Raw genomic sequence first — 57,671 nt, forward strand, 5'->3', positions numbered from 1 at the left:
CCTGATCATCGAGCAGAAAACCTGATCATCGAGCAGAAAACCTGATCATCGAGCACAAATCCTGATCATCGAGCACAAATCCTGATCATCGAGCAGAAATCCTGATCATCGAGCAGAAATCCGGACAATCGAGCACAAATTAAGGTCAGCGAAATAAGACTGTGACAAGTTCTAGTCGATGATCCTTAATATCAGGCCGCTTACACTTTTTAGTAACGAAAGTATGACTTTTTATTTTTGATAAATGTCTAGCTACAGCGCCCAGCCCCTCGAGTCATAAGTCAAACCGCTGTTTTACTTTAGAAACTGCCTCCTCGCGTTTCGTCTTATGCCTGTCGGGGGCCCACAGGATGTGGGTCAGAACGATGTTGCCACACGATGTGGCGTTCTTAGTCGTTCTTCCATACTTGAGGGCGCTACCGCTTTTCTGATAGGAGTTGACAAAGTTGAAATATATCAGCCTGTTGGGCGCTACCGGTTCAATCGGCCGGCAGACTGTGGATGTGGTAAGGGAGCATCCCGGTCAGTTCAAAATCGTGACCATGTCCGCCGGTAAAAACATTAAGCTTATAAGACAATACATCGAAGAGTTCCAGCCGGAGCTGGTTTCTGTGCAAACGCGGGACGATTATGAAACATTAAAAAATGAATATTTCTCAAAAGACATCAGATTTACTTACGGTGATGAGGGACTTGTAGAAGCTGCGGTGTATGATAAAGCAGGAATTCTCGTTAATGCGGTGATTGGCAGTATCGGCCTGAATCCAACCCTTCAGGCAATAAAGGCTAAAAAAGATATTGCGATTGCCAATAAGGAGACCCTTGTAACGGCTGGTCATCTTGTTACGGAAGAAGCCAAGAGTGCAGGTGTAAGGCTATTGCCGGTGGACAGCGAGCACTCTGCTATTTTCCAGGCGCTTCAGGGTGAGCAGGAAAAGAATATTGAACGGCTGATTATCACTGCATCGGGAGGCAGCTTCAGGGATCGCACCAGGGAAGAGTTGAAGGATGTTTCCGTTGAGGAAGCTTTGAACCATCCGAACTGGTCGATGGGATCGAAGATAACGATTGATTCTGCATCCATGATGAATAAAGGGCTGGAAGTGATAGAAGCCCACTGGCTATTTGGACTGCCATATGAAAAAATTGATGTACTGCTCCATAAGGAAAGCATTATTCATTCAATGGTTGAATTCCAGGATTCCAGCGTAATGGCGCAGCTTGGGACTCCCGATATGAGGGTACCTATCCAATATGCCCTGACGTATCCCGACCGTCTGCCTTTAGCATCGTCAAAGCGGCTTAATCTGGCCGAAGCCGGTAAGCTTCATTTCGCCGAAATGGATTTTAATAGGTTCCCCTGTTTGCAATATGCTTACGAAGCGGGAAAGACAGGCGGAACGATGCCGACTGTTTTAAATGCCGCGAATGAGGCCGCTGTTGCCGGATTCCTGGAAGGCAAAATCTCATTTTTGGAAATCGAGGCTTTAATTGAAAAAGCACTCACTAATCATACAGCCATTTTTGCCCCGGACTTACAGGTTATTCAAGAGATTGATTTGGAGACGCGTCAATTTGTGACAACATTATTGAAATAGAGGTGATTAGCAGTGCAAACATTGGAGACAGCGATTTCCTTCATCGTTATTTTTGGAGCTTTGGTTTTTTTCCATGAGCTTGGGCACCTCATATTCGCTAAACGCGCCGGGATATTATGCCGGGAATTTGCGATCGGCATGGGACCTAAGGTTTTTACGTTTAAAAAGAAAGAAACATTATACACAATCAGGTTGCTTCCCATTGGCGGGTATGTGCGCATGGCCGGGGAAGATCCTGAAATGCTCGAAATTAAACCAGGCTATCGTCTTGGACTGATTTTCAACAAGGACGGTGTAGTAGAAAAGCTGGTTTTGAACAATAAGGAAAAATATCCGGATATCCGGATCATTGAAGTGGAAAGCGCTGATTTAGAGCATGATCTGACAATTAAAGGATACGAGGAAGGCGAAGAGGAGACGTTAAAAACTTTCCCCATCCATCATGAAGCTGTTAGCGTTGAAGATGGCATCGAAACGCAAATAGCTCCTTATGATCGCCAGTTCGCTTCCAAATCATTGGGACACCGGACGATGACGATCTTTGCCGGTCCAATGATGAACTTTGTGCTCGCATTTGTGATTTTTTTGCTTGTTGGGCTATTCCAGGGGGTTGGCGTGGATGATGCGCGATTAGGTGAATTGACCGCTGACGGAGCAGCCGCTTCTTCTGGATTGAAGAAGGGGGATTATGTCCAATCGATTGACGGCAATGAGGTTTCCTCGTGGCAGGATGTCACAGAAAGCATCCAAAAAAGTCCTGGACAGGAAATTGAGTTTGTCGTGGAGCGAGATGGTCAAACACTGGAAATTCCCGTGACTCCCAAAGAGTTTATTGCAGATGGCAAGAAAATCGGACGGATCGGTGTTTACCAGCCGGTTGAAAAGTCGCCATTAAAAGCAGTGGAATATGGTTTTACACAAACCTATTTTGTCACAAAGCAGATTTTTATCATCCTTGGCCAGCTCGTGACCGGGCAATTTACGATTGACGCGTTATCAGGTCCTGTCGGCATTTATAATGCGACCGGGGAAGTGGCTAAATCCGGGTTTTTCTATCTGATGGGTTGGGCGGGTGCCTTAAGCATAAATCTTGGCATTATGAACCTGCTGCCGATACCGGCGCTTGACGGTGGTCGCCTGCTATTCTTCCTTTTCGAAGCATTGAGAGGCAAGCCGATCGACCGGCAAAAAGAAGGGCTCGTCCATTTCATTGGATTTGCGTTACTGATGTTGCTCATGATTGTGGTAACATGGAACGACATTCAACGCTTTTTTCTCTAATTGAACAATTGATCAACCAGAACAGCAGAGAATTGATATTCTCTGCTTGAGTTTTCTGCTGTTATCATCTGAAAAACAGGATATAGAAGAGGTGCAAAAGATGAAGCAAAGTATGACGCTGATCCCGACACTAAGGGAAGTTCCGGCTGATGCTGAAGTCAAAAGCCATCAGCTTTTATTAAGAGCGGGATTTATGAGACAAAATTCAAGCGGGGTATACAGCTTTATGCCGCTTGGAAAAAAAGTACTGCAAAAAATTGAAGCGATTGTCCGGGAAGAAATGGATGATGCCGGTGCGGTTGAGTTGCTCATGCCCGCCCTTCAGCAAGCGGAGCTCTGGCAGGAATCAGGACGCTGGTATTCGTACGGCCCCGAATTAATGAGATTGAAGGACAGGCATGACCGCGAATTTGCGATGGGCCCGACACATGAGGAGGTCATCACAAGCCTTATCCGGGATGAAGTGAAATCGTATAAGCGGCTGCCTTTGGCCCTTTATCAAATCCAAACGAAATTTCGTGATGAAAAGCGCCCGCGTTTCGGACTGTTGCGCGGCCGTGAATTTATTATGAAGGATGCTTACTCTTTTCATGCGAATCCTGAAAGTCTTGATGAAGTCTATCAAAAGCTGTTTACGGCTTATTCAAACATTTTCCGCCGTTGCGGCTTGAATTTCAGAGCGGTAATCGCCGATTCCGGGGCAATGGGCGGAAAAGATACGCATGAATTTATGGTATTATCCGACGTTGGCGAAGACACCATCGCCTACTCGGATTCCTCTGACTATGCGGCCAATATTGAAATGGCCCCGGTCCTTGCAACCTATCAAAAAAGCTCCGAAGCTGAAAAAGCACTGGAAAAGGTCCAAACTGTCGCAAAAAAATCAATCGAAGATGTTACGGCATATTTGAAAGTTGAGGCTAAGGACTGCATCAAATCCCTTTTATTTAAAGTGGATGATAAATATGTGTTGGTTTTAGCGCGGGGCGACCATGAAGTGAATGATATTAAAGTGAAAAACCATTTCGGCGCGGCGCTGGTTGAACTGGCTGAGCCCGATGAAACGAAGGAGATTCTTGGCTGTGCCATTGGATCACTTGGACCAATCGGTGTTTCAGCTGATGTTGAAATCATAGCCGATCACGCAGTCGAAGCGATTGTCAACGGGGTGTGCGGAGCGAATGAAGAAGATTATCATTATACCAATGTCAATCCTGCCCGCGACTTTAACGAGGTAGCATACACCGATCTGCGTTTTATTTTAGAAGGTGACCCGTCTCCCGACGGAAACGGAACGATCCAATTTGCCAAAGGCATTGAAGTCGGACATGTATTCAAGTTAGGCACAAGATACAGTGAAGCGATGAATGCGACTTTCCTCGATGAAAACGGGCGCGCACAGCCGATGATAATGGGCTGTTACGGAATCGGAGTATCCCGAACGCTTGCGGCTGTAGCGGAGCAATTCAACGATGAAAAAGGTCTCCTCTGGCCTGAAAATCTTGCTCCTTATCTGGTCCATGTCATCCCGGTTAATATGAAGGACGAGTCACAGGCCATTCTTGCCGAAGATTTGTATGCTTCTATCCGTAAGCAAGGCTATGAAGTGTTAATGGATGACCGACAAGAGCGTCCTGGTGTGAAATTTGCAGACTCGGATTTGATCGGCATTCCTCTAAGAATCACGGTCGGAAAAAAAGCCGGCGAAGGAATCGTCGAGGTCAAAATCCGTAAAACCGGTGAAGTTCATGAAGTACATCAATCTGAACTGGCCGGTAAGCTTAGTGATTTTTTGAAATCCGAATAGCAGCCAGCCTGCTTCAAATAAGGAAGAAGGGATCAGTCTCTAGGATGATGCCTTTTTCTTTTGGGAGGTAGTTAGCTTGAACTTTCCTATCTTGGATAATGCAACTACGCCTTAAAAAACTCGCCGATCGGCGAGTTTTCTTTATAGTTAAAGTATAACTTTATTTAACTTTGAAAGATTTCTAGCTAAAGCGCCCAGCCTCGACGCACAGGACGTGGCGGTTCTTAGTCGACGTTCCTTTAACGGGTCAGAATGACGAAGACATAACGATGTGGCGGTCTTAGTCGTTCTTCCTTTTCAGGGCGCGTGCGCTTTTCTAATTTAAAATTTCTCGCTAGCGGATGAGATAGTTATGATATAATTACGTCTGAAATATTTTTTTAAACATATGGGAAATTTGTCTTTTTATGAGTGATAGATATGGATTTCAAAGAAAAGGAGAGAGCGGGAATGGAACAGAATCTCAATAGTGGAAGAGAAAGATTTCAACTCTTGCTCCAGCAGCTTGGACTTACAGAAGATGTCTTTGTGAAATATTTTTATCAAGCTGAAATAGAAAAGCTTTCGATTGAAAGGGAGTCTAAAAGCTGGCATTTTGTCTTTAAGCTTAATGAACTGATTCCCTGCAGTGTCCACACAAGACTATCTACGCAAATCGCAAGCACCTTTGCGCATATTGCTAAGGTTTCTTTTAGCCTGAATGTAAGCAATCCGCAAGTAACGGAAGAGTTAATTAAGGAATATTGGAAGAATTGTATAGGAGAACTGGATGGAATCTCTCCGGCGTTGCTAACATTGTTGAACGAACAGGAACCCAAGGTTGTTGGGCACCGTTTGATCGTAAATGCCCGCAATGATGCGGAAGCTGGCCAGTTGAAACAAAAATATTCGGCACTTATCTCAAATATCTATCAAAAGTTCGGTTTTCCGGCTTTATCTCTTGATGCGGAGGTTTCTGTTTCGCAGGATGATTATAAGCAGTTCCTCGAAGAGAAGCAGAAAGAAGATGAAGCGAAAGCATTGACGGCGATTACGGAAATGCAGAAAAAAGCCAATGATAAATCCGGTGATGACAATGGGAACTCCGGACCGGTCAAAATCGGTTATACGATTAAAGATGACGCAGATTTCAGGAGTATAGAGCAAATTGTCGATGAAGAACGCCGCATTGCGATAGAAGGCTTCGTTTTTGATGCCGAGACAAGGGAGCTTCGCAGCGGTCGCACGCTTTTAACCTTCAAGGTAACGGATTATACGAGCTCTATATTAATAAAGATGTTCTCTCGTGATAAAGAGGATGCCAAAATTCTTGACCGAGTGAAAAAAGGAATGTGGGTCCGTGCGCAGGGGAGTATCCAGAATGATACGTTTGTCCGTGATTTAGTCATGATCGCAAACGATATTAATGAAATATCGAAAGCAGGCAGAATCGACCACGCACCTGCGGATGAAAAACGTGTCGAACTGCATATGCACACACCGATGAGCCAGATGGATGCGGTAACTCCTGTGGCAGCGCTTGTCGCACAGGCAAAGAAATGGGGTCATCAAGCGGTCGCGATTACAGACCATGGCGGCGTTCAATCCTTTCCTGAAGCGTTTAGCGCTGGGAAGAAAAATGATATAAAAATCATCTATGGCGTAGAAGTTAACCTTGTCGATGACGGTGTCCCGATTGTTTATAATGATGCTCACCGTGTGCTGGCGGAGGCTACATATGTCGTATTTGACGTAGAAACAACCGGTCTCTCTGCGGTTTACGATACGATTATTGAACTTGCGGCAGTGAAAATGCGCGACGGAGAAATCATTGACCGCTTTGAATCCTTTGCCAATCCGCATCATCCCCTGTCCGCGACCACGATTGAGTTAACGGGGATCACCGATGAATTGGTCCAGAACGCTCCGGAAGTAGGAGAGGTGTTAGAAAAGTTCAGGGTCTGGGCTGGGGATGACGTGTTGGTCGCTCACAATGCCAGCTTCGATATGGGATTTTTGAATGTCGGCTATAAAAAAATCGGACATCCGAAAGCTGCCAACCCTGTTATTGATACGTTGGAACTGGGACGGTTTTTATACCCTGAATTTAAAAACCACCGCCTCAATACATTGGCGAAAAAGTTTGATATAGAATTGACCCAGCACCATAGGGCGATTTATGATGCAGAGGCCACCGGCTATCTGCTTGTGAAAATGCTAAAGGATGCGGATGAAAAAGGGATTATTTATCATGATCAGTTGAATGAACATATGGGTGAAGGAAACGCGTATCAGCGCTCCCGACCTTCTCATTGCACCTTGCTTGTCCAAAATGAGACAGGCTTGAAGAACCTTTTTAAGCTGGTCTCAATCTCACATCTTAACTATTTTTACCGGGTACCGCGTATCCCCCGTTCAGTGCTGCAGAAGCATCGGGAAGGAATCCTGGTCGGTTCCGGCTGTGACAAGGGTGAAGTATTTGAGGGAATGATGCAAAAGCCCTTTGAGGAAGTCGTCGATATCGCTGAATTCTATGATTATCTTGAAGTTCATCCGAAAGCGGTCTATCAGCATATGATTGAAATGGAGTATGTCCGTGATGAGAAATCATTGGAAGGCATTCTCTCCAATATTATTAAACTTGGTGAGAAGCTTGATAAGCCGGTCGTCGCTACCGGCAATGTTCATTATCTAGAGCCAAACGACAAAATTTACCGGAAAATCCTTGTTAATTCGCAAGGAGGCGCCAATCCATTAAACCGCCACAAGCTTCCGGATGTCCATTTCCGTACGACGGACGAAATGCTGCAGGGCTTCTCTTTCCTAGGAGACGAAAAGGCTAAGGAAATCGTTGTCGTAAACTCCAATAAGATTGCGGACAGCATTGAGACGATTAAACCGATTAAAGACGATCTTTATACGCCTAAAATTGAAGGCGCGGATGATGAGATGCGTGAAATGAGTTACAGTATGGCCCGACGGATTTACGGGGAAGAACTTCCTGAAATCGTTGAAGCCCGCCTGGAGAAAGAGTTAAAAAGTATTATCGGCCACGGATTCGCCGTTATTTACCTAATTTCCCACAAACTCGTAAAAAGATCATTGGATGACGGGTATCTGGTTGGTTCCCGTGGTTCGGTAGGATCCTCTCTTGTTGCGACCATGACGGAAATCACAGAGGTCAATCCCCTGCCGCCGCATTATGTTTGTCCAAGCTGTAAACAATCGGAATTCTTTGATGACGGCTCTGTCGGTTCAGGGTTTGACCTCCCGGATAAGGATTGTCCGAATTGCGGCAGCAGATACAAAAAAGACGGACATGATATTCCGTTTGAAACATTCCTTGGCTTTAAAGGGGATAAGGTGCCCGATATCGATTTGAACTTTTCTGGTGAATATCAACCAAAAGCCCATAACTATACAAAAGTGCTGTTTGGGGAAGATAATGTATTTAGAGCCGGGACAATCGGTACGGTTGCTGAAAAGACTGCCTATGGATACGTGAAAGGATATGCCTCTGATAATAATCTCCATTTTAGGGGCGCTGAAGTAGACAGGCTAGTTGCGGGATGTACTGGTGTGAAAAGAACAACTGGACAGCACCCGGGCGGCATAATCGTTGTGCCGGATTATATGGAAATTTATGACTTTTCACCAATCCAATTTCCAGCGGATGATAAAACGTCTGAATGGAAAACGACGCACTTTGACTTCCATTCAATCCATGATAATTTATTAAAATTAGATATCCTTGGGCATGATGACCCGACCGTGATCAGGATGCTTCAGGATCTAAGCGGCATTGACCCGAAGACCATCCCGACCGATGATCCTGAAGTTATGAAAATATTCTCAGGCACCGAATCGCTAGGTGTCACCGAAGAGCAGATTATGTGTAAAACCGGGACCCTCGGCATTCCTGAATTCGGTACCCGTTTTGTTCGCCAAATGCTTGAAGACACAAAACCGACCACCTTCTCGGAGCTGGTCCAGATTTCCGGCCTCTCTCACGGCACCGATGTTTGGCTCGGGAATGCCCAGGAATTGATACACAATAGTATCTGTACCTTGAGCGAGGTTATCGGCTGCCGGGATGACATTATGGTCTACTTGATATATCAAGGGCTCGAACCTTCCCTTGCGTTCAAAATCATGGAATCAGTACGTAAAGGAAAGGGACTAACCGACGAATTCGAAGCAGAAATGCGCAAAAACGAAGTCCCGGAATGGTATATCGATTCCTGTAAGAAGATTAAATATATGTTCCCTAAAGCTCATGCTGCCGCTTACGTACTAATGGCGGTCCGGATCGCTTATTTCAAGGTCCATCTTCCGCTTCTTTATTACGCGGCCTACTTCACGGTGAGAGCTGAGGATTTTGAAATAGAGGCGATGGCTCGGGGTTCCCAGGCTATACGTTCGAAAATCGACGAAATTAATGCCAAAGGCCTGGACGCGTCGACGAAGGAAAAAAACACTTTAACAGTGCTCGAACTGGCGCTTGAAATGTGCGAAAGGAATTTCTCCTTCAAGAAAGTAGACTTGTATAAATCGCATGCCTCAGAATTTATTATTGAAGGTGATTCCTTGATTCCGCCGTTCAACTCGATTCCAGGACTTGGCACAAACGCGGCGCTAAATATCGTCCGGGCCCGCGAGGAAAGAGAATTCCTCTCCAAGGAAGATTTGCAGCAGCGTGGCAAGGTATCTAAAACGATTCTCGAGTATCTCGATAAACAAGGCTGTCTTGAAGAGTTACCGGATCAAAATCAGCTTTCGCTCTTTTAAAAGCAGCAAAGCATGTTGCGGTATTTTTTCGCCGGGGTTCAGTACCTAGGCTGGTAAAGCTTGATGGACATTTGCAATAAAATCGCGATTATGGTATATTTTTAATGGAAATGCTAAGATAAACCAATGGCAAGAGTGGGGAAACCCACTCTTTCGTGTTGTAATTGACTATTTTTTCAAGAATCCATTACTAAGAACGAACTTCGATGATGTATGGAGGAAGCATATGAGTAAAAAGGTAACTGAGGTTGTAGAAGAACTGGTTACCCCGATTCTGGATGAATCAGGGCTGGAATTAGTGGAAGTGGAGTATGCAAAGGAAGGTAAAAGCTGGTTTCTCCGTGTCTATATAGATAAAGAGGGCGGCGTTGACATTGAAGATTGCGGTCAGGTTAGCGAAAAGCTTAGCGAGAAACTTGATGAGCTCGATCCGATTCCACAAAATTATTTTCTTGAGGTATCATCACCAGGTGCTGAACGGCCACTGAAGAAAGAAAAAGATTTTCAAAAGGCTATTGGGAAAAATGTGTACATAAAGACATATGAACCCATTTTGGATGAAAAAGAATTTGAAGGTATTCTTACCGGTTTTGACGGGAATGAAGTCACGTTGGAAGTGACCATCAAAACCAGAAAGAAAACAGTCGTGATTCCATATGAAAAAGTAGCGAAAGCGAGACTCGCGGTCACTTTTTCTTAAAACATAAGGAAAATTTACATGAAGGGGGATCAACCATGGGTAGTGAGTTAATGGATGCTCTCAACGTTTTGGAAAGAGAAAAGGGAATCTCCAGGGATATTTTAATCGAGGCAATCGAAGCTGCACTTATTTCCGCATATCGCCGGAATTTTAATCAAGCCCAAAACGTACGCATCGACTTAAACCTTGAAAAAGGTTCGATGAGAGTGTTTGCAAGAAAGGATGTTGTAGAGGAGGTATTCGACACCCGGCTTGAGATTTCTGTTGATGAAGCAAAGAAAATCAATCCGAATTACCAACTCGAAGACGTTGTAGAAATGGAAGTAACGCCTAAGGACTTCGGTCGGATCGCTGCGCAAACTGCCAAGCAGGTTGTGACCCAGCGAGTACGTGAGGCTGAGCGCGGAATCATTTATTCTGAATTCATCGATCGTGAGGAAGACATCATGACTGGGATCGTTCAGCGCCAGGATTCCCGCTTCATTTATGTATCGCTTGGAAAAATCGAAGCTTTGCTACCAATCAATGAGCAAATGCCGAATGAGAAATATAAGCCGCACGACCGGATTAAAGTGTTTCTTACAAAGGTTGAAAAAACCTCAAAAGGACCTCAGGTTTTCGTGTCCCGAACACATCCAGGCCTGCTGAAGCGACTGTTTGAAATCGAGGTTCCAGAAATTTTTGACGGTACGGTAGAAATTAAATCAGTGGCCCGGGAGGCGGGCGACCGTTCCAAAATTTCCGTCCATTCTGATAACGATGAAGTTGATCCGGTAGGTTCATGTGTCGGCCAAAAAGGCCAGCGTGTCCAGGCTATCGTCAACGAGCTTAAAGGCGAAAAAATCGACATTGTAAAATGGTCAGAAGACCCGGTCATATTTGTCGGAAACGCGCTAAGCCCTTCAAAGGTGCTTGAAGTAATCGTCCAGGAGGAAGAAAAAGCAACCACAGTAATCGTTCCCGATTACCAGCTTTCCCTTGCGATTGGTAAACGCGGACAAAATGCCCGTCTTGCAGCCAAATTAACAGGCTGGAAAATTGATATTAAGAGTGAAACAGATGCTCGCGAGGCCGGGATTTATCCAGCGAGCGAACAGGAATTTCTATTAAACAGAGACAGCTATGGAGAAGAAGACGATGATTACTCTGAGGATAACGAGTAAGTAAGAGGTGATCGATGATGAACAGTCGCAAGAAAATACCGATGCGCAAATGTGTCGCATCTGGCGAGATGAAGCCGAAGAAGGAGCTTATCAGGATCGTCCGCTCCAAAGATGGGGAAATCAGCATTGATCCTACCGGAAAAAAATCCGGACGCGGGGCCTATTTGACGCTGGACCCCAAAACAATCGAGCTTGCAAAGAAAAAGAATGTCCTAAGCAATCACTTAGGCGCGACAATCGATCCTTCCCTCTATGAACAGTTGCTGGAATTAGCCGAAAAGGAGAACCATTCGACTAAATGAAACAGCAGCAATGGATGTCTCTATTAGGTTTGGCCAATCGGGCGCGTAAGCTAATTTCCGGAGAAGAATTAGTCATAAAAGAGGTTAGAAGCGGTAAGGCGAAGCTCGTGTTGCTAGCTTCGGATGCTTCTGCAAATACAGAAAAAAAAATCTCTGATAAGTGCAGCTTTTATAAAGTGCCCATAAAAAGGGTAGAAAACAGGTCAATGCTTGGCCAGGCGATTGGCAAAGAAGCGAGAGTGGCAGTCGCCGTGCTTGATGAAGGTTTTGCACGAAAACTCCAGACGTTGCTCGATTAAATTTTACGGGGGTGAACGTATGACCAAATTGCGTGTTTATGAATATGCAAAACAAAAGAACGTTCCAAGCAAGGACGTTATCAATAAACTTAAAGAAATGAACATTGAGGTATCCAACCATATGGCAGCATTAGATGATACAACCGTTGAAAAATTAAATGAGGGCTTTAAACCGAAAGAAGAGAAAAAACAAACTGCGAGTGCAGATACAACGCCAAAACAGTCCCCTACAGTTGAAAAGTATGAGGCCGAGGCTGATGAAAATACAAACGTTGTGAAAAAGACAGAAAAGATTCAGAAGAAACCAATACCTAAACCTGTTGTCGGTAAGAAAACCGTCCAGGAAAACCAGAAAAAAGAATCGAAGGTTTTTAAAGGCAAAAACAATAACCAAAACAACCGTAATAGAAATAACAGACAAAAACCTCAGCAGCATACACCTGCACCGGTTCAAAAAAGAAAAGAAAAAGAGCTTCCTTCCAAGATTACATTTACAGAATCCCTGACAGTTGCGGAACTCGCGAAGAAGCTTCATCGCGAACCTTCTGAAATCATTAAAAAGCTCTTTATGTTAGGCATTATGGCAACGATTAACCAATCATTGGAAAAAGAAGCAATCGAGCTTATTGCAAGTGAGTACAATGTGGAAGTCGAAGAAATTATCCCAGTTGATTTAACCGATTTGGAATCATTGGTGACTGAAGATAACGAGGCAGATTTAATCGAACGTCCATCTGTTGTGACCATCATGGGGCATGTTGACCATGGGAAAACTACATTGCTCGACTCCATCCGCAACACGAAAGTGACGGAAGGTGAAGCGGGCGGTATCACTCAGCATATCGGTGCGTATCAGGTAGTTGTCAATGATAAGAAAATAACCTTCTTGGATACACCTGGACACGCAGCCTTTACGACCATGCGTGCTCGAGGTGCAAAGGTTACAGATATTACAATCCTCGTCGTAGCAGCAGATGATGGAGTCATGCCTCAAACGGTTGAAGCGATTAACCATGCTAAAGCCGCGGAAGTTCCAATCATTGTAGCGGTAAACAAAATGGATAAGCCAGGTGCCAATCCGGACCGCGTGATGCAGGAGCTTTCTGAACACGGCCTAGTAGCGGAAGCCTGGGGCGGTGATACGATCTTTGCCCCGATTTCTGCCAAAAACGGAGAAGGGATCGATAGCCTCCTTGAAATGATCCTGCTCGTCAGCGAAGTAGAAGAATTTAAAGCAAATCCAAATCGCAGAGCTGTCGGAACGGTTATTGAAGCCCAGCTTGACAAGGGGCGCGGTTCAGTAGCAACCCTTCTTGTCCAAACTGGTACCTTGAAAATCGGCGATCCGATCGTTGTCGGTAATTCCTTCGGGCGCGTTCGTGCCATGGTGAACGATTTAGGGCGCAGGGTGAAGGAAGCAGGTCCGTCTACTCCTGTAGAAATTACAGGATTGAGCGAAGTACCGCAGGCCGGGGATCGTTTTATCGTATTTGAAGACGAAAAAACAGCCCGCCAGGTTGGGGAGGCACGTGTACAGAAACAGCTTGTATCCCAACGCAGCGAGAAATCCCGTGTAACATTGGATACATTGTTTGAACAAATGCAGCAAGGGGAAATGAAAGAACTAAATATCATTTTAAAAGCCGATGTTCAGGGTTCTGCCGAAGCACTTGCTGCATCCCTTCGGAAAATTGAAGTGGAAGGGGCTAAGATTAAAATCATCCACACCGGTGTCGGTGCCATCACTGAATCCGATATCATCCTGGCAACGGCTTCCAACGCAATTGTCATCGGGTTTAACGTACGTCCTGATGTAAATGCAAAACGTGCGGCAGAATCTGAAAACGTTGATGTTCGTCTGCACCGGATTATTTACAAGGTAATCGAAGAAATCGAAGCGGCGATGAAGGGGATGCTTGATCCTGAATTCGAAGAAAAAATCATCGGCCAGGCTGAAGTACGTACAACTTTCAAAGTGTCCAAGGTGGGTACGATTGCCGGATCATATGTTACGGACGGGAAAATTACCCGTGACAGCGGCGTGCGCTTGATACGCCAAGGTGTTGTAATCTTTGAAGGTGAACTCGATGCATTGAAACGCTTTAAAGATGATGCGAAAGAAGTAGCCCAAAACTATGAATGCGGGATTACGATTAAAAACTTCAATGATATCAAAGAAGGCGACGTGATCGAAGCATTTGTAATGGAAGAAGTGGAACGTAAGTGATCATCGGCTCTGCCGAATGTGAGTGCATGATACATGACGCCCACTCTTTGAAGGAAAAGCGAGCCGTGCTTCAGCGTGTACTGACACGGCTCAAACAAAAGTTCAATATTTCAGTGGCGGAGACCGGACATCAGGATGCTTGGCAGCGAACAAAAATTGCCATTGTCACCGTGACGTCTTCCCGTAAGGCTACTGAGAGAGAATTGCAGAATGCCCTGCAATTTCTAGATTCATTTCCTGAACTGGAACGCACAATAACAGATATAGAATGGCTATAAGCTAGCGAGGTGATTGTATGAGCCTTCGTGCGAATCGTGTTGGCGAACAAATGAAAAAAGAGCTGAGTGAGATCATCGGCCGCAAGATTAAAGATCCCCGGATCGGCTTCGTAACAGTAACGGATGTTGCGGTGACCGGCGATCTTCAACAAGCAACCGTCTATATATCGGTGCTTGGCGATGAAGAACAAAGAGAAAATACGCTTAAGGGTCTTGCCAAGGCAAAAGGATTTATTCGTTCTGAAATTGGACAAAGAATCCGCCTTCGCAAAACTCCCGAACTCGCGTTTGAGTTTGATGAATCCATCTCTTACGGAAATAAAATTGACACGCTCATTCATCAGATCCATTCGGAAGAGAAACCTTCTCAAAAGGACGAGGAATAGCATCGGAAGATAGACATTCGTTGTCTATCTTTTTTTTGGCAGGAAAGTGTAAACTTTCCTTTCTGCCTTGCCTTACGGCTCGCGAATCGGCGAGTTTTCTTTAACATGAAAAAAACAAGTAAAAGAGGTGAAACGCTTGGAAGGGATATTGCCATTGTGGAAGCCTAAAGGCATGACGTCGCATGATTGTGTTTTTAAACTTAGAAAGATTCTCAAAACAAAAAAGGTCGGACACACCGGAACGCTGGATCCCGATGTAACCGGTGTTTTGCCGATTTGCATCGGCCGGGCTACGAAAATAGCCGAATACATAACAGAAGCCGGCAAGGCCTATGAGGGTGAAGTGACAATTGGTTATTCGACAACTACCGAGGATGCCAGCGGAGAAAAGGTAGAAGAGAAAAAGATCTCAAGCCCGATTAAGAGGGAACATATCCTTCAAGTCTTATCTTCTTTAACTGGAGAGATCGAACAGACCCCGCCAATGTATTCGGCAGTAAAGGTAAATGGCAAGAAGCTTTATGAATATGCAAGAGCTGGTCTCATTATAGAACGGCCATCAAGGAAGGTAACCATCCATGAACTTGTTCTGCTGGATGATCGGCAGGAATTTGCAGGTGAAACGATCTCGTTTCGGTTTAGGGTCAGTTGCAGCAAGGGAACTTACATCAGAACACTTGCTGTCATGATAGGGGAAATGCTCGGTATTCCGGCGCATATGTCTGATCTTTCGCGGATCGAGTCTGCAGGTTTTACAAGGGATGACTGCAAAACCCTTGAGGAAGTGGAAGAACTGATGGCTGCAGGACATCAAGAGGAGCTGTTTCTGCCATTAGAAAGAGGGCTTTTACATTTGCCCAAATATCATATAAATGATAAAGTAGCAAAGAAAGTGGAAAATGGCGCCGTTATGGAGCAGCCGGCCGATTTGCCGGTTGTGAAAGGAATTCCTTTTGTCATGGTCGATGCTAGGCAAAAGGCGTTAGCCATTTATCAAATTCATCCGAATAAAGAAAATCTAATCAAGCCTGTGAAGGTTCTAATACAGGGTTAAATATAAGTTTTCCGGTAGAAAGAGGAGAATAGACCGTGAAAGTGATCGAAATTGAGCATCCTCACCATTTTAACAGCGATGATTTCCCACCCCTCGTGGTAGCACTCGGTTTCTTTGACGGTGTGCATAAGGGACATCAAAAAGTGATTCATACAGCAGTTGATACAGCAAAGAACAAGGGAATAAGTTCGGCTGTCATGACATTCGACCCTCATCCTTCTGCGGTTTTGGGTAGTGATGTGCAACATGTCCGCTATATTACTCCTATACAGGATAAAACAGCATACATAGCCGAATTAGATGTGGATTACTTATTCATCATTCATTTTACAGAGGAATTCGCCTCTCTGCATCCTCAGGAATTTGTCGACGATTATTTAATCAAGCTTAATGTCCGCCATATTGTGGCGGGTTTTGATTACACATATGGGCGATACGGCAAAGGAACGATGAAAACTCTACCATTTCATTCCGAAGGCCGTTTTACCCAGACAGTCGTCGAAAAACAAACGTTGGAAGACGAAAAGGTCAGTTCAACAAGAATTCGGAAAATCCTTGAAAATGGAGATTTCATCGAATTCCATCGGCTTTCTGGCCGCTTTTATACGACGCGCGGAATTGTTATACACGGTGAAAAGAGAGGGCGTCAGCTCGGTTTTCCGACTGCCAATATACAGGTGAGCGACAATTATCTATTCCCTTCCACAGGGGTCTACGCTGTACGCATTAGCATACAGGACAAGTGGTATGATGGGGTTTGCAACGTCGGCTATAAACCGACGTTCCACGAAAAACGCCCGGAATATCCTTCGGTTGAAGTCCATATTCTGTCGTTCAACGGCGAAATATACGATGAAGAAGTCGAAATAGAATGGCATAAACGATTGAGAAGCGAGAAGAAATTCAATGGAATTGAAGAGCTTATCAAGCAGATTAACGCGGACAAAACAGATGCCCAGGCTTATTTTGGCGGTTAGGAAAGAAGAAGCCTTCCAATCTGTATAGGTGCAAATGCGCCTGACAGTCGCTCTAAAAGGCTTGCCAATCAGCGAGTTTTCTTTAACAAACCTTTTGTTTACACTTGCAATCAACCGCAAAACAATGTATTCTATTAATTGTATGAAAATAACCGTTACTTGGCTGGTCGAGTCTCCGACGCTGGCTCGGTAATTGGGGATTTTAACGAAATCTTAGGAGGTGAATTGGATGGCTATTACACAAGAACGTAAAAACGAACTTATCAATGAGTACAAAACTCATGACGCTGACACTGGATCTCCAGAAGTTCAGATTGCTGTCCTCACAGAAGACATCAACAATTTGAACGAACATTTGCGTGTTCATAAGAAAGACCACCACTCACGTCGCGGTCTACTTAAAATGGTAGGTAAGCGTCGTAATCTTTTGACGTACCTACGTAATAAAGATGTTACTCGTTACCGTGAACTTATCACTAAATTAGGTTTGCGTCGATAATCTTTCAAGAAAGCGGGAAATTTCCCGCTTTTTTGTTAGCTTTATATTCTCTCATGAATATCCGTTTTTTACATAATCATCCCCTAAGCGCTGTTAACACTTGTTTTTTTCGTGCATAATAGGGATAGCTTGTTTATTAAATGTTTTTTACAACATTGACATATATAATCGTTGGATCAAAAGGGTTCAGGTGTAATACCAGGCCCCGCAAGCAAGAAGTAGAGAGGGGTTTATCAAAGAATGGCACAGGAAAAGAAAACTTATTCATTCGACTGGGCCGGCAGAAGCCTGACAGTCGAGGTCGGTCAGTTGGCCAAGCAGGCTAACGGCGCGGTTCTTGTAAGATATGGGGATAGTGCTGTTTTAAGTACGGCAACAGCTTCAAAAGAACCAAAGCCTTTAAGCTTTTTTCCACTAACGGTAAACTATGAGGAAAGATTATACGCTGTAGGGAAGATTCCCGGCGGCTTTATTAAACGTGAAGGCAGGCCGAGCGAAAAAGCAATCTTGGCAAGCCGGTTGATCGACCGTCCAATCCGTCCGCTATTTGCGGATGGATTTCGTAACGAAGTCCAGGTTATTAGCATCGTGATGAGCGTGGATCAGGATTGCTCAACTGAAATGGCGGCCATGTTCGGATCTTCCCTTGCCCTTACGGTTTCAGACATTCCATTTGAAGGACCGATTGCCGGGGTTGTCGTCGGCCGGGTGAACAATGAATTTATCATCAACCCGACTGTTGAGCAGCTGGAACAAAGTGATATCAATTTAACGGTTGCCGGCACAAAGGATGCTATTAACATGGTTGAGGCCGGTGCCAATGAAGTTCCGGAAGAAGTAATGCTCGAAGCAATTATGTATGGCCATGAAGAAATTAAGAAGTTGATCGAATTCCAGGAAAGCATTGCCGCGGAAGTCGCTAAAGAAAAAACGGCTGTCACTCTGTATCAAGTGGATGCGGAGATCGAAGCGCAAGTTAAATCACTTTGTGAAGATGAGATTAATAAAGCCGTACAGGTTCAGGAAAAGCATGCGCGGGAAGATGCGATTAAAGAAGTCAGGGATCGCGTGATTGCCCAGTTTGAAGAAAAAGAAGCGGATGAAGAGACAATAAAGCAAGTGAAAGAAATTTTAAGCAGGCTCGTTAAAGCAGAAGTGCGTCGTCTTATCACGGAAGAAAAAGTACGTCCGGACGGCCGTAACCCTGATGAGATCAGACCGCTTTCTTCTGAGGTAGGAATACTTGCGCGCACACATGGTTCCGGTTTATTTACTCGTGGCCAAACGCAGGCACTTTCGATTTGCACACTTGGCGCGATGGGCGATGTGCAAATATTGGACGGGCTCGGAACGGAAGAATCGAAGCGGTTTATGCATCATTACAATTTTCCGCAATTCAGCGTCGGTGAAACCGGACCGATGAGAGGGCCGGGTCGCCGTGAAATCGGGCATGGTGCCTTGGGCGAACGAGCGCTCGAACCAGTCATTCCGGCTGAAAAGGACTTCCCTTACACAGTAAGACTGGTATCAGAAGTACTTGAATCGAACGGTTCCACTTCACAGGCCAGCATTTGCGCAAGTACGCTTGCGATGATGGATGCGGGTGTGCCGATTAAGGCGCCGGTTGCCGGGATTGCGATGGGTCTTGTAAAGTCAGGTGAACATTATACGATTCTGACGGATATCCAGGGCATGGAAGACCATCTCGGTGATATGGATTTCAAAGTGGCCGGGACTTCCAAGGGTGTTACCGCTCTCCAAATGGATATTAAGATTGAAGGTCTTTCGAGAGAAATACTTGAAGAAGCTCTTCAACAGGCAAAAAGAGGACGTATGCACATTCTTGATTCGATGATGGCGACCTTGAAACAGCCACGTACCGAGTTGAGCCAATATGCTCCAAAAATTCTCACCATGACAATCAATCCTGATAAGATCCGTGATGTGATCGGACCCAGCGGGAAGCAAATTAACAAAATTATTGAAGAAACTGGCGTGAAAATCGATATCGAGCAGGATGGCTCTGTTTTCATTTCTTCCGTAAATGAAGAGATGAATCAAAAAGCGAAGAAAATCATCGAAGATATCGTTCGTGATGTCGAAGTCGGCCAGATGTATCTTGGGAAAGTAAAACGCATCGAGAAATTTGGCGCGTTCGTGGAAATCTTCAACGGCAAGGATGGCCTTGTCCATATTTCCGAGCTTGCCGAGGAGAGAGTCGGTAAAGTTGAGGATGTCGTGGCGATTGGCGACGAAGTCCTTGTAAAGGTTACAGAAATCGACAAACAAGGCAGAGTCAACCTGTCCCGCAAAGCTGTTTTGAAAGAGCAAAAAGAGGCAGCCAACAATTCTCAAGGCTGATAAAGACAGAATGAATCGGCATGCGGTTACTTATAAACCGCATGCCTTTTTATGCTTTCTACATATGCCAAATGTTCTACCTTGTCCACTTCCTTCATACATTTTGTATGAAGGAGGCAGGAAAAATGAATAATAAATGGAAGCAGATAGTTGCGATAAGTGCCATTGCAGGTATATCATGGTTATTAGTGCAAAATCCTTATACAAATCATTATTTGATCGTGCTAAAAGAAGAGGCAGCTTCCGTATCGGCTCAAAAGGATACTCTTTATCTGGAAATAGACAATAAGGCAATCAGGTACGAAGCACCCCCCAGCGAGGCTAAAATCGATCCGATCTGGAAAGCAGTTCCGGGTTATAACGGATTAAAAGTGGATATAGAAGCTTCGTATCATGCCATGAAAAAGTCCGGTAAATTCGATGAGAAGAAACTGATATACAAACAGGTTTCACCTAAAACTCATCTAAGCGATCTCGATCCGGCGCCGATTTATCGAGCACACCCGGAAAAACCGGTTGTATCTCTTTTGGTAAATGTAGCTTGGGGAAATGAATATTTGCAGGGGATGCTTACGACCCTGAAAAAAACGAACGTAAAAGCGACTTTTTTTCTTGAAGGCAGATGGGCCAAAAATAATCCGATGCTCGCTAAAATGATAGCGGAAGGGGGCCATGAAATCGGCAACCATTCCTACTCACATCCCGATATGAAAACACTTTCCTCTTCAGCCTCGAAAAGTGAAATACAGAAAACGAGTGAAGTCATAGTGGCTGTTACAGAAGCGAAAGAAAAACCAAAATGGTTTGCGCCGCCGAGCGGCAGTTACCGGGATGAAACGGTAGAAATAGCCGATTCATTAGGGATGGGAACGATTATGTGGAGCGTAGATACAATCGACTGGCAAAAGCCGAGTCCTGACGTATTGACGAACCGGGTACTTTCCAAGATACATCCGGGAGCATTCATTTTAATGCACCCTACGGAGTCCTCGGCCAATTCCTTGGAAACGCTGATTAAAGAAATGAAAAAGAAAAACCTTCATATCGTGACGGTATCGGAAGCACTTGAAGAAACAAGAATCGTTCATTAATACTGGAGCAAAGAACTAGGAGGAATGTTAATTGATAAAGAAATATACTTGCCAAAATGGAGTTCGGATTGTACTTGAGAATATTCCAACGGTTCGTTCGGCTGCTATCGGGATTTGGATAAAAACGGGATCACGCAATGAAACGCCGGAGCTTAATGGCATTTCGCATTTTTTAGAACATATGTTTTTTAAAGGCACGGCTAATCGTAATGCTCGGGAGATTGCCGAGTCTTTCGATAGCATTGGAGGCCAGGTTAATGCATTTACTTCAAAAGAGTATACTTGCTATTACGCCAAGGTTCTTGACAACCACGCGAGCTACGCCTTGGAAATCCTCTCGGATATGTTCTTTAATTCTACTTTTGATGAAGAAGAGTTACAGAAAGAAAAGAATGTTGTCTATGAAGAAATCAAAATGTATGAAGACACTCCGGATGATATCGTTCATGATTTATTGAGCCAGGCGGTGTATGAAAAGCATCCCCTCGGATTTCCGATTTTAGGTACTGAAGAAACGCTGAATACATTTAATAGCGAATCATTGAAAAAGTATGTACACGATATGTATACACCGGACAAGGTAGTCATTTCGATTGCCGGCAATGTGGACGAAAGTCTGATTAAAGAAGTAGAAGGCTACTTCGGTTCCTATGAGGGCGGTAGCAATGGGAATGCTGAGCTTATCAAACCGGGCTTTCATCAAAACAAGCTTTCCCGGAAGAAAGAAACTGAACAGGCGCATTTATGTCTTGGATTTGAAGGGCTGCAAATTGGCCATCAAGACGTGTATAGCTTGATCGTGCTCAACAATATCCTCGGTGGGAGCATGAGCAGCCGCCTCTTCCAGGAAGTCAGGGAACAGCGTGGCCTAGCTTATTCCGTATACTCTTACCATTCCGGTTATCAGGACAGCGGATTGGTCACCATTTATGGAGGCACGGGCGCGAACCAGCTCGATAGTCTGTATGAAACGATTCAGGAAACGCTGACGACCCTCAAAGGGCAGGGAATTACTGAGAAAGAACTGAGAAACAGCAAAGAACAGCTTAAAGGAAGCTTAATGCTCAGTTTGGAAAGCACGAACAGCCGAATGAGCAGGAACGGCAAAAACGAATTGCTGCTTGAAAAGCATAAGTCACTCGACGAAATCGTCGAAATGATTGATGAAGTAACGGAGGATAGCGTCAATACACTTGCCAATCAAATTTTTTCAGATAACTACTCTTCTTCCTTAATCAGCCCGCTGGATGATTGGAAAGAATAATAACAAGACCTTGCTGCCTGAATTGGAAAGCGAGGTCTTTTTTTCGAAGATAAGAGAAAGTATAACTTTTTTAACTTTGACAGATGTCTAGCTACGATGTCCAGGACGCACTAGTGCCGACGTCGAACGGGATGTGGCGGTCTTAGGCGTTCTTCCTAACTTACAGGGCGCTTGCGCTTTTCTAAGTTCTCACACTTCTTTTGTAATACGAAAGTACTTCTAATCAATTGAATTTAACGATATAGATTAGTAAAGATAAAAGAGGAGGAGAACTTTCATGAGACTTAGTGAACTTAGCGGAAAAGAAATCGTCGATGTGAAAAGGGCGGAGCGCCTTGGCGTTCTCGGGCAGACAGACCTTGAAATAAATGAAAGCGGACAGATTACAGCGCTGATTATCCCGTCTGTGAAGTGGTTCGGACTGAAGCGGAATGGGAATGAAATCCGTGTCCCATGGAGGCATATAAAAAAGATCGGAACAGATATGATCATAATCGATATACCGGAGCATCAAGCGTATTCCGAGCAGGAATTGCCGCAAAAAATAAAATTCCCGGATTAATAACGAAAAAAAAGTGATGAATCTAATAGCAAACTAACATGAACCGCCTTTTCCAAGGCGGTTTTTTTGTGCTTTTAGCTTCATATATATCAATCGGAGATACAGCCCGAAAGTATATCGAAAACCTGAAACGATTCACCTATCACGTGAAAAAAACATAAGATGGGAAGGTAAAAACCCGAATTTTGATATCTCGCAGGATTATTTTTAGGTAAAAGAAGGTGACGGCTTAATGCTGACAGGCATGCATATCGCGGTGATAGGCGGAGACGCCCGCCAGTTAGAGGTAGTCCGCAAACTCACAGAGCTTGATGCCAAACTATCATTGGTAGGCTTTGAACAGCTGGACCACTCCTTTACAGGCGCAATAAAAGAAAAGTTGAGTGAAGTCAATTTTTCAGAAATCGACACGATCATTTTGCCAGTTCCGGGAACGAATTCTGAAGGAAAGGTTGAAACAATCTTTTCCAATGAAGAGGTATACATGACTGAGGACATCCTTTCAAAAACCCCGACACATTGCACGATTTATTCCGGAATCAGCAATGATTATTTAAATGCAATCATCAAAAAAACAAATCGGCAGCTCGTTCAGCTCTTTGAAAGAGATGATGTGGCGATTTATAATTCCATACCTACTGTAGAAGGGACCATCATGATGGCCATCCAGCATACGGACTTTACCATCCATGGTTCAAAGGTAGTCGTTCTTGGTTTCGGCCGGACAGGAATGAGCGTTGCCAGAACGTTTCAAGCGATAGGCGCTAAGGTAAAGGTTGGTGCACGAAAGAGCGAGGACCTCGCCAGAATAACTGAAATGGCGATGGACTCGTTCCATCTCGATGAACTCTCCAAAGCGGTTAGAGACGTCGATATATGCATAAATACGATCCCGGTACAAATTGTAACCGCATCAGTGCTGGCGAATATGCCCGTCCATACGCTCTTAATCGATCTTGCTTCAAAACCTGGGGGCACCGACTTCCGTTACGCGGAAAAAAGGGGGATCAAGGCCCTGCTCGCCCCAGGACTCCCTGGAATTGTCGCGCCCAAAACAGCAGGAAAGATATTAGCCAATGTACTTGCACAGCTCATTAGAGAAGATATGAATAAAAGGAAGGGGTAAACGTTATGACTTTGAAAGGAAAGAGAATCGGCTTTGGACTTACTGGTTCTCATTGCACCTATGATATCGTTTTTCCGGAAATCGAGAAATTGGTAAACGAAGGCGTAGAGGTGATTCCGATCGTCACTGCAACGGTAAAAAATACTGAAACAAGATTTGGCAAGGGAGAGGACTGGATTGATAGAATCGAAAAGCTAACAGGTCATCACGTAATCGATACGATGGTTAAAGCAGAGCCACTTGGTCCTAAAATGCCGCTTGCGTGCATGGTGATTGCCCCGTTAACCGGAAATTCATTGAGCAAGATGGCTAATGCATTGACCGACTCTCCCGTGTTGATGGCTGCTAAAGCAACGATGCGAAACCACAGTCCGGTTGTTCTCGGGATTTCAACAAATGATGCTCTTGGCTTAAACGGGGTCAATCTGATGAGACTGATGGCTGCAAAGGATATTTATTTTGTGCCATATGGCCAGGATGATCCGGAAAAGAAACCAAACTCCATGGTGGCAAGGATGAGCATGGTAAGGGAGACGATCATTCACGCGCTTAAGGGTGAGCAGATCCAGCCTGTTCTCGTCGAAAGATACAAAGACCCCACCTAAAGAAAAAGGCAGTGAAGGCCATCGCCGATTGGCGAGCGATCCGAAGGCGGGGAACAGGCGCAGTTGTACGTATGCAGATAGACAGGTTTAAGCTTTCCTTCCCCCCCTAAAAAACCATACAGCCTTTCATAGAAATTTTTAACACAAAAGTTTGATTCTTTCACATTCTAATATGATAAGATATATGATATTCTTGAAAGTATAGTAAAAAATACGTAAACGATAGATTATAAATCTGTATGGTTTTTTGAAAAGGGGAATGTTTTGATGACACAATTATCCGGATTGAACGTCGCGGTTTTAGGAGCAACCGGTGCGGTAGGCCAGCAAATGGTCGCCACGCTAGAAAAGCGAGATTTGCCGATAAAGAAATTAACCCTATTATCTTCGGCACGTTCAGCGGGAAAGAAGATCGTATTTAAAGGCGAAGAAATCGAAGTCCAGGAAGCGAAGCCGGAAAGCTTTGAGGGGATCGATATCGCTTTATTCAGCGCAGGAGGCAGCATATCAAAGGAGTTTGCTCCTGAAGCGGTAAAGCGCGGAGCCATTGTCGTCGATAATACAAGCGCTTTCCGCATGGACGAGAATACCCCCCTTGTCGTTCCTGAAGTGAATGAAGAAGACCTTAAGCTGCACAATGGCATCATCGCCAACCCGAACTGTTCCACGATACAAATGGTCGTGGCACTTGAGCCGATCAGAAAAAAATACGGCCTCGATAAAGTGGTCGTGTCGACTTATCAGGCCGTTTCAGGTGCCGGGGCCGCTGCTATAGCCGAATTGAAGGACCAGTCTCAGGCCATTTTGAACGAAGAAGCAGCCGAGGCGTCCGTTTTACCGGTTAAAGGCGACAAAAAGCATTACCCGATTGCCTTTAACGTGATCCCGCAAATTGATAAATTCCAAGACAATGGGTTCACCTTTGAAGAAATGAAGATGATTAATGAGACGAAGAAGATCATGCATATGCCGGAGCTTCCCGTTGCGGCTACATGCGTTCGTCTGCCTGTCGTTACCGGACACTCAGAATCGGTCTATATTGAAGTAGAAAGCGAAGGAGTGACCGCAGTACAGCTTAAAGAGTTGCTAAAAACGGCACCAGGAATTGTCTTGCAGGATGATCCGGAAAACCAGGTCTATCCGATGCCGGCAGATGCAGTCGGTAAAAATGACGTTTTCGTGGGAAGAATCCGGAAGGACCTGGATCAAGACAATGGCTTCCATTTATGGGTTGTTTCCGATAACCTCCTCAAAGGGGCAGCATGGAATTCAGTACAAATCGCCGAAAGCCTTTTAAAATTAGGATTAGTCACAGTAAAATAAATACTACAGGAAAAGCATTGTCAGCTAAACTCAGGTGCTGACTTATATTTGAGGTGTTTCTATGAAAATCATCGTTCAGAAATTCGGTGGAACTTCGGTTCGGGATGAAGAAAGCAGATCGCACGCTTTGCGACATATCGAAAAGGCGGTCAGTGATGGCTTCAAAGTAGTGGTCGTCGTATCGGCAATGGGCAGAAAAGGCGAACCATACTCGACAGATACGCTGTACTCCCTTGTAAACGGGTCTGACAGCAAGATTTCGAAAAGAGAGCAGGACTTGCTTTTATCGGTAGGAGAAACCATTTCTACTGTCGTTTTTACTAATATGTTGCTTGAGAATGGGATAAAAGCAACTGCATATACAGGTGCGCAAGCCGGATTCCGGACTAATGGTGAGCATACAAGTGCAAAAATAATTGAAATGAAAAGCGAGCGTATTCTGAAAGAGCTTGAAAACCAGGAAGTTATCGTTGTGGCCGGCTTCCAGGGAGCAGCGAAGAATGGCGACGTAACTACGATTGGCCGCGGAGGCAGCGACACATCCGCGGCTGCCCTTGGAGCGGCCCTCAAGGCTGAATGGGTTGATATTTACACGGATGTGGACGGTATCATGACTGCCGATCCGCGGATTGCAGAGAACGCCCGTCCGCTTTCAGTGGTAACCTACAACGAGGTGTGCAACATGGCCTATCAGGGGGCAAAAGTTATCCACCCGCGTGCCGTGGAAATCGCCATGCAGGCAAAAGTGCCGATCAGAATCCGTTCAACTTATACAGATGAACTGGGCACGCTTGTCACGACGATTAACAGGGATAACCAAGGCAGCGACATTCGTGAACGCTTAGTTACAGGGATAGCCCATGTTTCACAAATCACTCAGATTAAAGTAACCGCAAAAAAGGACCAGTACGATCTTCAGGCGGAAGTATTCCAAGCAATGGCAAATGCGTCCATATCCGTTGACTTCATCAACATTTCGCCTAATGCGGCCATTTACACCGTAACCGATGAAATGACTTCACGCGCGATAGAAATCCTGAAGAGTCTCGGATATGAACCTGCGATTCAAAAAAATTGCGCAAAAGTATCGGTAGTAGGTGCAGGAATCAATGGTGTTCCAGGTGTGGCAGCGAAAATCGTTACCGCGCTTTCTGAGAAAGGGATCGGCATTCTTCAATCGGCGGACAGCCATACAACAATCTGGGTCCTTGTAAAAGAAGCTGACCTAGTGGAAGCAGTGAATTCGCTGCACGATACCTTTGAGTTGCATAAAGAAGCGGTGGATCACCGCATAACGGATTAATGACTGTCTAATAAATCAAGAGGTGTTTGATATGGTATACTTTGGAAGAGTTTCGACCGCAATGGTTACTCCTTTTGACAAAAAGGGAAATATTGATTTTACGAAAACAACCCAGCTTGTTAATTACTTAATCGAAAACGGTACGGATTCGCTTGTGCTTGCCGGAACCACAGGCGAATCACCGACCTTATCTACAGAAGAAAAAATGGCCCTGCTCCGTCATGTTGTGAAAGTTGTTGAAAAGCGGGTTCCTATCATAATGGGTACAGGCAGCAACAATACGTATGCTTCCATCGAGTTGACGAAGAAGGCTGAACAAAGTGGTGCTGATGCCGTTATGCTCGTAGCACCGTATTACAACAAGCCAAGTCAGGAAGGGCTGTATCAGCATTTCAAGGCGATCGCCGAGAGCACTTCCCTGCCAGTTATGATTTACAATATTCCGGGAAGATCGACGGTTAATATCGAACCAGAAACAGTTATCAGGCTTTCACAGATCCCTAATATTGTCGCTGTTAAAGAAGCAAGCGGGAATATAAACGCAATGACAGAGATCATTGCAAGCACTGATGAGGACTTTTTGCTTTACAGCGGTGATGACGGAATTACGCTTCCTGTGCTATCCATCGGTGGAGTTGGAGTCGTATCAGTCGCCTCACACGTCATCGGCAAAGAAATGCAGGCAATGATCGACCAATTCCTGCAAGGCAACCATAAGGAAGCCGCAAAGCTTCACCAAAGCTTATTGCCGGTCATGGAAGGTCTGTTTGTCGCACCGAACCCCGCTCCTGTTAAAACAGCCTTGCAATTGAAAGGGATGGATGTAGGATCTGTCAGATTACCGCTCATTCCGCTTACAGAGCAAGAAAGAGTCACGCTAAATGAGCTAATTAAATAACACAGAGAGCCAATCTTACGAAGATTGGCTTTTTACATACTTTTAAAAGCAGGCTGAAAATTAAAACACCAATACTTTCCTGTTTCAGTTACTAGCTATGGGCGGATCAAGTATATTGATAAGGGGTTTGGCTAATGATAATTGTGGAAAAAAATGGGTTAAACAATGGCATCGAAAATAGCTGATTCCTTAAATAAAAGATCTGGAGAACTGAATATGTTGTCATGTTTTTTTAGCATCAGGTATAATGGAATCAATTGGAGTTTTGAACGGATTTTTCTAAGGAGGATATACCATTGACAAAAGAACAGAATCAAGGCATAAGAATCATTCCTCTTGGGGGACAAGGTGAACTCGGGAAAAACATGTATGTTGCAGAAGTGTATGGCGATATCTTTCTGCTGGATGCAGGCCTAATGTTTCCAGAAGAAGAAATGCTGGGGATTGATGCTGTCATCCCGGATATTACTTATCTAATCGAAAATAAAGAACGGCTTCAGGGGATATTTTTAAGCCATGGCCATGAGGATCATATGGGGGCACTGACATATGTTCTGAAGTATTTGCCTGTTCCTGTATACGGAACCAAGCTGACAATCGGGCTGGCAAAAGCGAAATTGTTGGAAGATGATTTTAAAGGAAATGCAGAATTCATTGAAGTGGAGTCTCATTCCAGATTAACGTTTCCGAACGCGGATGTCTCTTTCTTTAAAACGAACCATAGTATTCCTGATTCGGTAGGGATTGTAATCCATACCTCTGAAGGAGCGATCGTCTATACGGGTGATTTCAAGTTCGATCAGGCTGCCGCAGATTTGTACAAGCCTGATATTGGGGAGATGGCCAAAATAGGGGAAGGAGGCGTGCTATGTCTGCTATCTGACAGCACCGGAGCCGAAAAACCCGGTTATACTCCATCTGAAGCGCTCGTTGCAAAGGATATGGCCGATGCATTTTACAATGCAAACGGGCGAATCATCGTTACCTGTTTTGCTTCGAATATTAATCGGATCCAGCATGTTTTCAATGCTGCGGCATTCAGCGGCAGGAAATTGGCCGTTGACGGCAAGAGCCTAAAGCGTGTTTATGAGACGGCATTAAAAGCAGGCTATTTGAAAGTTGACGAAGAAATGATTATTCCGATTACGAAAATCAGTGATTTTCCGGATAACGAAATTGTCATCCTTTCCACAGGGCATCAGGGCGAACCCATTGCAGCTTTACAAAAAATGGCCAAGCAAACGCATAAACAGGTCAACATTAAAGCTGGCGATACCGTTTTGATTGCCGCCTCCCCTCTTAAGAGCGGAGAAGTCATTTTATATAAAACAATCGATTTGCTTTTCAGGGCAGGTGCGAACGTTGTTTCCGGACCAAATCGGGTCCATGTTTCCGGGCACGGCAGCCAGGAAGAGCTGAAAATGATGATCAACCTGATCAAACCGAAGTATTTGATTCCCGTCCATGGAGAATACCGCCATCTAAATGCACACGCAAAGGTCGGCATAGCTTCAGGACTTTCTAAAGAGAATATTATAATTGCTGAAAAAGGTGATGTGATCGAGGTCAAGCTTGATAAAATCCGTCTCTCCAGCAAGGTTTCGGCAGGGAATATCCTCATTGACGGCAGCGGAGTTGGCGATGTCGGGAATATCGTATTGAGGGACCGCCGATTGTTATCCCAGGATGGTATTTTGATTGTGGTTGTAACGTTGAATCGCCGCGACAAAACAATTGCCGCCGGACCGGAAATCATTTCACGCGGGTTTGTTTATATCCGGGAATCTGAAAAACTAATGACCGAATCGGCAGGAATCGTTACGGAAATCGTCAAAAAAGCGGCATCGAGACAAGTGTTTGATTGGTCAACCTTGAAGCAGGATATCAGGGATTCGCTAAATCAATATTTATTTGAAAAAACAAAACGTCGCCCGATGATCCTGCCTATCATTATGGAAATTTAATGTAGAAATTTGTTCCCGGCTTGCGAATATGCAAGGCCGGGATAATTCATGAGAATGAAGCTGCTCCTTCCAGATAATAATAACCTTATTAGAAACTGAAAGGAGATTGTTAAATGGAAATGGAAAGAGGACCAATGCCGAATCAACCAATGCCGAACCAGCCGGTGGTACCAAACCAACCAATGCCGAACCAACCGATCGTGCCAAATCAGCCGATGCCGAACCAGCCTGGAGATGACCAGCAAGGGAGGATGTCCCCTTTGATGGAAAAGATCCAGCAGCTTGGGCAAACGACTGTACCGCAGATGACACCCGATTCTTCGATACACTGCTTAACAATCATTGGTCAGGTAGAGGGTCATATGCAGCTTCCACCGCAAAATAAAACAACGAAATATGAGCATGTCATTCCGCAGATTGTCGCGATCGAACAGAATCCGAATATTGAAGGACTGCTGGTGATTTTAAATACAGTCGGGGGAGACGTGGAAGCGGGGCTGGCGATTTCAGAAATGCTCGCTTCACTATCCAAACCGACCGTTTCGATCGTGCTCGGGGGAGGCCATTCCATCGGTGTCCCTATTGCGGTTTCTTGCGATTATTCCTTCATTGCCGAAACGGCGACAATGACGATTCACCCTATCCGATTAACCGGACTTGTTATCGGTGTGCCACAAACGTTTGAATACTTAGATAAGATGCAGGATCGCGTTGTTAATTTCGTAACGAAGCATTCAAATGTATCGGAAGACAGGTTCAAAGAGCTAATGTTTGCAGTAGGCAACCTTACGAGAGATATCGGCACAAATGTAGTAGGAACGGATGCTGTCCAATCAGGTTTGATCGATGAAGTTGGCGGGGTAGGAGAGGCGATAAAGAAGCTGTATGAGATGATTGATCAAAACAGGGCTAATGCCCAAGGCCCGCATCCGGAAGGGTTTGTCCAATGATTCTATACACGATGACACCGCATGATCAAATCTTTCCCAGTGATGAGGAGAGCTTTTCCAGATATGTTGCCGTCAACTATAATGGAGTGCAGCTATTGGCAGAAAAGCAGGAAAACAATGACTACCGTGTTGACCGCATCATAAGCACAGACCCTGCCCATTATTTGGATGAAACGATTCAGCCTGGAGCGACTATCCGTTTTTAGCGTTAGAAACTAGAAAAATCGTCCAAGTTCATTGATATATGGTATACTGATACTACATTGATCAAGCAGCCAGCTGGCTGCTTTCTTCATTACAAAGATATAGAAAGCATCATCTTAACTTGGGTAGTTGTCTAGCTGCAGCGCCCAGCCCCTCGAGGTCATAAGAGGCAGGTGTTCTTCCTGCCCCTCTCCGGACTTCCACAGGATGTGGTGGCGTCAGCGTTCGTCACAGGACGTGACGGATTTTAGCTGAGGCTCCTTACTTGCAGGGCGCTTCCGCTTTTCTAATAATACATAGATTGCATGAAAATTCAGGTGATAAAAAATGGCAAAGAAGAAACGAAGGAAATCAAGAAGCGCAGATAAATTAAAATCGACATTAAAGTTTGAACTCACAGGACTGATTATGCTCGGACTTGCTGCTATTGCGCTTGCCAAGCTTGGGGCCGTCGGGAATTCGATTGTTCACCTTTTGCGTTTTTTTATGGGGGAATGGTATATCCTTGGGCTGGCGGGCTTTATATTGGTCAGCTTTTATCTGATGATTAAACGGGAAATCCCAATATTTTTAAAAAGACAGCTTATAGGTATTTATTTTATTGTATTAAGCATTCTGCTGCTGAGCCATGTGACGCTATTCGAGCTGCTTTCTGAAGGAGGACCGTTCAATAAGCCCAGTGTCATCGCGAATACTTGGGAATTATTCTGGATGGAGGTTAAAGGCGAGAGCAGTACAACTGACCTGGGCGGTGGAATGATAGGTGCGTTAATGTTCGCGGTTTCTTACTTTTTGTTCGATGAAGCGGGTTCTAAAATTATTGGTTTTCTATTGATTGTGTCGGGATTTGTACTTCTGACCGGCAAAACGGTCGGTGATAAGCTGGGCAGGTTCATTCTTTCAAGCGGCCGATTTTTTGCAGGTCAATGGGAAGCTTTTTTAGATGACATGAAGAGCTGGAAGCAAGGAAAACGGGAAAAAAAGAAGGTAAAAAAAGAAGCGGCATTGCTGAAGGAAGCTGAAGCGGCGGAAACGCAAAAGATACAGGCTGAAGAATTGCCGCTACAACCTCCTGAGACCAGATTGATTTCCAATTTTGCCGATACGGCCTATGGCGGAAAGGATCCGGATGACACGGCATCAATCGGGACAAAAACCGAGGGTGGAGAAACTGGTAAGAAAACGGACAGTCACACCATTGCTGAAGAAGAAGCGGAAGATCTTACACCGTCTATCAGCTTTACGGAAGTGGAAAACAAAGAATATGTCCTTCCCGCACTTTCATTGCTCAATCAGCCGAGAAAAACCGATCAAAGCGGCGAATATCAGTTGATTAATGAAAATGCCGCCAAGCTTGAGCGTACATTCCATAGCTTCGGCGTAAAAGCGAGAGTTACCCAGGTTCATCTCGGGCCAGCGGTAACAAAGTATGAAGTACATCCTGATGTCGGGGTAAAGGTAAGCCGAATTGTCAGCTTATCTGATGATCTGGCTTTAGCGTTGGCTGCAAAAGATATCAGAATCGAAGCACCAATACCGGGCAAGTCAGCAATCGGGATTGAAGTGCCGAACTCGGAAATTGCCATGGTATCCTTACGTGAGGTTTTGGAAGCAAAAGAATTTGATAAGCCGGAGGAGAAGCTTCAAATCGGCCTTGGCCGTAACATTTCCGGAGAGGCTGTGCTTGCCGAACTGAATAAAATGCCTCACCTGCTTGTAGCGGGTGCTACGGGGAGCGGTAAGTCCGTCTGCATAAATGGAATCATTACCAGCATCTTGATGCGGGCCAAGCCCCATGAAGTGAAAATGATGATGATTGATCCAAAAATGGTTGAGCTGAATGTGTACAATGGAATTCCACACTTGCTCGCTCCTGTTGTAACAAATCCGAAAAAAGCTTCGCAGGCACTGAAGAAGGTAGTCAGTGAAATGGAACGGAGATATGAGCTATTCTCGCACACGGGGACGCGCAATATCGAAGGATACAACGACCATGTGAACCGCCATAATATCGAGGAAGACGACAAACAACCGCTTTTGCCATATATCGTCGTCATTGTCGATGAGCTGGCCGACTTGATGATGGTGGCATCGAATGACGTCGAGGATGCCATAACAAGACTAGCGCAAATGGCGCGGGCTGCGGGGATTCATTTAATTATCGCCACACAAAGGCCTTCCGTCGATGTCATCACAGGAGTCATTAAAGCGAACATTCCATCCCGGATTGCTTTTAGCGTATCTTCAGCGACAGACTCAAGAACGATCCTGGATATGGGAGGCGCTGAAAAACTTTTAGGCCGCGGCGACATGCTCTTCCTACCGGTCGGCGCTTCAAAGCCTGTCCGGGTCCAGGGTGCGTTTTTATCGGATCAGGAAGTAGAAGAAGTCGTTGAATATGTAATTTCCCAGCAAAAAGCACAATACAACGAAGAAATGATCCCGGATGAAACGAGTGAAGCAGTTGGCGAAGTTGACGATAATCTTTATGACGAAGCCGTTCAACTGATCATTGAAATGCAGACCGCATCCGTATCTATGCTACAAAGAAGATTTAGAATCGGGTACACCCGCGCCGCAAGGCTTATCGACGAAATGGAAGCAAGGGGAGTCGTCGGTCCTTATGAAGGAAGCAAACCGAGAACGGTCCTTGTTTCGAAGGATCCGGAGAATGAGGCACATTCCTCTTAAACAAGCAAAACAGACCCGCGGAACCTGTTCCGGGGTCTGTTTTTTCGATCCATAATCAGTCTAATTCAGAGACATCATTCAGATGTTTTTTACAAAATGAATCGATAATGGCTTCTTCTTCTTCTTCAAGCTCGAAGTCCGTGACGTTATCGGTTTCTTTTTCGATGATGTCATACTTAACAATTACACTTCTATGTTCTTCTACAGTGTAGAGAACTCGTATGTATAATCCTTTTTCCGAATATAATTCATCATCTTCCGGCACATCGATATCAAGAAGAAATTCATATCTTTCTCCAGTCAATATGCCAAATGGATCCTTCAGTAATTCCACACTATAACTTGTGATGTCAATCATATTATCATCCTTTCCTTGCTTCGTCCTGGTTTTATTATACCCAAAAATAGCAGTAAAAGAAAAAGAAGCACTTGTGCATCTCAAACTTTATAAATTACAAGAATAAAGATCAAAAATGGTAAAATATAACTATGAATAAATATAAATCTGTTATACATCACAATTCTTTTTTCCTACAAATTTCAAAACTCTATTTATTTATACATCAAAAAATGATATAGTATTTTCGATTAGTAGGAATGATTGAACATCAGAGGTCTGATGTCTTAAGAAATGGTTGGAGGAAGCTGCATGTCCATAAAGTCAGATAATCGGCATTTGTATTTACAAGTCATCGATCACCTCAAACAGGACATTGAGAACGGGATTTACAAAGAAAGAGAAAAGCTACCCTCTGAGTTTGATTTAGCAAAAATGCTTGGAGTGAGCAGAGCCACTTTACGGGAAGCACTGCGGATTCTTGAAGAGGAGAATGTCATAATCCGCCGCCATGGAGTGGGGACCTTTGTAAATACTCAGCCGATGTTCACTTCAGGAATCGAACAGCTTAACAGTGTCACGAATATGATTAAGCAGGCGGGCATGAAACCCGGAACAATCTTCTTAAGTTCGAGGACCGAGGAGCCGACTGATGAAGACATTCGCCGTTTTTCTAATTCATTGGATGAAGGAATTGTTTTACTAGAAAGAGTGCGGACAGCAAATGGGGAACCGGTCGTATATTGTGTGGATAAAATCCCTGAACATATCCTGCCGGAGACATTTTCTCACGAAGATGAATCCATCTTTGATATTTTAGAGAAAGAAGCGGATCGAAGAATAGCCTACGCGGTTGCGCAAATCGAACCGATCGGTTATCACGAAAAAGTTTCTCCGATTTTGGAATGTGACCCTGAAGCAGCTCTCCTTGTATTAAAGCAAATGCATTTTGATGAAAAAGACGAGCCAGTGCTTTATTCAGTCAATTATTTCAAGGCTGACATGTTCAGTTTTCATGTGCTACGAAAAAGAATCTAAAATTTTTATTCCGTCATGAAAACGCAATCATTTCTCTTTCATTACATTTCTGACTAATCAACTAATATCTTTAGGGGGTACAAACTTGAAAAAGCGTAAATTTGGTATGGCGCTGTCTCTGGTCCTGGCTGCAGGAACAATCCTAGGTGCATGTGGCAATGATGAAGAGTCGGGAAGCAATGGTGAAAAAGAAAAAGATAAGTTCACAGTTGGTATGGTAACGGACATCGGCGGCGTTGATGATAAGTCTTTCAACCAATCAGCATGGGAAGGTCTTCAAGAATTCGGTAAAGAAAACGACCTGGAAAAAGGAAAAGACGGTTTTAACTACGTCCAATCCAAATCTGATGCAGACTATGCTACTAACTTAAATACATTGGTTCGTAATGATTTCGACTTGATTTATGGTATCGGTTATTTACTTGCTGAGCCGCTTGGCAAAGTTGCTGACCAGCGTAAAGATTCCAATTTCGCAATCGTTGACTCCGTGGTTGAAAAGCCAAACGTAGCCAGCATCACCTTCACTGAGCAGCAAGGTTCATTCCTTGTCGGCGTTATCGCTGCCCACACGACTAAGTCGAATAAGATCGGTTTCGTCGGCGGTGTTGATGGTACCCTGATCAATAAATTTGAAGCAGGTTTCATCGCTGGTGTTAAATCTGTTAAACCTGACGCTGATGTAAAAGTTCAATATGCAGGAAGCTTCGGAGCTGCTGATAAAGGACAAGCAATTGCATCCAGCATGTATTCTTCAGGGATTGATGTAATCTATCATGCTTCCGGTGGAACTGGTAATGGTGTTTTTGCTGCCGCTAAAGAATTGAAAAAGAAAGATCCTAACAGCAATATCTGGGTAATCGGCGTTGACCGTGACCAGTTCGAAGAAGGAAATGTGGAAGCAGACGGAAAGCCATACAACGTAACATTAACTTCAATGGTTAAGCGTGTTGATATCGCAGTTAAAGACCTAGCCGATAAAGCAAAAGCCGGCGATTTCCCTGGTGGAGAAGTAATCGAATACGGTCTTGAAGAAAATGGCGTATCCATTGCTGACCACAAAGAAAACGTTTCTGAGGATGCAATGAAAGCAGTCGATGAGTGGACTGAAAAGATCAAGTCAGGTGAAATAAAAGTACCTGCTACTCGCGACGAGCTTAAAGCTATGAAATTCTAATAAATTCTAATACTTAATGCGGGATAAATAATCATAGGGGGAATAATCAGGGCGGTTCTGCCACTTATTCCTCCTTTTTATCCGTCTAAACGAGTGTAAATACTTGAAGAAAGTAAGTGAAAAACTATAAAATCCCTTTGTAGTTTTTCCTTTGGTTTTTTCAAAATTAAAGGCTAAATGCCATCGAACACCCACTCACTTTTTAGGAGTTGATCATAAGTGGAATATGTTATTGAAATGCTTAATATTCGAAAGGAATTTCCCGGCATCGTTGCGAATGATAATGTAACGCTGCAGGTGAAGAAAGGTGAAATCCATGCGCTTCTCGGGGAAAACGGGGCAGGAAAATCGACCTTGATGAATGTTCTTTTCGGCTTGTACCAGCCAGAGAAAGGGGAAATCCGTGTAAAAGGGAAACCCGTTAAGATTACCGACCCGAACATTGCCAATGAATTGGGCATCGGGATGGTGCATCAGCATTTTATGCTGGTCGATCCTTTTACAGTAACGGAAAACATCATTCTCGGTAAAGAACCTTCAAAAAATGGAAAGATTGACCTTAAAGCTGCCAATAAAGAAGTCCGTGAGCTTTCAGAGCGTTACGGATTAAGGGTCGATCCAGATGCGAAAATTGAAGATATTTCCGTTGGGATGCAGCAAAGAGTCGAAATCCTGAAAACTCTCTATCGTGGAGCGGAAATTTTAATTTTTGACGAACCGACTGCGGTATTAACACCCCAGGAAATTAAAGAACTCATCACAATTATGGATACGCTTGTGAAAGAGGGTAAATCAATCATCCTGATCACCCATAAATTAAAGGAGATTATGGAAGTGTGTGATCGTGTCACTGTCATCCGTAAAGGACAGGGAATCGGGACCGTGAATGTCAGTGAAACGAACCCGGATGCTCTTGCAAGCTTGATGGTCGGCCGCGACGTTGTCTTTAAAACGGAGAAATCGGAGGCTAAGCCTGCTGCTGATGTGCTGGAAGTAAAGGACCTGACAGTGAATGATTCACGAGGTGTACAGGCTGTTAAGGGACTAGATCTCACAGTCAGGGCCGGTGAAATTGTCGGAATTGCTGGGGTTGACGGCAACGGACAGTCTGAATTGATTGAAGCTCTTACAGGACTTCGAAAAGCAGATGGTGGCTCCATTAAAATCAATGGAAACGAAATCAAGAACAAAACACCAAGAAAAATTGCCGAATCCGGTGTAGGCCATATTCCGCAAGACCGTCACAAGCACGGTTTGGTTCTTGACTACACAATCGGCGAAAATATGGTGTTACAGACTTATTATAAGAAACCAAATTCCAGAAACGGTGTTTTAAATTATCGGAAGATTTATGAAAAAGCGAGGACGTTAATTAGCGAATTTGATGTAAGAACGCCGAGTGAGTATACGCCTGCCCGTGCTTTATCAGGGGGAAATCAGCAAAAAGCGATTATCGGCCGTGAAGTAAACCGCGATCCCGATTTGCTGATAGCGGCACAGCCGACCCGGGGGCTTGATGTCGGGGCCATTGAATATATTCACAAACGCCTGCTTGAACAGCGTGATCATGGAAAGGCGGTACTGCTCGTTTCATTCGAGCTGGATGAAATCATGAACGTCAGTGACCGCATTGCTGTTATTTATGAAGGTGAGATAGTTGCCATTGTGAATCCTAAAGAAACGACTGAACAGGAACTGGGACTCCTAATGGCAGGCAGTAAGAGGATGGAAGCAGGTGGAACGACAAATGGCTAAAAAATTATTAAACTTATCGATTCCTGTTATTTCAGTATTGCTCGGGTTAATAACAGGGGCGATCATCATGCTTGTGAGCGGTTATGACCCTGTCAGTGGATATTCCGCAATGCTTGCCGGGATATTCGGAGATGAATTTTATATGGGTGAAACGGTCCGCCAAATCACTCCCTATATCTTAGCGGGCCTTGCCGTTGCGTTTGCGTTCAGAACAGGCCTGTTCAATATCGGCGTTGAAGGCCAATTGATCGTCGGATGGTTGGCTGCAGTCTGGGTAGGGACAGCATTCGAGCTTCCTAAAGTCATCCATTTGCCGCTTGCCGTACTTGCCGGTGCCGCTGCCGGGGCTCTGTGGGCTTTTATCCCGGGGTTGTTAAAGGCGAGATTCCGGGTTCATGAAGTTATCGTCACGATCATGCTCAACTATACAGCTCTTCATATTACAAACTATCTGATTATCAATGTTTTGTCTGATAAACAGGATAAGACCGAAAATATTGCCGAAACGGCTTCATTGCGTTCTTTTGTATTTGAGAATATGACGGACCTGTCCCGGATGCACTGGGGGATAGTCATTGCGGTTTTCTGTGCGATTCTCATGTGGTTCATCCTTGAGAAAACAACAACCGGCTTCGAATTAAAAGCGGTTGGTTTCAACCATCATGCCTCTGAGTATGCGGGAATGAGCGTTAACCGAAACATCATTCTTTCGATGGTCATCTCAGGTGCATTTGCTGGACTTGCTGGGGCAATGGAAGGGCTAGGAACATTCGGCTATGCCGCAATCAAGGGCGGATTTACCGGCGTCGGTTTCGATGGAATCGCGGTTGCTCTATTAGGTGCAAACACAGCGATCGGGGTTGTCCTGGCGGCGATATTATTCGGTGGCCTGAAGAATGGTGCCTTGAATATGCCTCTGGAAGCTGGCGTGCCAAACGAAATTGTTGATATTGTGATTGCGTTAATAATTTTCTTTGTAGCATCAGGCTATTTTATTCGCTGGATTATTTCACGCGTTTCTAAAAAGGGGGCGAAATAGGTGGACTTTTATCAGATTTTGCAAATTATCGTCCCATCGATGATTGCCCTTGCGGCACCACTTATTTTCACTGCTCTCGGCGGCGTTTTTTCTGAACGCTCCGGGGTGGTAAATATCGGTCTGGAAGGATTAATGGTTATCGGGGCATTTGTCAGTATCGTGTTCAACTTAACTTTTGCGGAACAGTTGGGATCACTGACCCCGTGGGTATCCATTCTTGTCGCTATGGTTGCGGCGATGATATTCTCCTTGCTTCACGCAGTGGCTTCGATTACATTCCGCGCCGATCAAACGGTCAGCGGTGTGGCTATTAACTTGCTGGCAGTAGGATTGTCGTTATTCCTTGTTAAGAAAATTTATGACAAAGGACAAACCGATATCATTAAGCAGACTTTCGATAAAATAGATATCCCGGTTTTAAGTGATATTCCGGTAATCGGTCCGATTTTCTTTTCAAATGGATATTATATTTCCTACATTGCGATCTTACTGGCGATCCTGGTTTGGTACATCATTTACAAGACTCCATTTGGATTGCGTCTTCGTTCTGTCGGGGAACATCCGATGGCTGCAGATACAATGGGAATCAATGTTTATAAAATGCGCTATGTAGGTGTTATTTTATCAGGTGCGCTTGGCGGCATCGGCGGCGCAGTCCATGCATTGACCGTAACACTCGATTTCAGCCATTCAACCATCAATGGCCAAGGATTCATGGCCATTGCCGCGATGATTTTCGGTAAATGGCATCCAATAGGCGCAATGGGTGCCGGGCTGTTCTTCGGTTTGGCGCAAAGCTTGAGCATTGTTGGAGCGCAACTGCCATTCTTTAGTGAGATCCCGCCCGTGTATTTATTGATTGCTCCTTACATCCTGACGATTATTGCACTTGCAGGATTCATCGGAAGAGCAGATGCTCCTAAGGCATCCGGCCATCCGTATATAAAAGGGAAAAGATAATCGGTTTATTCATGTAAAGCTGTCTGCGATATGCAGGCAGCTTTTTCATTTCTTTTTGAATATATTATAACAATATTATGTTAACAGATTATTTTTGAAACAGGTCGTACAGCTTGCATGAAATTTCCATTACCTTGTATATTTGTATGAGAAAGAATTTTATCTAGGTCATGAGTTTATCGAACGTATATGTTTAAAAGGTTTCTGTTCTACAAACAATAGACTTACGACATTACGCATTTTCACAAGGAGGACAACTGAATGGCGATTACTTCGGACATTGTAAAAAAGAGACCGGGCTATAATTTACATATCGTGAAAACCGAAAAGTATAAAACCAATACATTGGTATTTAAAATGAAGGCACCCTTAACTGCTGACACAGTCACCTATAGGGCACTGCTCCCGTATGTTTTACAGAGCACGACCGAAACGCATCCAACTTCTACAGAGTTGCGTTCTTATCTGGCTGATTTATACGGAGCAAGCTTGGATGTTGACGTGGCTAAAAAAGGTGAATATCAAATTATCAGTTTTGCAATGGACATCGCCAATGAAAAATTCCTTTCTAACTCTGCCCCTATATTGGCAAAAGGCTTTGAACTGCTGATGGAAGTGGTGTTTCATCCTAAAAAGGATGGAGAAGCTTTTGAATCCGCTACAGTGTTAAAGGAGAAACGGTCTTTGAAACAGCGGATTCAATCGATATATGATGATAAAATGCGCTATTCCACGAAGCGACTTGTTGAGGAAATGTGCGAAAATGAACCTTATGCTCTTGAAACGATTGGGTTCGAGGCAGATTTAGATAAGATTACTCCAGAGCTTCTATACTCTTATTATAAAAAAGCCCTCTCCGAAGATGAGATCGACTTCTATGTCATCGGCGACATCAATGAAAATGAAGTCGAAGAGTTGGCGGATAAATACGTAAGTCTTAAGGAAAGAAATCCCGAGAGAATAAAGCCTGTTCAGAAAAAGGTGGAAAAAGAGAGAGAAGTGGTCGAAAAGCAGGATGTAAAGCAAGGGAAATTGAACATTGGCTATCGTACCAATGTCTTGTACGGAGATGAGGACTATTATGCGCTTCAGCTTTTCAACGGCATTTTCGGCGGATTCTCCCATTCCAAACTTTTCATCAATGTGCGTGAGAAAGCGAGCCTTGCTTATTATGCTTCTTCCCGGATCGAAAGCCATAAAGGCTTGCTGATCGTCATGTCAGGCATTGAAAATAAAAATTACGGGCAGGCGGTCGAAATCATCAGGGAGCAAATGAAAGAAATGAAGCAGGGGAATTTCACAGAAGAGGACCTCGCCCAGACAAAAGCCGTAGTAAAGAACCAGATTTTAGAGACCGCCGATGTCGCACGCGGTTTAGTGGAAATACTATATCATAATGTGATATCCGGGATGAGCATTCCGCTTGATGAATGGCTTGAAAAAACAGAAAAAACCACCAAAGAGGAAATTGTTAAAGTGGCTCAAAAAATCGAATGTGACACGATTTATTTCCTAACTGGGACGGAGGTGCAGTCATAATGGAGAAAATCACGTTTAACCAGCTTCAGGAAGAATTGTTTCACGAAAAGATGGATAATGGCTTACAGGTGTATATATTGCCTAAAAAGGGCTTTAACAAATCATATGCAACGTTCACGACCAAATATGGTTCGGTTGACAATCATTTTAAGCCGCTGAATAAACAGGATTTCGTAAAGGTTCCAGATGGGATCGCCCATTTTTTGGAGCATAAGTTATTTGAGAAAGAAGATGGCGATGTATTTCAGCAATTCAGCAAACAGGGGGCTTCCGCTAATGCTTTCACATCCTTTACAAGGACTGCGTATCTTTTCTCAAGTACCTTCGATTTCGAGAAAAACCTGACAACATTAATTGATTTTGTACAGGATCCTTATTTTTCCGAAAAGACCGTTGAAAAAGAGAAGGGAATTATCGGCCAGGAAATCAATATGTATGACGACAATGCGGACTGGAGGCTTTACTTCGGCTGCATCCAGAATATGTATGAGCATCACCCTGTAAAAATCGATATTGCCGGCACGGTGGATTCGATTGCGAAAATCACCAAGGATATGCTTTATGAATGCTACGAAACGTTTTATCATCCGAGCAATATGCTTTTGTTTATTGTCGGACCGGTAAACCCCGATCAGACAATCGATTTAATAAGGAAAAATCAGGGGAACAAGGAATATAGTGAGCAACCTGAGATCGCAAGACATTTTGAGGACGAACCAACTGGTGTGGCCCAAAAAAGCCAAGTCCTCCACATGAATGTCCAAACACCAAAAGTAATGCTTGGCCTAAAGGCGATTGATGTTCATGCTTCAGGGGCAGAGCTCCTCAAAACTGAATTAACCACAAATGTACTGCTTGAGGTTCTTTTTGGCAAAACCTCAGATCTATACGAAGAGTTGTATTCAGAGGGCTATATCGATCAATCCTTCTCCTATGACTTCACTCAGGAGCAGGGCTTCGGTTTTGCTCTCATCGGCGGGGATTCAACCCGTCCGGATGAATTAACGGATAAATTAAAGGACATTTTGCTGAAGGCCAAATCTGGGGAAGGAATTAGTGAAGAAAGCGTGAACCGAACGATCAAGAAAAGAATCGGCAGCTTCCTTCGTGCCTTGAACTCTCCGGAGTATATTGCCAATCAATTCACACGCTATGCGTTCAATGATATGGATCTGTTTGATGTAGTCCCGGTACTTGAGAACATCACATTTAAGGATGTGAAACAGGCAGCCGAGCAGTTAATAGACGAAGAGCGAATGACCGTCTGCCAGATCTTGCCGAAATAATACGAAATAAAAACCTTGCCGGATTCAAGGCAAGGTTTTGCTATAATGATTAATATAGCCAAACAAAAGATAAGGGGGAGCAATCTGGTGGAAAAGCGTTTTGCCCTTATTACGGGAGCAAGTGGGGGAATTGGTAGAGCGATAGCGATAAAGCTTGCGCAGGAGAATTATTCTTTATATTTGCATTACAACAAAAATCAAAAAGCAATTGAGCAGCTGATGTCAGAGCTTGAACCATATGATATCGAACTGATTCCAATTCAAGCTGATTTGGGCGAAAAAGACGGATACCAAAAACTGACCCAAAACATCTTTTCTTTGCAATCGATTGTCTTGAACAGCGGCAATAGCTATTACGGGCTGGTTACAGATATGGACGAGAAGGTCGTCGATCAAATGGTTCAGCTACATATTACCTCTCCTTTTATGTTAACGAAGGAACTTCTGCCCAAACTTACACATCGGTCCAATAGTGCGATTGTGGCGGTTACTTCTATTTGGGGAGATACGGGGGCATCTTTTGAGGTTCTTTATTCGATGGTTAAAGGAGGTCAAAATGCCTTTGTCAAGGCGCTCGGCAAAGAACTGTCTTTAAGTGGAATCCGTGTTAATGGAGTTGCTCCGGGGGCCATTTCCACCGCCATGCTGGAATCCTTTACAAAAGCTGAACTCGAACTGATGAAAGCTGATATCCCAATGGGACGCGTCGGGATCCCTGAGGAAGTGGCGGATGCGGTAGCCTATTTATTGTCTGATAAAGCTTCCTATATCACGGGTCAGATTATTGGTGTCAATGGCGGCTGGTATACATAAACTGCCACTGGAAAGTGAAAATTATTGTATAAATAGCGCTTTTCCTTCACAAAATATGGATGTAACACTATGAAGGAAAGGATGATAAGCAATGTCTGTATTGGATAATTGGGATCAGTGGAAGAATTTTTTAGGCGACAGGCTCCATCAGGGAGAGCACCAAGGTCTTTCTGGAAGCTCGATTAATGATTTAGCGTTTGAAATCGGCGATTACCTTGCTAATCAAGTCGATCCGAAAAATGATCAGGAACGTGTGCTTTCTGACCTTTGGTCTGTGGCTTCTGATGAAGAAAAACATGCGATCGCCAGCGTGATGGTGAAATTAGTCGAAAATAACGGTTCAAAATAATCATTATTTTAGCAGGTGCTAAGACCTCTTCCATTTTATTGGAAGGGGTTTTTTCCATTTAAGGCACCAGAAAAATAGAAAAAGGTGTAATTTTTTAAAGATTACTCCTTTTAACTTCCTAGAAAATGCTATATTATAGAATTTAGAAAAAGAAATGAGCTGAGGCATGCAAGCCTGCATAGTGTGGGAGTTTTCTTTTATACAAAAAATGTCGTATTCTGTCGCTTGAGGAGTGGTTAGGTGGAAAAGAAAGAGTGGTATTTTGAATATGAAATTCAAAACAACCGCCCGGGATTATTAGGCGATATTTCTTCCTTATTAGGTATGCTCTCTATAAATATAGTGACGATAAATGGTGTCGATCAAGGACGGCGGGGGCTTCTGCTGTTAACAAAGGACAGCAGGAACATTGAAAGGTTTGAATCCATCCTTCGTACGATGGATACGATCAAACTAATTAAACTTCGCGAACCTAAGCTTCGTGATCGCCTGGCGGTACGCCATGGGCGATACATCCAACGGGATGCTGATGATAAGAAGACGTTCAGGTTCGTCAGGAATGAGCTTGGCCTCTTAGTGGATTTCATGGCTGAGCTGTTCAAGCAGGAAGGCCACAAATTAATCGGGATCCGTGGCATGCCCAGGGTCGGCAAGACAGAGTCGATTGTTGCCGCTAGCGTTTGCGCCAATAAAAGATGGCTGTTTGTTTCCTCGACATTGCTTAAACAAACGATACGCAGCCAGCTGATTGAAGATGAATATAGCGAAGATAATCTATTCATCCTCGACGGAATTGTTTCTACACGGAGGGCAAACGAACGCCACTGGCAGCTCGTTCGCGAAATTATGAGGTTGAATTCTGTCAAGGTGGTAGAACATCCAGACGTCTTTGTGCAAAACACGGAATATACGATGGATGATTTTGATTATATTATTGAACTTAGAAACAACCCCGATGAAGAAATTACATATGAAGTTGTCGAACAAAATAATCAATTTTCATCATCGGACTTTGGTTCTTTTGATTTTTAAAATGGAAGGTGTTTTATTTGACTGAACTAGGTAATAGACTTAAAGAAGCCCGCGTGGCAAAGGGCATGAGCTTGGATGATTTACAAAGTGTGACAAAAATACAGAAGCGGTATTTGTCTGGCATTGAAGAAGGCAATTACGAAATGATGCCTGGGAAGTTTTACGTGCGAGCATTTATCAAGCAATACTGCGAGGCTGTCGGTTTGGATTCTGAAGAGATCTTTGACCAGTACAAAAGCGATGTTCCGGTTGTATATAATGAGGAGCTTCCAGATAAGCTATCCAGAGTCCAAACCAAAAGTACCGTTAAAACAGAAGACTCTAAATTAATGGCTTCACTACCTAAAATACTGGGTGTCATATTCGTTATTCTGGCAGCCGTCTTAATTTATCTGTTAGTTTCAAACTATGTCAGTAAATCAGACAATAAGACTGAGAATGAGACTACTAATGAAGAGGTAAACTATGATGAAAGCAAAGACTCTCCTCTAAATGATGAGAACAAAGATGAAGAGTCTGCAGCAACTGAAGAAGTAAAAGAAGAACCAGCAGCACCAACAGAAGAAAAGCCAGAACCTGAAGAAGTGAAACAAGAGCTTACATCTGTAAGTTCAAGCGGTAAAAACAGTACGTATGAGTTAAAAAATGCTAAAGAATTCAAATTAAAGGTTACATCTATAGGGGAAACATGGGTAAATATCCAAAATGGAAGCGGCAAATCCATCTTCCAGGGCACCCTTAAAAAGGACCAAGTCCAAGAAATCGACTTTACGAATGAAACCGGAGCAGTTATTGTTATCGGGAATGCGGCCGAAACCGAAATCTTCGTAAATGACGAAAAACTGGCCTACGCCATTTCACCTGCTCAATCGGTTACCCAGAATGTAACCATTCAATTTACTAAAGCTCAATAATCATTTTAATAGTCATCTTTATGGTGACTATTTTTTCTCTTTTTTCATTTTAATTATCGTACATCTCCGTACGAATTTTTGGAGGAATCGTCCGTGAATCTGCCTAACAAAATAACTGTATTAAGAATTCTATTAATTCCCTTGTTTTTAATTATTATGCTCGTTCCCTTTAATTGGGGAGAATGGACAATATCGGGTACATCCCTTCCAGTAGCCCATTTCTGGGGGGCCATGCTATTCATCGTCGCTTCAACGACAGATTGGATTGATGGATATTACGCACGCAAGCTGAATCTTGTCACCAATCTTGGGAAATTTCTGGACCCGCTGGCCGATAAGCTTCTCGTTTCAGCCGCTTTAATCGTATTGGTCGACCTTGATCTCGTTTACAATCAATCATGGATTGTCATCGCCATCATCAGCCGGGAATTCGCTGTGACAGGATTACGTCTCGTTCTTGCCGGTACCGGTGAAGTCGTGGCAGCCAATAATCTTGGGAAAATCAAAACCTGGGCCCAGATTATCGCCATTTCAGCCTTGCTGCTTCATAATTTACCGTTTTCTTTAATCTCCTTTCCATTTGCCAATATCGCATTGTGGATTGCTTTGTTCTTTACGATCTGGTCTGGATGGGATTACTTTGCAAAAAACAAAGAGGTTTTTAAAAATTCCAAATAACGAATGGGTGGGTCTTTAGAAGATGAATGCTGAAATTATCGCAGTAGGATCGGAACTTCTACTTGGACAAATTGTCAATACAAACGCAAAATTTCTATCACAGCAATTCGCAGAAATGGGAGTCAATGTTTTTTATCATACGGTTGTGGGGGACAATGATAAGAGGCTGGAATCCGTGCTTGAAACAGCAGAATCCCGTGCGGATTTAATTGTCTTTACCGGTGGGTTAGGTCCGACTAAAGATGATCTGACAAAAGAAACGATTTCCCGCCATCTTGGCAGGGAGCTTGTATTCGATGAAGAGGCCTTACATTCCATTGAAGCTTTTTTCAGTAAAACAGGAATCGAAATGACGGAAAATAATAAAAAGCAGGCACTTATTTTGGAAGGGTCAGAGGTTTTGCGCAATGATCATGGAATGGCTCCGGGGATGGTCCTTGCTATCAATGGAATTACCTATATGCTGTTACCGGGACCGCCAAAGGAAATGGAACCGATGTTTTTAAGCTATGGGTATGAGAGCATCATGAAAAGGCTTAAAACTCATGAGAGAATCGAATCTAAAGTGCTGCGCTTTTTTGGGATTGGTGAATCCCTTCTCGAAACAAAGATTGAAGATATGCTTGAAAACCAAACAAATCCGACGATTGCGCCGCTCGCTGCCGACGGTGAAGTCACACTCAGGATCACGGCCAAGCACGCTTCACGGGAAAAATGCGCCGAAATGATAGCCGTTGTGGAAAAAGAAATCTTAAGCCGTGTTGGGGAGTATTGTTATGGAATCAACGAAACTTCCTTGATTAAGGAACTTTTGAAAGAACTGACCGCCCGGAAATTAACGATTGCCAGTGCTGAAAGTTTGACCGGAGGGATGTTCCAAGAGCAGCTCACATCCGTTCCGGCGGCAGGCAAGGTCTTTAAAGGCGGCATCGTCTCTTATACGAATGAAGCAAAAAGAAATCTATTGAAGGTTAGTGAAAAAACGATTGCCGAGCATGGCGTTGTCAGTGGTCCTTGTGCGGCGGAGATGGCGGAAAATGTCCGGAATCTGCTCGATGCCGATCTAGGTATCAGTTTTACAGGGGTAGCTGGTCCCGATGAACAGGAAGGCAAACCCGTTGGCACAGTATTCATTGGGATGGCGTTCCGTAACGGTGAATCTGCTGTTGAGCGATTGAATCTTTCAGGGAGCAGAGCATCGAACAGGATTCGAAGCGTGAAATATGGGTGCCATTACTTGCTCCGTCAATTATCTGAATAATATGTAGCTGGACCGGTTTCAGACCGGTCTTGTTTTCTGTGTCAGGAAATAGACAGATTACTTTGGAATTTTTCATTTCATTATCATTGCTATCGATAAAATAGAATTTTTCCATGGAAGAAAAAGAGAGATTCATAAATAACTAGCAAATAAAAAAAACGAATGAATGTTCGATTTTTCTCTTGGCAAACCAAAAAAAAAAGTATATAGTAGAAATAGGTTTTGAGATGAGACAGCTTAAAATCAATTCATTTGTCTTTTGTTTAATCGGATAAACCGATTAGTTGAATATAGAGGAGGAACTTAAGTGAGTGATCGTCAAGCGGCGTTAGAAATGGCATTAAAGCAAATTGAAAAGCAATTCGGTAAAGGTTCCATCATGAAGCTCGGTGAGCAAACGGACAGAAGAATTTCCACCATCCCGTCCGGTTCACTGGCATTGGATGTTGCACTTGGCGTGGGCGGATATCCGCGCGGAAGAATCATTGAAATCTACGGACCAGAGAGCTCAGGTAAAACCACGGTGGCGCTCCATGCCATAGCTGAGGTACAGGCAAAAGGCGGACAAGCTGCCTTCATCGATGCTGAACATGCACTTGATCCGGTATATGCTCAAAAGCTTGGAGTCAATATCGATGAACTATTGCTATCTCAGCCGGACACAGGCGAGCAAGCTTTAGAGATCGCCGAAGCGCTTGTTCGAAGCGGTGCAGTAGATATTCTTGTAATAGACTCGGTTGCGGCCCTGGTGCCAAAAGCGGAAATCGAAGGGGAAATGGGAGACTCGCACGTTGGTCTTCAGGCAAGACTGATGTCCCAAGCTCTTAGAAAGCTTTCCGGTGCCATTAACAAATCGAATACTATTGCGGTATTCATTAACCAGATTCGTGAAAAGATAGGAATCATGTTCGGAAACCCGGAAACTACTACTGGGGGACGCGCATTGAAGTTCTATTCCACCGTCCGTCTTGAAGTCCGCCGTGCCGAGCAATTGAAGCAGGGTAACGATGTGGTCGGTAACAAGACAAAGATTAAAGTAGTAAAAAATAAGGTAGCGCCTCCGTTCCGTCAGGCGGAAGTCGATATCATGTACGGAGAAGGTATTTCACGTGAAGGTGAAATCATTGATATGGGGTCTGATTTGGATATCGTCCAAAAAAGCGGTTCATGGTATTCTTACAACGATGACCGCCTTGGACAGGGACGTGAAAACGCGAAGCTGTTCCTAAAGGAAAATGAAAGCCTTCGACTGGAAATCATGAAAAAGATTCGTGATCATTACAATCTTGACGGCGAACACGTCGCGCCGGAAGAAACAGAGGATCAAGAGGAATTAGAACTCGATTAATATAGCCAAGTATGGACCGGTCTTAGTGCTGCCGGTCCTTTTTTCATGGGGCGAAAAATTAAACTTGAAACATCCCATGTCGATTTCCTAAAAATTAAGGAAGCCGTGTGCAGGACAAACCCTTGACAATAAAAAATCACACCTATACAATTAATATGTATATTTTACATTTTTTCAAACTAAAATTTTGAAATGTTAAGTGCTGTATATTGAAGTTATGTACAATGTACATGCCGACAGACCTACTTTTTAGTAACAAGTTCATAGCAAGGGGAGGTGAAATGATGGAACCCATTACAGTAATCATCTCCATTTTGCTTGGCCTAATCGTCGGTGCAGTTGTTGGCTATTTTGTAAGCAAGAATGTTTCCCAAAACAAAATAGCAGGGGCTAAAAACTCTGCTGAACATATCCTAGCGGATGCGAAACGTGAAGCAGAGGCTGCTAAAAAAGAAGCCCTATTGGAAGCAAAGGATGAAATTCATAAGATTCGTTCCGATGCGGAACGCGAAGTGCGTGAGCGAAGAAACGAATTGCAAAAACAAGAAAATCGATTATTGCAAAAAGAAGAGAACCTTGACCGTAAAGATGAAACGTTAGACAAACGTGAAGTCCTTTTGGAGAAAAAGGACGATTCTCTGAACCAAAGACAACAGCATATTGAAGAGATGGAAAGCAAAGTGGAAGAAACGATTCGCAAGCAGCAGACTGAACTCGAGCGTGTTTCTGGCTTAACTCGTGAAGAAGCGAAAGCAATCATCATCGACCGTATTGAGAAAGAATTGGCCCATGATACCGCAATCATGATTAAAGAAAGCGAGAATCGCGCGAAAGAAGAAGCTGACAAGAAAGCGAAAGAATTGCTTTCCCTTGCGATACAGCGTTGCGCGGCTGATCACGTTGCGGAAACAACCGTTTCTGTGGTGAACCTGCCAAATGATGAGATGAAAGGCCGGATTATCGGACGAGAAGGACGAAATATCCGTACCCTGGAAACTCTTACAGGTATCGATTTGATCATTGATGATACACCGGAAGCCGTCATTCTTTCCGGATTCGATCCGATCAGGCGTGAAACGGCTCGCTTAGCACTTGAGAAGCTGGTGCAAGATGGACGGATTCACCCGGCCCGCATCGAAGAGATGGTTGATAAATCAAGACGTGAAGTGGATGAACATATCCGCGAAATAGGTGAACAAACCACTTTCGAGGTAGGTGTTCACGGGCTCCATCCGGATCTGATTAAAATTCTTGGCCGCTTGAAGTTCCGTACAAGCTACGGCCAAAACGTTTTAAAGCATTCCGTGGAGGTTGCCCAATTATCCGGATTGTTGGCCGCTGAGCTTGGAGAAGATGAAACGCTCGCAAGACGTGCCGGATTGCTTCACGATATTGGTAAAGCAATCGACCATGAAGTAGAAGGAAGCCATGTGGAGATTGGGGTCGAACTCGGAACCAAGTACAAAGAGCATCCTGTTGTCGTCAACAGCATTGCTTCCCACCATGGTGATACAGAACCTACTTCAGTCATTGCCGTGCTAGTCGCGGCTGCGGATGCATTGTCCGCGGCAAGACCAGGGGCGCGCAGTGAAACGCTCGAAAACTATATCCGAAGACTTGAAAAGCTTGAGGAGATTTCCGAATCGTATGATGGCGTTGAAAAATCCTTTGCCATTCAAGCCGGACGTGAAGTGAGAATTATGGTAAAACCTGAACAAATCGATGATCTTAGTGCTCATCGTCTTGCAAGGGATATCCGTAAACGCATTGAAGAAGAATTGGATTACCCAGGCCATATTAAAGTAACGGTCATCCGTGAAACAAGGGCCGTCGAGTACGCAAAATAAAGCGAAGTGGTGACTCACCACTTCGCTTTTTTTTTGCACAGACCAATGTGGAAGAGAGCAACCCCGGCCCATCAAAATTTGTGATACAATACATAAGAAAACCAGAGGGTCCGAGCCCTTTCGACCATATAAAAAATGTTATATAAATAGAAAGGATTTTTTTATGAAATTACTTTTTGTCGGAGATGTAGTGGGTTCACCAGGAAGGGATATGTTGAAAGAGTACCTTCCTAAAATAAAGGAAAAGTACCGACCCCATATCACCGTGGTCAACGGTGAAAATTCAGCAGGAGGACGTGGCATAACCGAAAAAATATATCGTGAATTTCTTGAATGGGGGGCCCAGGCCGTCACGCTAGGCAACCACGCATGGGATAACCGGGATATTTTTGAGTTTATTGACAGTGCGAAGTATCTGGTGCGGCCGGCAAACTTTCCTGCAGGCACACCAGGGGAAGGGCTAAAGTTTCTAAAATGGAACACGTTTGAAATTGCCATCATCAATCTCCAGGCCCGCACATTTATGCCCCCGCTCGACTGTCCTTTTGTAAAGGCTGAGGAGCTTGTTGCTGAAGCAAGAAAGCGAACACCAATTATTTTCATTGATTTTCATGGCGAGGCAACCAGTGAAAAGCAAGCAATGGGCTGGTTTCTTGACGGCAAGGTCTCGGCTGTTGTCGGCACGCATACGCATGTCCAAACAGCGGATAATCGGATCCTTCCAAACGGCACGGCTTACCTCTCGGACGTTGGCATGACCGGTCCGTATGATGGCATATTGGGGATGGAAAGAGAAGCGGTCATTCACCGCTTTTTAACGAGCCTTCCGGTACGATTTGAGGTTCCAAAGGAAGGCAGAACCGTTTTAAGTGCGGTCCTCATCGATATTGACGAAAAAACAGGACAGTCCAAGAAAATAGAACGCATCTTAATCAATGACGACCACCCATTTTATACGTAATCAAGAAATGATTCCTTCATCTTCCATGACCGTCCTTGCCCACAGGCATCCAGCTTTCCAGATAACAATTTGTCATACTACGTTTCTGTTCAGAATATAGTAGCAATGGAAAGTATTTACCTATGGAACGCTATTCCAATCAGGTAAGGGGAAAACAAGGAGGACTAGGGATGGAAATATTAAAGGTTTCAGCAAAATCTAATCCTAATTCTGTAGCAGGCGCACTGGCGGGCGTACTAAGAGAAAGAGGTACCGCAGAGATCCAGGCGATCGGCGCCGGTGCGTTAAATCAGGCCGTCAAGGCAGTAGCAATCGCAAGAGGGTTTGTGGCACCTAGTGGAGTGGACTTGATTTGTATTCCTGCCTTTACAGATATTAAGATTGATGGAGAAGAAAGAACAGCGATTAAACTCATTGTCGAACCGAGATAGCGAATGTCATGAAAGTCGACACCTGTTTGCATCAGCAGACAGGTTCTTTTTTTACTGGAAAAAAGAATGTATAGTGTATGTATCTATTTGAAAGAAAAGGAGTAGAAAAAATGAAAATCTTTGATGCCCATTGTGATGTCTTGATGAAGATGTTTATCGACCCAACCATCTCCTTTTTAGACAGTGAAAAACTGCATATTACTTATCAATCCCTTTCGGAAACTGGCGGAAAGGTTCAGTGTTTTGCGATTTATGTCCCTGAGGCCATCCATCCGGATATGCGATTTATCGCGGCGCTTTCCATGGTAGATATTTTCTATGAGAAAGTTTTGACGATGCCAAATATGAAACTGGTAACCTCCAAAGAGGATATCGATAGTCTTACCGATGATCAAATCGGGGCGGTTTTAACATTGGAGGGCTGTGATTGTATCGGAGATGATTTAGTAAAGTTAAACACATTGGTCAGATTAGGCGTTTCGTCTGTTGGACTGACATGGAACTTTGCCAACATGGTTGCGGACGGTGCCCTTGAAAAACGTGGAGGCGGTTTGACCGGCTTTGGCGAAAGCGTCGTGAAAACATTGAACCGGCATGCCATTTGGTGCGATGTTTCCCATCTATCTGAACGGGCGTTCTGGGATGTCATCGAGATAGCCGACCATCCGATTGCTTCCCATTCGAATGTGTTTCGGATCTGTCCCCACCCCCGTAATCTAAAAGATAATCAAATCATCGCTTTGCTTAAGAAAAATGGTGTGATAGGAGTAACCTTTGTCCCTGAATTTTTAACGGAAAAGCCGTTAGCGCACATAGCGGATGTCCTAAAGCAAATCGATTATATCGCAAGTCTCGGAGGAGGACGTCAAATCGGCGTGGGCTCAGATTTCGACGGCATTGATCAGACCGTGCACAATCTGTCTTCTTACAGGGATTATCAGAATCTGATCAATGAAATGCATAAGCACTATCCTGCCGATTTCATAAAGGGGATATTATTCGATAATTTCGCTGCCAGATTCCCAGACTAATAAAGCAATAATCGCTTTTCGCGGAATTATCTAAATATACAAAAAAATATCACCGAAACGATCAATTAATATGCTCAAAGGCTTGATTTTTTTAGGTTATAGGTCTAGAATTGAAGCAGTTTAGTACACCTTTCCTATTATAAAATAATTGAATATTTATACATATTAAAAGTTTCAGTTTATTAGGGAAGGTATTGCTATAGTAGAGTTTGAGTTTATTATTTTAACCGGATTTAAAGGGGTGTAAGGGCATGATCAATCAACTTTCGTGGAAAGTTGGCGGACAACAAGGGGAAGGTATTGAAAGTACGGGAGAAATTTTCAGTATTGCTCTCAACAGATTGGGCTACTACTTGTATGGGTACCGTCATTTCTCATCTCGTATTAAAGGAGGGCACACGAACAATAAGATTCGTGTAAGCACGGCGCAAACGCGTTCGATCTCGGATGATTTAGATATTCTCGTGGCGTTTGACCAGGAGACAATCGATGTAAACTATCAGGAACTTCATGCAGGCGGAGTCATCATTGCGGATTCCAAATTCAATCCTGTCCGTCCTCAAGACACGGATGCAGCCATGTATGCCATTCCATTTACCGAAATGGCGACTGAACTTGGAACGTCTCTGATGAAAAACATGATAGCTGTAGGCGCTTCAAGCGCTGTGCTTGGCTTGGACATCACTGTTTTCAACGAAGTGGTCGAGGAAATCTTTGGTCGTAAAGGCGAACAAATCGTCCAGAAGAACTTGGATGCCATTAAAGCTGGCTACGACCATTTGACCGAAAAGCTGGGAGAAAAGGTAGGCGCGATGCAGCTTGAAAAAGCGGATGGACAGAAGCGCTTATTCATGATTGGAAACGATGCGATCGCATTGGGCGCACTTGCCGGCGGAACCCGGTTTATGGCCGCGTATCCAATCACTCCAGCTTCGGAAATTATGGAATATTTAATTAAGAAGCTCCCGGCGGTCGGCGGAACGGTCATCCAAACTGAGGATGAGATTGCCGCAGCGACGATGGCAATCGGAGCCAACTATGGGGGAATTCGTGCGATTACGGCTTCTGCGGGACCTGGTCTTTCCTTGAAGATGGAGGCAATCGGGCTTTCAGGCATTACCGAAACACCGCTTGTGATTATCGATACTCAGCGGGGTGGACCGTCTACCGGCCTTCCGACAAAACAGGAGCAATCCGACCTTATGGCGATGATTTACGGGACGCACGGGGAGATCCCGAAAATTGTCATGGCCCCAAGCACGGTGGAAGAAGCGTTTTATGATACAGCGGAAGCGCTTAACCTGGCAGAGGAGTATCAATGTCCGGTTATCGTCCTTTCAGACCTTCAGCTATCGCTAGGCAAGCAAACTGTTCAGCCGCTCGATTACAGTAAAATTGAAATCAGGCGCGGGAAATTGGTGAGCGAAGAGCTTCCTGAACCAGAAAACGGCCAATATTTCAAACGCTATGAAGTAACCGAAAGTGGTATTTCGCCACGTGTGCTGCCAGGAACGAAAAACGGCATCTTCCATGTGACAGGTGTAGAGCATGATGAAACCGGTAAACCTTCAGAATCAGCGGGGAATCGGATTGCGCAAATGGATAAGCGGATGCGCAAAATCGAAAACATTGCTTTTAAAACACCTGTGTATAAAAATACGCCGCATGCCGAAGCTGATCTTTTGATTGTAGGATTCATTTCAACACGCGGGGTTATTGAAGAAGCAATGGAACGGTTAGCAGCAGATGGAATCAAAGTGAATCATGCACATATCCGCTTAATTCATCCATTCCCGGCAGATGAAATGCTTCCTTTAGTACAATCAGCAAAGAGAGTGGTCGTAATTGAAAACAACGCGACAGGACAGTTAGCGAATATATTGAAAATGAATGTTGGCAATGTGACGAAAATTAAGAGCATCTTAAAATATGACGGTAACCCGTTCTTGCCGCATGAAATCCATACACAATGCAAGGAGTTGTTCCAATATGGCCACATTTAAAGAGTTTCGTAATAACGTAAAGCCTAACTGGTGTCCCGGCTGCGGCGACTTCTCGGTACAGGCGGCCATTCAGCGTGCGGCTGCCAATGTCGGCCTTGAACCGGAAGGGCTTGCCGTTGTGTCCGGCATCGGCTGTTCGGGACGGATTTCAGGTTATATCAAATCGTACGGCTTTCATGGAATCCATGGTCGTTCACTACCGATTGCCCAGGGTGTAAAAATGGCTAACCGGGAATTGACAGTCATTGCTTCAGGCGGCGACGGCGACGGCTTTGCGATCGGAATGGGCCATACGATCCATGCGATCCGCCGGAATATTGATGTAACGTATATCGTGATGGACAACCAGATTTATGGATTGACGAAGGGACAGACTTCGCCGCGTTCAGCTGCCGGATTTAAGACGAAATCCACACCTCAGGGATCGATCGAGCAGGCAATTTCTCCTATGGAGCTGGCATTATCTGCAGGCGCAACTTTTGTCGCGCAGAGCTTCTCAACGGACCTTAAAGATCTTACAGCAATTATTGAAGCGGGCATTCAGCATAAAGGGTTTTCCTTAATCAATGTATTCAGCCCTTGTGTCACATACAACAAAGTAAATACGTATGACTGGTTTAAAGAAAACTTAACGAAGCTTAGCACAATCGACGGCTATGACCACACGAACCGTGAATTGGCCATGCAAACAGTGATGGAGCATGATGGTCTTGTCACTGGTATCATTTATCAAAACAACGAGCGCCAGTCTTATCAGGAAATGATTCCGGATTATGCGGAAGAGTCGTTAACAAAAGCAGACTTAAAGCTGAGCCAGGAAAGCTTTGATAAATTAGTTGCTGAATTTATGTGATAATCACGTAATAAAAAAAGGGTCCGGCTCATATAATGAGCGGGCCTTTTGCATTTCATGCCATAACGGTGTTACCCCAAGCAGGAACTCAAATCCAGCGAAAACGCCTGCGTCTGGAACGCCCGTTTTCTTCATCTGAGGAATCCTGTTCATCGTCGCGCCTGTCGTCTTCTTTGTCGTCATCTTCTTCCTCATTGAACTGATCTTCTCGGCAATCATCATCATCGTCGTCCCAGTCTTCCCATTCCCAGTCATCATCACAGTCATGTTTGCGTTTTTCGTGTTCGTCGTCTTTATGCTTCTTTTTTTCCTTACCCATAAATGTCACTCCTCTCATGAATTAAGTGTTCGAAATATTATATGTATCTTCGGACAAGCTGCGTAGGTCTTTCCCCCAATTCGAACTATTTATTCACAAAAAATTTTCCGCCTGAAACCATTTGTCCGTTTCAGAAATACAGTGATGTTTACATTCAAGTTTGGAGAATGGTAGAATATTAATATAATAGGATTCGCAGCATGCTCTAAAGGGGAGAGTGTACATGTTGAACGGAAAAATGAAAGCGCTTTTAAAGCATCACCGCGGATATGGAGCCGAACTCCAAATGGTTGACATCCCAAAAATAAGCGATGAGGAAGTGCTCATAAAAGTGAAAGCAACCTCTATCTGCGGAACGGATGTGCATATCTATACGTGGGATGAATGGTCACAAAGCAGGGTCAAGCCGCCCTATGTTTTCGGACATGAATTCTCCGGGGAGGTTATGGAAGTAGGTTCGAAGGTTAGCAGTGTGACAGTCGGGGATTTCGTTTCCGCGGAGACCCACCTTGTCTGCGGCACCTGTCCGCAATGTCTAACAGGACAATACCATATTTGCAAACATACACAAATCATTGGGGTAGATACACAAGGCTGTTTTGCAGAATATGTGGCAGTGCCTGCGGGTAACCTGTGGAAAAATCCGAAGGAAATGCCATACGATGTAGCCTCCATTCAAGAACCGATGGGGAATGCCGTCCATACCGTACTGTCCGGGGAAGTGGTAGGTAAAGCGATAGCGATTATCGGGTGCGGTCCAATTGGCATCATGGCTGTCGGTGTCGCAAAGGCCGCGGGCGCTGCCCAGGTTATCGCGTTCGATGTCAATGATTATCGACTTGATTTGGCCAAACAAATGGGAGCGACTACTATTGTTAATTCCAAGAAGGATGATCCTTTGAAAACAGTCGAGAACTTAACAGATGGAAACGGAGTAGATGTTGTCTGTGAAATGAGCGGGCATCCTCAAGCTATCAACCAAGGCTTCAAAATGGTTACAAACGGGGGAAGGGTATCGATCCT

Annotated in this window: 50 protein-coding genes (1 of these 50 running past the window's edge); 48 read left to right on the forward strand and 2 right to left on the reverse strand. The window is 44.2% G+C overall.

All coding sequences use genetic code 11. The features are described 5' to 3' along the window. The first annotated feature begins 446 nt into the window (after positions 1 to 446). From D0463_RS06625 to D0463_RS06755, 27 genes are all read left to right on the forward strand, one after another. Positions 447 to 1,598 (forward strand): 1-deoxy-D-xylulose-5-phosphate reductoisomerase, encoded by a 1,152-nt coding sequence (locus tag D0463_RS06625; protein ID WP_117306430.1) that lies wholly within the window; start codon positions 447 to 449, stop codon positions 1,596 to 1,598. 21 nt (positions 1,599 to 1,619) lie between these two features. Beyond that, on the forward strand, positions 1,620 to 2,879 hold the full coding sequence (gene rseP, locus D0463_RS06630) for an RIP metalloprotease RseP (protein WP_117306530.1): 1,260 nt from the start codon (positions 1,620 to 1,622) through the stop codon (positions 2,877 to 2,879). A 100-nt stretch (positions 2,880 to 2,979) separates the two neighbouring features. Further along, positions 2,980 to 4,686, forward strand: a complete 1,707-nt coding sequence (locus D0463_RS06635; protein ID WP_117306432.1) for a proline--tRNA ligase — start codon at positions 2,980 to 2,982, stop codon at positions 4,684 to 4,686. 450 nt (positions 4,687 to 5,136) lie between these two features. Beyond that, on the forward strand, positions 5,137 to 9,453 hold the full coding sequence (locus D0463_RS06640; RefSeq protein WP_117306434.1) for a PolC-type DNA polymerase III: 4,317 nt from the start codon (positions 5,137 to 5,139) through the stop codon (positions 9,451 to 9,453). 226 nt (positions 9,454 to 9,679) lie between these two features. Next, on the forward strand, positions 9,680 to 10,153 hold the full coding sequence (gene rimP / locus D0463_RS06645) for a ribosome maturation factor RimP (protein WP_117306436.1): 474 nt from the start codon (positions 9,680 to 9,682) through the stop codon (positions 10,151 to 10,153). Positions 10,154 to 10,188: 35 nt separating this feature from the next. After that, a complete protein-coding gene (gene nusA, locus D0463_RS06650; RefSeq protein ID WP_117306438.1) occupies positions 10,189 to 11,316 on the forward strand; it encodes a transcription termination factor NusA in 1,128 nt (375 codons plus the stop codon). A gap of 17 nt (positions 11,317 to 11,333) precedes the next feature. Next, positions 11,334 to 11,618, forward strand: a complete 285-nt coding sequence (gene rnpM / locus D0463_RS06655) for an RNase P modulator RnpM (protein WP_117306532.1) — start codon at positions 11,334 to 11,336, stop codon at positions 11,616 to 11,618. After that, on the forward strand, positions 11,615 to 11,917 hold the full coding sequence (locus D0463_RS06660; protein ID WP_117306440.1) for a YlxQ family RNA-binding protein: 303 nt from the start codon (positions 11,615 to 11,617) through the stop codon (positions 11,915 to 11,917). Before rnpM ends, D0463_RS06660 begins: the two co-directional genes overlap by 4 nt. Before the next feature lie 19 nt (positions 11,918 to 11,936). Next, on the forward strand, positions 11,937 to 14,144 hold the full coding sequence (infB, locus tag D0463_RS06665) for a translation initiation factor IF-2 (protein WP_117306442.1): 2,208 nt from the start codon (positions 11,937 to 11,939) through the stop codon (positions 14,142 to 14,144). After that, a complete protein-coding gene (locus tag D0463_RS06670) occupies positions 14,144 to 14,422 on the forward strand; it encodes a DUF503 domain-containing protein (protein ID WP_117306534.1) in 279 nt (92 codons plus the stop codon). Before infB ends, D0463_RS06670 begins: the two co-directional genes overlap by 1 nt. A 17-nt stretch (positions 14,423 to 14,439) precedes the next feature. Then, on the forward strand, positions 14,440 to 14,808 hold the full coding sequence (rbfA, locus tag D0463_RS06675) for a 30S ribosome-binding factor RbfA (RefSeq protein WP_117306444.1): 369 nt from the start codon (positions 14,440 to 14,442) through the stop codon (positions 14,806 to 14,808). A gap of 136 nt (positions 14,809 to 14,944) precedes the next feature. After that, positions 14,945 to 15,862 carry a tRNA pseudouridine(55) synthase TruB gene (gene truB / locus D0463_RS06680; RefSeq protein WP_117306446.1) on the forward strand — a complete coding sequence of 306 codons (918 nt, stop codon included), beginning with the start codon at positions 14,945 to 14,947 and terminating at the stop codon, positions 15,860 to 15,862. A gap of 35 nt (positions 15,863 to 15,897) precedes the next feature. After that, positions 15,898 to 16,839, forward strand: a complete 942-nt coding sequence (gene ribF, locus D0463_RS06685) for a bifunctional riboflavin kinase/FAD synthetase (protein WP_117306448.1) — start codon at positions 15,898 to 15,900, stop codon at positions 16,837 to 16,839. A gap of 229 nt (positions 16,840 to 17,068) precedes the next feature. Beyond that, positions 17,069 to 17,338, forward strand: coding sequence for a 30S ribosomal protein S15 (gene rpsO, locus D0463_RS06690; protein WP_117306450.1), 270 nt, complete (start codon positions 17,069 to 17,071; stop codon positions 17,336 to 17,338). A 240-nt stretch (positions 17,339 to 17,578) separates the two neighbouring features. Next, positions 17,579 to 19,699, forward strand: a complete 2,121-nt coding sequence (gene pnp, locus D0463_RS06695) for a polyribonucleotide nucleotidyltransferase (protein WP_117306452.1) — start codon at positions 17,579 to 17,581, stop codon at positions 19,697 to 19,699. Between the two features lie 125 nt (positions 19,700 to 19,824). After that, entirely contained in the window at positions 19,825 to 20,790 is a 966-nt protein-coding gene (locus tag D0463_RS06700) for a polysaccharide deacetylase family protein (protein WP_117306454.1), read from the forward strand. A 31-nt stretch (positions 20,791 to 20,821) separates the two neighbouring features. Beyond that, on the forward strand, positions 20,822 to 22,054 hold the full coding sequence (locus D0463_RS06705; protein WP_117306456.1) for a M16 family metallopeptidase: 1,233 nt from the start codon (positions 20,822 to 20,824) through the stop codon (positions 22,052 to 22,054). 277 nt (positions 22,055 to 22,331) lie between these two features. Further along, a complete protein-coding gene (locus D0463_RS06710; RefSeq protein ID WP_117306458.1) occupies positions 22,332 to 22,616 on the forward strand; it encodes a YlmC/YmxH family sporulation protein in 285 nt (94 codons plus the stop codon). A 232-nt stretch (positions 22,617 to 22,848) separates the two neighbouring features. Then, positions 22,849 to 23,742, forward strand: coding sequence for a dipicolinic acid synthetase subunit A (dpaA, locus tag D0463_RS06715; RefSeq protein ID WP_117306460.1), 894 nt, complete (start codon positions 22,849 to 22,851; stop codon positions 23,740 to 23,742). Positions 23,743 to 23,747: 5 nt separating this feature from the next. Beyond that, positions 23,748 to 24,347 carry a dipicolinate synthase subunit B gene (gene dpaB / locus D0463_RS06720; RefSeq protein ID WP_117306462.1) on the forward strand — a complete coding sequence of 200 codons (600 nt, stop codon included), beginning with the start codon at positions 23,748 to 23,750 and terminating at the stop codon, positions 24,345 to 24,347. 267 nt (positions 24,348 to 24,614) lie between these two features. After that, a complete protein-coding gene (gene asd, locus D0463_RS06725; RefSeq protein ID WP_117306464.1) occupies positions 24,615 to 25,670 on the forward strand; it encodes an aspartate-semialdehyde dehydrogenase in 1,056 nt (351 codons plus the stop codon). Positions 25,671 to 25,731: 61 nt separating this feature from the next. Further along, positions 25,732 to 26,973, forward strand: coding sequence for an aspartate kinase (gene dapG, locus D0463_RS06730; RefSeq protein ID WP_117306466.1), 1,242 nt, complete (start codon positions 25,732 to 25,734; stop codon positions 26,971 to 26,973). 31 nt (positions 26,974 to 27,004) lie between these two features. Next, entirely contained in the window at positions 27,005 to 27,871 is an 867-nt protein-coding gene (dapA, locus tag D0463_RS06735; protein WP_117306468.1) for a 4-hydroxy-tetrahydrodipicolinate synthase, read from the forward strand. A 296-nt stretch (positions 27,872 to 28,167) separates the two neighbouring features. After that, complete coding sequence (locus D0463_RS06740; protein WP_117306470.1) at positions 28,168 to 29,835, forward strand: ribonuclease J; 1,668 nt, start codon at positions 28,168 to 28,170, stop codon at positions 29,833 to 29,835. Positions 29,836 to 30,050: 215 nt separating this feature from the next. After that, a complete protein-coding gene (locus tag D0463_RS06745; RefSeq protein ID WP_117306536.1) occupies positions 30,051 to 30,785 on the forward strand; it encodes a ClpP family protease in 735 nt (244 codons plus the stop codon). Beyond that, the gene (locus D0463_RS06750) at positions 30,782 to 30,991 is read left to right on the forward strand and encodes a YlzJ-like family protein (RefSeq protein ID WP_117306472.1); all 210 of its coding nucleotides are present in this window, start codon (positions 30,782 to 30,784) and stop codon (positions 30,989 to 30,991) included. Before D0463_RS06745 ends, D0463_RS06750 begins: the two co-directional genes overlap by 4 nt. A 325-nt stretch (positions 30,992 to 31,316) precedes the next feature. Beyond that, complete coding sequence (locus D0463_RS06755) at positions 31,317 to 33,680, forward strand: DNA translocase FtsK (protein WP_117306474.1); 2,364 nt, start codon at positions 31,317 to 31,319, stop codon at positions 33,678 to 33,680. A 55-nt stretch (positions 33,681 to 33,735) separates the two neighbouring features. Here D0463_RS06755 and D0463_RS06760 read toward each other — a convergent pair whose 3' ends face one another. Then, the gene (locus D0463_RS06760; RefSeq protein ID WP_117306476.1) at positions 33,736 to 34,038 is read right to left on the reverse strand and encodes a DUF6509 family protein; all 303 of its coding nucleotides are present in this window, start codon (positions 34,036 to 34,038) and stop codon (positions 33,736 to 33,738) included. Between the two features lie 291 nt (positions 34,039 to 34,329). Between D0463_RS06760 and D0463_RS06765 the strand changes: the two genes are divergently transcribed. The 20 genes from D0463_RS06765 to D0463_RS06860 all read left to right on the forward strand — a co-directional run bounded on the left by D0463_RS06765 (position 34,330) and on the right by D0463_RS06860 (position 56,329). After that, positions 34,330 to 35,055 (forward strand): GntR family transcriptional regulator, encoded by a 726-nt coding sequence (locus D0463_RS06765; RefSeq protein ID WP_117306478.1) that lies wholly within the window; start codon positions 34,330 to 34,332, stop codon positions 35,053 to 35,055. Between the two features lie 85 nt (positions 35,056 to 35,140). Beyond that, the gene (locus D0463_RS06770; protein WP_117306480.1) at positions 35,141 to 36,229 is read left to right on the forward strand and encodes a BMP family lipoprotein; all 1,089 of its coding nucleotides are present in this window, start codon (positions 35,141 to 35,143) and stop codon (positions 36,227 to 36,229) included. A gap of 219 nt (positions 36,230 to 36,448) precedes the next feature. Continuing rightward, on the forward strand, positions 36,449 to 37,984 hold the full coding sequence (locus D0463_RS06775; protein ID WP_117306482.1) for an ABC transporter ATP-binding protein: 1,536 nt from the start codon (positions 36,449 to 36,451) through the stop codon (positions 37,982 to 37,984). After that, entirely contained in the window at positions 37,977 to 39,023 is a 1,047-nt protein-coding gene (locus tag D0463_RS06780) for an ABC transporter permease (protein WP_117306484.1), read from the forward strand. Before D0463_RS06775 ends, D0463_RS06780 begins: the two co-directional genes overlap by 8 nt. A gap of 39 nt (positions 39,024 to 39,062) precedes the next feature. After that, complete coding sequence (locus tag D0463_RS06785) at positions 39,063 to 39,983, forward strand: ABC transporter permease (RefSeq protein WP_483295722.1); 921 nt, start codon at positions 39,063 to 39,065, stop codon at positions 39,981 to 39,983. Positions 39,984 to 40,244: 261 nt separating this feature from the next. After that, a complete protein-coding gene (gene yfmF / locus D0463_RS06790) occupies positions 40,245 to 41,522 on the forward strand; it encodes an EF-P 5-aminopentanol modification-associated protein YfmF (RefSeq protein ID WP_117306488.1) in 1,278 nt (425 codons plus the stop codon). Continuing rightward, positions 41,522 to 42,808: an EF-P 5-aminopentanol modification-associated protein YfmH gene (gene yfmH / locus D0463_RS06795; RefSeq protein WP_117306490.1), complete on the forward strand. Its 1,287-nt coding sequence runs from the start codon at positions 41,522 to 41,524 to the stop codon at positions 42,806 to 42,808. Before yfmF ends, yfmH begins: the two co-directional genes overlap by 1 nt. 45 nt (positions 42,809 to 42,853) lie before the next feature. Continuing rightward, positions 42,854 to 43,621: an elongation factor P 5-aminopentanone reductase gene (gene ymfI / locus D0463_RS06800; RefSeq protein ID WP_117306492.1), complete on the forward strand. Its 768-nt coding sequence runs from the start codon at positions 42,854 to 42,856 to the stop codon at positions 43,619 to 43,621. Positions 43,622 to 43,712: 91 nt separating this feature from the next. Then, entirely contained in the window at positions 43,713 to 43,970 is a 258-nt protein-coding gene (locus D0463_RS06805) for a DUF3243 domain-containing protein (RefSeq protein WP_117306494.1), read from the forward strand. 240 nt (positions 43,971 to 44,210) lie between these two features. Further along, positions 44,211 to 45,002: a DUF3388 domain-containing protein gene (locus D0463_RS06810; protein ID WP_117306496.1), complete on the forward strand. Its 792-nt coding sequence runs from the start codon at positions 44,211 to 44,213 to the stop codon at positions 45,000 to 45,002. 8 nt (positions 45,003 to 45,010) lie between these two features. After that, positions 45,011 to 45,916 carry a RodZ domain-containing protein gene (locus D0463_RS06815; RefSeq protein ID WP_367946568.1) on the forward strand — a complete coding sequence of 302 codons (906 nt, stop codon included), beginning with the start codon at positions 45,011 to 45,013 and terminating at the stop codon, positions 45,914 to 45,916. A 93-nt stretch (positions 45,917 to 46,009) separates the two neighbouring features. After that, positions 46,010 to 46,594, forward strand: a complete 585-nt coding sequence (gene pgsA / locus D0463_RS06820) for a CDP-diacylglycerol--glycerol-3-phosphate 3-phosphatidyltransferase (RefSeq protein ID WP_117306500.1) — start codon at positions 46,010 to 46,012, stop codon at positions 46,592 to 46,594. A 22-nt stretch (positions 46,595 to 46,616) separates the two neighbouring features. Continuing rightward, on the forward strand, positions 46,617 to 47,855 hold the full coding sequence (locus tag D0463_RS06825; RefSeq protein WP_117306502.1) for a competence/damage-inducible protein A: 1,239 nt from the start codon (positions 46,617 to 46,619) through the stop codon (positions 47,853 to 47,855). Positions 47,856 to 48,162: 307 nt separating this feature from the next. Continuing rightward, positions 48,163 to 49,203, forward strand: a complete 1,041-nt coding sequence (gene recA / locus D0463_RS06830) for a recombinase RecA (RefSeq protein WP_117306504.1) — start codon at positions 48,163 to 48,165, stop codon at positions 49,201 to 49,203. Between the two features lie 284 nt (positions 49,204 to 49,487). Then, the gene (rny, locus tag D0463_RS06835) at positions 49,488 to 51,050 is read left to right on the forward strand and encodes a ribonuclease Y (protein WP_117306506.1); all 1,563 of its coding nucleotides are present in this window, start codon (positions 49,488 to 49,490) and stop codon (positions 51,048 to 51,050) included. Positions 51,051 to 51,213: 163 nt separating this feature from the next. After that, complete coding sequence (locus tag D0463_RS06840) at positions 51,214 to 52,011, forward strand: TIGR00282 family metallophosphoesterase (protein WP_117306508.1); 798 nt, start codon at positions 51,214 to 51,216, stop codon at positions 52,009 to 52,011. Between the two features lie 170 nt (positions 52,012 to 52,181). Then, positions 52,182 to 52,442, forward strand: a complete 261-nt coding sequence (gene spoVS, locus D0463_RS06845; protein ID WP_117306510.1) for a stage V sporulation protein SpoVS — start codon at positions 52,182 to 52,184, stop codon at positions 52,440 to 52,442. A gap of 110 nt (positions 52,443 to 52,552) precedes the next feature. Beyond that, on the forward strand, positions 52,553 to 53,473 hold the full coding sequence (locus tag D0463_RS06850; protein ID WP_117306512.1) for a dipeptidase: 921 nt from the start codon (positions 52,553 to 52,555) through the stop codon (positions 53,471 to 53,473). A gap of 251 nt (positions 53,474 to 53,724) precedes the next feature. Then, a complete protein-coding gene (locus D0463_RS06855) occupies positions 53,725 to 55,476 on the forward strand; it encodes a 2-oxoacid:acceptor oxidoreductase subunit alpha (protein WP_117306514.1) in 1,752 nt (583 codons plus the stop codon). Beyond that, complete coding sequence (locus D0463_RS06860; protein WP_117306516.1) at positions 55,463 to 56,329, forward strand: 2-oxoacid:ferredoxin oxidoreductase subunit beta; 867 nt, start codon at positions 55,463 to 55,465, stop codon at positions 56,327 to 56,329. The genes D0463_RS06855 and D0463_RS06860 overlap by 14 nt, the downstream gene beginning before the upstream one ends. Before the next feature lie 88 nt (positions 56,330 to 56,417). Here the strand turns inward: D0463_RS06860 and D0463_RS06865 are convergent, their stop codons facing one another. Next, the gene (locus D0463_RS06865; RefSeq protein ID WP_117306518.1) at positions 56,418 to 56,648 is read right to left on the reverse strand and encodes a hypothetical protein; all 231 of its coding nucleotides are present in this window, start codon (positions 56,646 to 56,648) and stop codon (positions 56,418 to 56,420) included. Between the two features lie 226 nt (positions 56,649 to 56,874). On the opposite strand from D0463_RS06865, the gene tdh reads away from it, so the two are divergent. Further along, positions 56,875 to 57,671, forward strand: the 5' portion of a protein-coding gene (gene tdh, locus D0463_RS06870; RefSeq protein WP_174234298.1) for an L-threonine 3-dehydrogenase. The gene runs 244 nt beyond the window's last position; 797 of the gene's 1,041 nt are visible here — the first part of the coding sequence; it begins with the start codon at positions 56,875 to 56,877; the stop codon falls past the right edge of the window.

The sequence above is a fragment of the Bacillus sp. V59.32b genome, assembly GCF_003429085.1.
Taxonomy (GTDB): Bacteria; Bacillota; Bacilli; order Bacillales; family DSM-1321; genus Peribacillus.

What these genes read in the sequence shown, in the direction of transcription:
- rbfA (WP_117306444.1), top strand. Translation starts at nt 14,440, where the DNA reads ATGAGCCTTCGTGCGAATCGTGTTGGCGAACAAATGAAAAAAGAGCTG.
- dapA (WP_117306468.1), top strand. Translation starts at nt 27,005, where the DNA reads ATGGTATACTTTGGAAGAGTTTCGACCGCAATGGTTACTCCTTTTGAC.
- pnp (WP_117306452.1), top strand. Translation starts at nt 17,579, where the DNA reads ATGGCACAGGAAAAGAAAACTTATTCATTCGACTGGGCCGGCAGAAGC.
- infB (WP_117306442.1), top strand. Translation starts at nt 11,937, where the DNA reads ATGACCAAATTGCGTGTTTATGAATATGCAAAACAAAAGAACGTTCCA.
- D0463_RS06760 (WP_117306476.1), bottom strand. Translation starts at nt 34,038, where the DNA reads ATGATTGACATCACAAGTTATAGTGTGGAATTACTGAAGGATCCATTT.
- asd (WP_117306464.1), top strand. Translation starts at nt 24,615, where the DNA reads ATGACACAATTATCCGGATTGAACGTCGCGGTTTTAGGAGCAACCGGT.
- rny (WP_117306506.1), top strand. Translation starts at nt 49,488, where the DNA reads ATGGAACCCATTACAGTAATCATCTCCATTTTGCTTGGCCTAATCGTC.
- dpaA (WP_117306460.1), top strand. Translation starts at nt 22,849, where the DNA reads ATGCTGACAGGCATGCATATCGCGGTGATAGGCGGAGACGCCCGCCAG.
- D0463_RS06765 (WP_117306478.1), top strand. Translation starts at nt 34,330, where the DNA reads ATGTCCATAAAGTCAGATAATCGGCATTTGTATTTACAAGTCATCGAT.
- rimP (WP_117306436.1), top strand. Translation starts at nt 9,680, where the DNA reads ATGAGTAAAAAGGTAACTGAGGTTGTAGAAGAACTGGTTACCCCGATT.
- dapG (WP_117306466.1), top strand. Translation starts at nt 25,732, where the DNA reads ATGAAAATCATCGTTCAGAAATTCGGTGGAACTTCGGTTCGGGATGAA.
- D0463_RS06750 (WP_117306472.1), top strand. Translation starts at nt 30,782, where the DNA reads ATGATTCTATACACGATGACACCGCATGATCAAATCTTTCCCAGTGAT.
- D0463_RS06755 (WP_117306474.1), top strand. Translation starts at nt 31,317, where the DNA reads ATGGCAAAGAAGAAACGAAGGAAATCAAGAAGCGCAGATAAATTAAAA.
- D0463_RS06855 (WP_117306514.1), top strand. Translation starts at nt 53,725, where the DNA reads ATGATCAATCAACTTTCGTGGAAAGTTGGCGGACAACAAGGGGAAGGT.
- yfmH (WP_117306490.1), top strand. Translation starts at nt 41,522, where the DNA reads ATGGAGAAAATCACGTTTAACCAGCTTCAGGAAGAATTGTTTCACGAA.
- D0463_RS06640 (WP_117306434.1), top strand. Translation starts at nt 5,137, where the DNA reads ATGGAACAGAATCTCAATAGTGGAAGAGAAAGATTTCAACTCTTGCTC.
- D0463_RS06745 (WP_117306536.1), top strand. Translation starts at nt 30,051, where the DNA reads ATGCCGAACCAGCCTGGAGATGACCAGCAAGGGAGGATGTCCCCTTTG.
- spoVS (WP_117306510.1), top strand. Translation starts at nt 52,182, where the DNA reads ATGGAAATATTAAAGGTTTCAGCAAAATCTAATCCTAATTCTGTAGCA.
- D0463_RS06825 (WP_117306502.1), top strand. Translation starts at nt 46,617, where the DNA reads ATGAATGCTGAAATTATCGCAGTAGGATCGGAACTTCTACTTGGACAA.
- rpsO (WP_117306450.1), top strand. Translation starts at nt 17,069, where the DNA reads ATGGCTATTACACAAGAACGTAAAAACGAACTTATCAATGAGTACAAA.
- D0463_RS06780 (WP_117306484.1), top strand. Translation starts at nt 37,977, where the DNA reads ATGGCTAAAAAATTATTAAACTTATCGATTCCTGTTATTTCAGTATTG.
- D0463_RS06660 (WP_117306440.1), top strand. Translation starts at nt 11,615, where the DNA reads ATGAAACAGCAGCAATGGATGTCTCTATTAGGTTTGGCCAATCGGGCG.
- D0463_RS06850 (WP_117306512.1), top strand. Translation starts at nt 52,553, where the DNA reads ATGAAAATCTTTGATGCCCATTGTGATGTCTTGATGAAGATGTTTATC.
- D0463_RS06840 (WP_117306508.1), top strand. Translation starts at nt 51,214, where the DNA reads ATGAAATTACTTTTTGTCGGAGATGTAGTGGGTTCACCAGGAAGGGAT.
- D0463_RS06865 (WP_117306518.1), bottom strand. Translation starts at nt 56,648, where the DNA reads ATGGGTAAGGAAAAAAAGAAGCATAAAGACGACGAACACGAAAAACGC.
- yfmF (WP_117306488.1), top strand. Translation starts at nt 40,245, where the DNA reads ATGGCGATTACTTCGGACATTGTAAAAAAGAGACCGGGCTATAATTTA.
- D0463_RS06860 (WP_117306516.1), top strand. Translation starts at nt 55,463, where the DNA reads ATGGCCACATTTAAAGAGTTTCGTAATAACGTAAAGCCTAACTGGTGT.
- ymfI (WP_117306492.1), top strand. Translation starts at nt 42,854, where the DNA reads ATGATTAATATAGCCAAACAAAAGATAAGGGGGAGCAATCTGGTGGAA.
- nusA (WP_117306438.1), top strand. Translation starts at nt 10,189, where the DNA reads ATGGGTAGTGAGTTAATGGATGCTCTCAACGTTTTGGAAAGAGAAAAG.
- rnpM (WP_117306532.1), top strand. Translation starts at nt 11,334, where the DNA reads ATGAACAGTCGCAAGAAAATACCGATGCGCAAATGTGTCGCATCTGGC.
- D0463_RS06805 (WP_117306494.1), top strand. Translation starts at nt 43,713, where the DNA reads ATGTCTGTATTGGATAATTGGGATCAGTGGAAGAATTTTTTAGGCGAC.
- D0463_RS06710 (WP_117306458.1), top strand. Translation starts at nt 22,332, where the DNA reads ATGAGACTTAGTGAACTTAGCGGAAAAGAAATCGTCGATGTGAAAAGG.
- D0463_RS06635 (WP_117306432.1), top strand. Translation starts at nt 2,980, where the DNA reads ATGAAGCAAAGTATGACGCTGATCCCGACACTAAGGGAAGTTCCGGCT.
- D0463_RS06785 (WP_483295722.1), top strand. Translation starts at nt 39,063, where the DNA reads ATGATTGCCCTTGCGGCACCACTTATTTTCACTGCTCTCGGCGGCGTT.
- dpaB (WP_117306462.1), top strand. Translation starts at nt 23,748, where the DNA reads ATGACTTTGAAAGGAAAGAGAATCGGCTTTGGACTTACTGGTTCTCAT.
- D0463_RS06700 (WP_117306454.1), top strand. Translation starts at nt 19,825, where the DNA reads ATGAATAATAAATGGAAGCAGATAGTTGCGATAAGTGCCATTGCAGGT.